We start from the raw sequence: 46,117 nt of genomic DNA, 5'->3' as shown, positions 1-46,117 counted from the left end.
ATTAGGACATAATCATAAATGTTATAATAGGACATTATCATATGTTGATCAGATTTGTTTAATAACAAAAAAATAGTATTTGACAAAAGTTTGTTTTTCTAGTAAAATTACTAATAATTATATATCTAAAGGCGAAGATAGAAAATAGTAAATATTTATGATTCAAAGAGAGAAAACTCTAGGCTGGGAAGTTTTCATTCCGCTAAATATTGAACCTGTTCTTGAGCTTTAAGCTTTTTAGCTTACGGTGACTTACCGTTATAAAATTAGAGTGGACTTTTAAAAGTCAACTAGGGTGGTACCGCGGAATATCCGTCCCTTTTTAGGGGCGTTTTTTTATTGTCTAAAAATGAGGAGGAAATACAAAATGGCAAATAATCAAAAGGTACAAGAAATTACTAATATGGATAAAGATTTTGCACAATGGTATACAGATGTTGTATTAAAAACTGAGATGGCAGACTATTCTCCAGTTAGAGGTTTTATGGTTATTAGACCTTATGGATATGCAATATGGGAAAATATCCAAAAGGCATATGATAAGAGATTTAAAGATACTGGTCATAAAAATATCTATTTTCCACTACTTATACCAGAAAGTCTTTTAGAAAAGGAAGCAGAACATGTTGAAGGTTTTGCACCAGAAGTTGCTTGGGTAACTCATGGTGGACATGAAAAATTAGAAGAGAGATTATGTATTAGACCTACTTCGGAAACAATAATGTGTAGTATGTATTCTAAGTGGTTAAGATCTTGGAGAGAATTGCCTTATCTTTATAATCAATGGAATAATGTTGTAAGATGGGAAAAGAGCACTAGACCATTTTTAAGAACATCTGAATTTTTATGGCAAGAAGGTCATACCTTACATGAAACGGCAGAAGAAGCTCAAGCTGAAACTTTACAAATGCTAGGAATTTATAGGGAAATAGCAGAAGAATTTTTAGCTATTCCTATGGTTGTGGGAAGAAAGAGTGATAAGGAAAAGTTTGCAGGAGCTGCTGCAACCTACACTATGGAAGCCTTAATGCATGATGGTAAGGCTCTACAATCAGGAACATCTCATAACTTAGGTCAACATTTTACCAAGGCTTTTGATATTACCTTTACAGGAAGAACAGGAGAAATTGAAAATCCTTACCATACTTCTTGGGGAGTATCTACAAGACTTATTGGTGGACTTATAATGGTTCATGGAGATAATAACGGATTAGTAGTACCTCCAAAGATAGCTCCTACACAAATAGTTATTATACCAATAGCTCAACATAAAGAAGGAGTATTAGATAAGGCATATGACCTTAAAAAAGAATTAGAAAAGAACTTTAGAGTAGAAATAGATGATAGTGATGAGTATTCACCAGGTTGGAAGTTTAATCAATGGGAGATGAAAGGTGTTCCTATCCGTTTGGAAATTGGACCTCGTGATATCAAAAATAATCAAGTTGTATTAGCTAGAAGAGATAAAAATGAAAAAGTTTCTGTTTCTTTAGATACAATAAATGAAGATATTGAAAAATTATTAGAAGATATTCAAAGTTCTTTATTTGAAAAAGCTAAAAAAATGAGAGATGAAAAAACATATGTAGCTAAAAATATGGATGAATTAGAAAATATCATTAAAAACACTCCAGGTTTTGTGAAATCTATGTGGTGTGGAGATGCAGAATGTGAACAAAAAATAAAAGAACAAACAGGAGCTACTATAAGATGTATTCCTTTTGAACAAGAAGATTTAGGAACAGAGGAATGTGTTTGCTGCAGTGGAAAATCAGAAAAAATGGTTTATTTAGCTAGAGCATATTAAATTAAAATACATTTTCTCCTTTGGAGAGAATGTGTTTTTCTTTATATTATTGTCTAAAACAAGAAGGTAATAATTATGAAAATGTCAAATTTATATATGCCAACACTTAGAGAAGCTCCAACTGATACTGAAATAGCAAGTTATAGATTAATGTTAAGATCAGGTATGATTAGAAAAGTAGTAGCAGGTGTTTTTTCCTATCTACCTTTAGGATATAGAGTAATAAGAAAAATAGAAAATATTGTAAGAGAGGAAATGGATAATTCAGGTGGACAGGAAACTTTAATGCCTAATATTCAACCAAAAGAATTGTGGGATGAAAGTGGAAGATTAAAAGAATTTGGGACAGAAATGTTAAAGATAAATGATAGTCATAACAGAGAACTTTGCCTAAGTCCAAGTAATGAAGAAATCTTTATAGAAACTATAAAGAATGAATTGAAATCATACAAGCAATTACCTTTAAATCTTTATCAAATTCAAAGTAAATATAGAGATGAAAAAAGACCTCGTTTAGGAGTTATAAGATCACGTGAATTTATAAGCAAAGATGCTTATACTTTTGATAAAGATGCTAAAAGTATGGAGAAATCCTATATGAATATGTGGAAAGCTTATGAAAGGATTTTTGATAGATGTAAGATTGATTATAGGGTTTTACAAGCTGATTCAGGTCAAAAAGGCAATGGAACTAGCCATCAATTTTCTGCTAAAAGTGATATAGGGGAAACTGGTCTGGTTTATTGTAAAGATTGTAATTATGCTGCTACAGATGAAAAGGCTCCCGTTATATATAATATAAAAAACAACACGCAAAAAGAAAATCTTAAAAAAGAAGAAGTTCATACTCCGCATGCTGTAACGGTTCAAAAGATGGAAGAATATTTAGGTATGGATGCTTCAAATTTTGTAAAAACATTGTTATTTAAGGGCAAAGAAAAGGTTATAGCTGTATTAATTCCTGCTGATAGAGAATTAAATCAAAGTAAACTTGCAAATTATTTGAATTTACCTGAATCTGAAATTGAAATGATAGATGAAGAAGGCGTAAAAAGAGTTACTGGAGCAGAAATTGGTTTTGCTGGACCTCTTGAATTAAAAGAAGATGTTAGGATGATAATAGATTCTAGGATTAAAAAAATGAAAAACTTTGTAGTGGGTGCAAATAAAACTGATTATCATATAAAAAATGTAAACATAGAGGATTTCTCAGGCGAAGAAGTAGAAGATTTATTATTGGTTAAGAAAAATGATACTTGTCCTAAATGTAAAAGCAAACTTTTAATAGATAGGGGCATTAAATTAGGTAATCTATTGCAGCTAGGAACTGAATATAGTGAAAAATTAAATGCAAGATATCTTGATGAAAATGGGAAAAGTCAAAACTTTTATATGAATTCATTTGGATTAGGAATAGATAGAACAATTGGGGCAATAATAGAACAAAACAATGATGAAAAGGGTATGATATGGCCTTTAGCTGTAGCTCCATATCACCTTATAGTAACTGTAGTAAACCCTAAAAAGGAAGATCAAATAGAATTAGCTACAAGCTTATATGATGTTTTAAAAAAGGAAGGAATTGAAGTTTTACTAGATGATAGAAAAGAAAGAGCTGGAGTTAAGTTTACAGATGCAGAACTTATAGGTATACCTATAAGGATAACTGTTGGAAGAGATGCTAAAGATTCTGTGGTTGAATTTTCCCTAAGAGAAGAATATGAAAAGGTAAAAGTAAATGAAGTTGAAGTACTTAAAAGAGTAAAAGAAGTATTTGAAAATCAAGGACTTAAACTGTAAGATTCTTAAACTTGTATTTTAAAGTTATGTATTATATAATTAACAATAATAATCAGTAAAATGGAGGTTTTTAAATGAGTGATGTAAGAGTAAGATTTGCCCCAAGTCCTACAGGATTTGTTCACATAGGAAGTCTTAGAACGGCACTATATAATTATTTGTTTTCTAAACATAATAATGGAAAATATATTTTAAGGATTGAAGATACAGATAGAACAAGATTTGTAGAGGGCGCTTTAGAAAATCTAATAGATTCTATGGAGTGGGCTGGAATCACACATGATGAAGGTGTATTTATAGAGAATGGAAAAGTAATTCAAAAGGGTGAATATGGTCCATATATTCAATCTGAAAGATTAGATATTTATAAAAAATACTTGGATATATTATTGGAAAAAGGACACGCATACTACTGTTTTTGTTCAAAAGAAAGATTGGATAAGGTTCGAGAAGAGCAAAAATCAGCTGGTAAGATTCCAAGATATGATGGATATTGTAGGAGCTTAGATAAAAAAGAAGCTGAAACTAGAATATCAAATGGTGAGGAATATGTAATAAGACTTAAGTTACCTGAGAGTGAAGATATAGTTTTTAATGATTTAGTAAGAGGTAAGGTTACTATAAATACAAGTGATATGGATGATCAAGTACTTATGAAATCAGATGGATTTCCAACCTATCATTTTGCAGTAGTAGTTGATGATCATTTAATGAAGATCTCTCATATAGTAAGGGGAGAAGAATGGCTGCCATCAACTCCAAAGCATGTATTTATGTTCAATGCATTTGGATGGGAGGCTCCAACATATGTACATCTTCCTACAGTATTAAATAAGGATAAGAAAAAATTATCAAAAAGACAAGGTGATGTATCGGTAACTGATTTCAAAGAAAAAGGATATCTTCCACAAGCACTAAATAACTATTTAGCTTTAGTTGGTTGGTCTCCTGAATCAAATGAAGAAATATTTAATATGGATGAATTAGAAAAAGAATTTTCATTTGATAGGGTATCTAAAACTGGTGGAGTTTTTGATATAGATAAGTTGAATTGGATAAATGGTCAATATGTAAGAGAAGGAAGTTTAGATAAAATAACAGATTTGGCTATACCTTTCTTAAAAGAAGCAGGATATATTGATGATGAAGATGTAGAGAATAGATATGAATGGATAAAGACTCTTGTATCTACCGTAAAAGAAGATCTTTCAAATCTTTCTGAAATAAAAGAAAAAGCAAATATATATTTCAATTATAATGTAGATTTAGAAGATGAAGATGTAATGAATATGTTAAAAGGAGATCAAGTTCAATCTCTTTTAGATGCATTTAAAGAAGAGTTAAATCAGATAGATGAAATAGATGAGGAATTTTCAAAGACTATTATTAAAAAAATCCAAAAGAAAACAGGAGTTAAGGGCAAGAATTTGTTTATGCCAATAAGAGCCATGCTTACAGGTTCTCTTCATGGGCCTGAAATGGTAAATATAATTTTGGTTTTAGGTAAACAAAATATACTTACTCGCATACAATATGTAGAAAATAATATTTTAAATAATTAAAAGTAATGATGAGGAAAAAGTAAATCAAATTCTACCAATTAGAGAATAATCCCTTGGCTGAAAGGATTATGGTTAGTTTTGATTGAAAATGCACCTTTGAACTTTTTGTTGGTTACCTTATAACCATTAAAGATAGGCGAAAGCTTAAATTAGAGTGGAACCACGGTAAAACCGTCTCTATACAAATTTGTATAGGGGCGGTTTTTTCATTTTAGTATTACAGTTAGAAGGTGGTGAAAAGGATGTTTTCAAACGTTAAAGAGGATATAAAAACAATAAAAAAAATGGATCCGGCTGCTAAAACTTCTATAGAAATAATATTATGTTATCCAGGTTTTCATGCTGTAACATGTCATAGATTTGCGCACTTTTTATATAAAAAGAATATATTTTTATTATCGAGAATAATTTCTCAGATAGCAAGATTCTTTACAGGCATTGAAATACATCCAGGTGCTAAAATTGGTAAAAGGGTATTTATAGACCATGGAATGGGTGTTGTGATAGGAGAAACTGCAGAAATAGGAAATGATGTAGTAATATATCAAGGTGTAACTCTTGGAGGAACTGGAAAGGAATGTGGGAAAAGGCATCCTACCATAGGCAATAATGTAGTAATAAGCGCTGGGGCAAAGGTGCTTGGACCATTTAAAGTGAATGATTTTGCCAAAATAGGAGCAGGAGCAGTTGTATTAAAAGAAGCACCAAAATATGCTACAATAGTAGGTATACCAGGAGAAATAGTAATTAGGAAAAAAATGACTCCATTAAAAGAATTGGATTTAGATCAAACGAAATTTCCAGACCCAATAGCAGATAGATTAGACCAAATAGATAAAAGAATAGAAAAATTAGAAAAAATAAAACATAAGGAGGATTTAAATGAAACTTTATAATAGCTTAACTAGAAAAAAAGAAGAATTTATATCACTAAAAAAAGATGAGGTTAGTATGTATGTATGTGGACCTACAGTGTATAATTATATCCATGTTGGAAATGCCAGACCTCTTATAGTGTTTGATGTACTAAGAAGATACCTTAAAAACAAGGGTTATAACGTAAAATATCTTGTTAATTTTACCGATATAGATGATAAAATGATTGAAAAGGCAAATGAGGAAAATACAAGTGTAAAAGAAATTGCAGATAAGTTTATAGCTGAATATATTACTGATGCTAAAAATTTAAATATATCAGAAGAAGAAACAATTCATCCAAGAGCTACAGAAAACATAGATGAAATAATAGAATTCATAAAAGAATTAGAAGAAAAAGATTTTGCATATAAGGTAGGCGGAGATGTATATTTTGATATAAGTAAGGCTAAAAATTATGGTAAATTATCAAATAAAAAAATAGAAGAGTTGCAGTCTGGAGCTAGAATTGGTGTTAATTCAGAAAAAAGAAATCCTGTAGACTTTGCTCTTTGGAAGAGTAAGAAGCAAGGAGAACCTTTTTGGGAAAGTCCATGGGGAGAAGGAAGGCCTGGATGGCATATTGAATGCTCTGTAATGGCAAGAAAATATTTAGGAGATACTATTGATATTCATGCAGGTGGACATGATTTAGAATTTCCTCATCATGAAAATGAAATAGCTCAATCTGAAAGCCTTACAGGAAAGCCATTTGCAAATTATTGGATGCACAATGCAATGATAAATGTAGAAGATATCAAAATGAGTAAATCTAAATTTAATTTCTTTACAGTAAGGGGTGTAAGTGAGGAATATGATTTAGAAATAGTAAGATATTTCATACTTTCAAGTCACTATAGAAGTCCTATAAACTTTAGTAGAGAAATATTAGAACAATCAAAAAATGGATTAGAAAGACTCTATAATGGAAAGAACAAATTAGAGGATTTGTTAGGCATACTTAACAAAGAAAATTCACATTTAGATGAAGAATCAAAAGAAGCAATAGATAAATTTAAAAAAGAATTTGATGAAAGTATGGAAGATGATTTAAATACTGCTGATGCCTTATCTAAAATGTTTGAGCTTATAAAATATACTAATACAAATTTAAATAGCAAAAGTTCATACAAAACAGTTAAATATAGCTATGATATACTTATGAATCTAAGCAATGTATTGGGACTTTTATATAAGAAAGATGAAATTTTAGATGAAGAAATAATGAATTTAATAAAAAAAAGAAATGATGCTAAAAAGAACAAAGAATATAAATTAGCAGATGATTTAAGAGATCAATTAAAAGAAAAAGGTATAGTATTAGAAGATACAAAGGAAGGAACTAAATGGAAAAAACAAATATAGGAGATAAACAAAATAAAAATTGGACTGTGAGAGAAGTTAATTTGCTCTCTCCACTCCAATTAGCATATATAGGTGATGCAGTCTATGAAGTATTTATTAGAAGGTATCTATTAGAAGATAGAGTGCTTTCTGTAAATGAGCTTCATAAAAAGGCAATTGAATTTGTAAAAGCAAAAGCTCAATCAGATATAGTTCATAAATTAATGGATAAACTTACTGATGAAGAATTATCTATAGTAAAAAGGGGTAGAAATAAAAAATCAGCAACTGTACCTAAAAATGCTAATATGTCTGATTATAGATATGCAACAGGCTTTGAAGCTTTAATAGGATATCTGTATTTATTAGATAGACAAAGTAGAATAGAAGAGATATTCAATATAATAATAAAAGATTTAATATAAGGAGTGGTTAAAAATGAGTACGAATGATTATATAGAAGGTAGAAATCCTGTAATAGAAGCACTTAAATCAGGAAGAGAGATTGAAAAATTATTTATAGAAGATGGCAGTAAAACAGGTTCTATAAATGAGATTAAAAAACTAGCTAAATCTAGAGGTATAGTTATCCAATATATTCATAAAAATAAATTAAATCAAATGAGTAGTACAAGCTCACATCAAGGGGTTATAGCTGTTTCTTCAAGTCATACTTACAAAAACTTGGAAGATATCTTTGCTCTTGCAAAAAGCAAAAATGAAGATCTTTTTATAATAATATTAGATGAAATAAAAGACCCTCATAATTTAGGCTCTATAATGAGAACTGCAGAATGTGTTGGAGCTCATGGAATAATAATCCCTAAGAGAAGATCAGTTGGACTTACCTCTACTGTAGCTAAAACTTCAGCTGGAGCTATAGAATATATGCCGGTAGTAAAAGTATCTAATATAGCAAATACTATTGATGTATTAAAGGAAGAAGGTATTTGGATATATGGAGCAGACATGGATGGTGAAAGACCTTATTATGAAAACAAACTCACAGGACCTATTGCGCTTGTAATTGGAAGTGAAGGTAGCGGGATTGGAAGATTGGTAAAAGAGAAATGTGACGAGCTAGTTAAAATTCCTATTATGGGGAAAGTATCTTCTTTAAATGCTTCTGTTGCAGCTTCAATTATAATGTATGATGTTAATAGGCAAAGAGGATTGAAAAAATGAGATGGGATCAAATAAAAAGGAATATTTATTTATAGATGGATATAATATTATAAATAGTTGGGCTAGACTCAAATCTGCAAGTGAAGTAAATTTAGATAATTCAAGAAATGAACTTATAGAAATTATGGCGGAATATCAATCTTTTACTGGGATTAATGTAATAATAGTATTTGATGCGCATCTATTAAAGGGTGGGAATCAAAAAGAAGAAAAAACTTATGGACTTATTGTTGTATACACAAAAGAACATGAAACTGCTGATAGTTATATAGAGAAAAAATTAGACCAAATGGGTAGAAATAAAGCTGTTAGAGTGGCTACTTCTGACTGGGTAGAACAACAAGTAATATTAAGTAGGGGTGGTACTAGAATATCAGCTAGGGAACTAGAAATTGAGGTTGATAAAATAAAAGGTGCTATTAAAAAAGAAAAAGATAAAAAAAATAGTTATAAAAGAGGAGTCCTAGGGGAAAGGTTAAATAAAGAAATATTAGAAAAATTTGAGAAAATGAGAAGAAAACTGTAAAAATCTTGACTCTAGACTTGTGCCTAATATATAATAAGTATATAAGTATGAGATTTCAGGGGATATCTGGAGGAGATGTTAGTGGGAATAACCAATGTTTACCCATTAATGGGTGATGAAGAAGCGGTAAAAAGGGCAAAAGATGGAGATAATATTGCTTTGGAATATTTACTTAAAAAGTACAAATATTTTGTCAGATCTAAAGCAAGGAGTTATTTTTTGATAGGAGCAGATAGGGAAGATATAATACAAGAAGGCATGATAGGCTTATATAAATCTATAAGAGATTATGATGTAGATAAATTAGCTTCTTTTAGAGCCTTTGCTGAACTTTGTATTACAAGACAAATTATAACTGCTATTAAAACAGCAACAAGACAAAAACATATGCCTTTAAATTCTTATATATCACTAAACAAACCTTTATATGATGAGGAATCAGACAAGACCTTGATGGATATGATTTCAGGTGCTAAGATTACAAATCCAGAAGAACTTATGATTTCTAAAGAAGAATTAGCTAGAATAGAACAAAAGATAGGTCAAACACTAAGTGTATTAGAGCTTGAAGTTTTATTATCTTACTTGCAAGGTAAATCATATCAAGAAATAGCTATTAGTTTGGAAAGGCATGTAAAATCAATTGATAATGCACTTCAAAGAATCAAAAGAAAATTAGAGAAAGATTTACCTGTTTAATCTATTGACATTCAAAAATTAACATAGTACAATAATTTACAGTAGATTTAAATGCCCACGTAGCTCAGTAGGTAGAGTACTTGCATGGTAAGCAAGAGGTCACCGGTTCAATCCCGGTCGTGGGCTCCAAAAAATAACTTAAGGAGGATTAATAATGGGAAAAGCAAAATATGAAAGAAATAAACCACATGTTAACGTAGGAACAATAGGTCATGTTGACCATGGTAAAACTACATTAACAGCAGCAATATCAGCAGTATTAAACAACAGACTAGGAACAGGTGCAGCAACATCATTTGACAATATAGATAAGGCACCAGAAGAAAGAGAAAGAGGAATTACAATATCAACATCTCACATAGAGTATGAGACAGAAAACAGACATTATGCACATGTTGACTGCCCAGGTCATGCTGACTATGTAAAGAACATGATAACAGGAGCAGCACAAATGGATGGAGCGATATTAGTAGTATCAGCAGCAGATGGACCAATGCCACAAACAAGAGAGCATATACTATTATCACGTCAAGTAGGAGTACCAGAAATAGTAGTATTCTTAAACAAGGCAGATATGGTAGATGATGAAGAATTAATCGAACTAGTAGAGATGGAAGTAAGAGAATTACTATCAGAATATGAATTTGATGGAGACGACATTCCAGTAGTAGTAGGATCAGCTCTAAAAGCATTAGAAGACCCAGCAGGAGAGTGGGGAGATAAAATAATGGAATTAATGGAATCAGTAGATGAGACAATTCCATCCCCAGAGAGAGAAATAGACAAAGACTTCCTAATGCCAGTAGAAGATGTATTCTCAATCACAGGAAGAGGAACAGTAGCAACAGGAAGAGTAGAAAGAGGAATATTAAAAGTACAAGATACAGTAGAACTAGTAGGACTTACAGACAAGCCAAGACAAGTAGTATGTACAGGAGTAGAGATGTTTAGAAAATTATTAGATCAAGCGCAAGCAGGAGATAATATAGGAGCACTTCTAAGAGGAATCCAAAGAGATGAAATTGAAAGAGGCCAAGTATTATCAAAGCCTGGAACAATAACACCACATACTAAATTCAAATCTGAAGTATATGTATTAAATAAAGATGAAGGTGGACGTCACACACCATTTTTCAATGGATATAGACCACAGTTTTTCTTTAGAACAACAGATGTAACAGGAGCAATCCAGTTAGAAGAAGGCGTAGAAATGGTAATGCCAGGAGATAACGCACAGTTTACAATAGAACTTATTACACCAATAGCAATGGAAAAAGGACTTAAATTTGCTATACGTGAAGGTGGAAGAACAGTTGGAGCTGGAGTAGTTAGTGAGATAATAGAATAGTTTAAATATGTAAAGGCTAAAAACTAGGTCTTAATAGACCTAGTTTTTTATTGACATATTAAGATTTTTGTGATAATTTATATATTGGACTAACAATGAATTAAAATGATATAATTTAAAAGTTATTCATATTAAGTACTGATAGTTATTATGCCTAGATTAATAATACTATAGGTATTAAGGCGTAGGAGGTGTGTTTTAATGAGAGATAAAATAATTTTAGCCTGCACTGAATGTAAGCAAAGAAATTATACAACAACAAAGAACAAAAGATTACATCCTGATAGAGTAGAGATGAAAAAATATTGCAAATTCTGTAAAACTCATACAAATCACAAGGAAACAAAATAATTCCTTTTACTAAATTGATTAAGAATTATTAAATTGATCAATATTAATAAAGGTAAGGATGTGAAATTATATGGCAGCTCAAGCTGAAACGAAAAAAAATACCTTTAAAAAAGTCAAATCATATTTTAGAGGTGTAAAGGCAGAAATAAAGAAAGTTAGTTGGCCTAATAGAAAAGAATTAATAAATCATACAGCAGTAGTTATAGCTTTATGTACTGTAGTAGGGCTTATCATATGGTTATTTGATACTTTAGTAAAAGGCTTATTATCATTTATAATTGGTTAATAAAAAGCGAGGGAGGGGTTGGCCACGGATATGTCAGAAAAGGCCCAATGGTATGTAGTACATACTTATTCTGGTCATGAAAATAAAGTTAAAGCGAATATAGAAAAGTTGGTTGAAAATAGAGCTATGCAAGATATAGTACCTGAAATACTTGTACCTATGGAAGAGTATGTAGAAGTAAAAGATGGCAAGAAAAAGGTCAAAGAAAGAAAAAAATTCCCTAGCTATGTTATCGTTAAAATGGTAATGACTGATGAATCATGGTATCTTGTTAGAAATACAAGGGGTGTTACAGGTTTTGTAGGTCCTGGATCTAAACCAATACCTTTAACTCCTGAGGAAGTAAAAAATATGGGTGTGCAAGATGCACTTCCACAGATTGATATCAAAATAGACGATTCTATAAAAGTAATATCTGGACCTTTTGAAAAATTCATGGGTGCAGTAAAAGAAATAAACACTGAAAAAAGAAAGCTCAAAGTTTTTATTTCTATGTTTGGAAGAGAAACACTTGTAGAACTTGATTTTGATCAAGTACAAAGCTTATAAAGAGTATTTTACTCTTTTTAATAGTCTTATTAGAGACAAATAAATAAGGAGGTGTAACAGGTATGGCTAAAAAAGTTCAAGCTGTAGTTAAGTTACAAATTCCAGCTGGTAAAGCAACTCCAGCACCACCAGTAGGTACTGCTTTAGGACCACATGGTGTTAACATTATGGGATTTTGTAAAGAATTTAATGCAAAAACTGCTGATCAACCTGGTATGGTAATTCCAGTTGTTCTTACAGTATATCAAGATAGATCATTTACATTTATAACTAAGACTCCTCCTGTTGCTGTTTTACTAAAGAAAGCTTTAGGATTAGAAGCAGCATCTGGAGAACCTAATAAAAATAAGGTAGCTACAATTTCAAAAGATCAAGTAAAAGAAATTGCAGAAACAAAAATGCCTGATTTAAATGCAAGTGATATAGATTCTGCTATGAGTATGGTAGCAGGTACTGCAAGAAGTATGGGTATAGTAGTAGAAGACTAAGTAATATTAAAAAAGTGGAAGATTTAAAAATCGTTATACCACAGAGGAGGATACAAATGGCTATAAGAGGAAAGAAATATGATGATAGTATAAAATTAGTTGATAGAGAAAAACTTTATGATACAAATGAAGCTATTGAGTTAGTTGAAAAGACTGCTAAAGCTAATTTTGATGAAACTATTGAATTAGCAATAAAGCTTGGAGTAGATCCAAGACATGCTGATCAACAAGTAAGAGGTGCAATAGTGCTTCCACATGGTACTGGTAAAACAAGAAAAGTTTTAGTATTTGCAAAAGGTGAAAAAGCTAAAGAAGCAGAAGCAGCTGGAGCAGACTTTGTTGGTGCAGATGAATATTTAAATAAGATTCAAAAAGAAAATTGGTTTGAATTTGATGTAGTAGTAGCTACACCAGATATGATGGGTGTTGTTGGTAGACTTGGTAGAGTTCTTGGACCAAAAGGATTAATGCCTAACCCTAAATCAGGAACAGTTACTTTCGATGTTGAAAAAGCTGTTAATGATATAAAAGCAGGTAAGGTAGAATATAGAGTAGATAAAACAAGCATAGTTCACGTTCCTATCGGGAAAGCTTCTTTTGGACAAGAAAAATTAAAAGAAAACTTCCATGCTTTAATGGGTGCTTTAATAAAAGCAAAACCTGCAGCAGCTAAAGGTAGATATCTTAAATCTGTTGTCTTATCAAGCACAATGGGACCTGGAATCAAAATTAATGGTCAAAAATTAATGGATATATAAATTTGTTATTGACATAATGGTATGACCGTGTTAAGATATTAAAAGATTAAAATTTAATAAATAACCGTAGAAAGTAGGAACCGAAAGGTTTAAATTACCTACCGAGGTTGTACCCATTATGATTATTTAATATATGATTATATGAAGGTCTTCCTTATGCGGAAGACCTTTTAATTTTATGAAATTAATTACTTCTTATTTGAGGAGGTGGAAGTCAAAATGAACAAAAAAATTGTTGAAGCAAAACAGCAACTAGTTCAAGAAATAAGAGACAAAATATCAGCAGCTAAATCAGTAGTTTTAGTTGATTATAGAGGTTTGAATGTAGATGAAGTTACTGAACTTAGAAGAAAGTACTCTGAAGCAGGTGTTGAATACAAGGTTTATAAAAACAGCATGATGAGATTTGCTTTTAAAGATGAAGGTTATGAAGAATTTACAAATCACTTAACAGGACCAAATGCGATAGCAATATCTAATGAAGACCCTGTTATAGCAGCTAAAATAACTAATGACTTTGCAAAAGATCATAAGAATTTAGAACTTAAAGCAGGAATAGTTGAAGGAGATATGTTAGATTTTGAGAAAATATCTGAAATAGCTAACTTACCTTCTAAAGAGCATTTACTTACTCAAGTTGTTATTGCATTAAATGCACCAATTAGTAAATTTGCTCGTGGAATACAAGCAATAGTTGACAAAGAAAACGGCGAAGAATCCGCTGAACAATAAATTAAATGGAGGAATTATAAATGAGTGAAAAAATCACAAATATATTAGATCAAGTTAAAGAATTAACTGTATTAGAATTATCAGATTTAGTAAAAGCTCTTGAAGAGGAGTTTGACGTAAGTGCACAAGCACCAGTAATGGTAGCAGGTGGAGCAGCAGGTGGAGCAGCAGCAGAAGAAGAGCAAACAGAATTTGATGTTATCCTTGCAAATGCTGGAAACTCAAAAATCAAAGTTATAAAAGCTGTTAGAGAAATAACTGGACTTGGATTAAAGGATGCTAAAGGATTAGTTGACGGAGCACCAGCACCAGTTAAAGAAGGAATCGAAAAAGAAGCAGCTGAAGAAATGAAAGCTAAGTTAGAAGAAGTAGGAGCTACTGTAGAGCTTAAGTAATTTATTTAAATAAAGGTACCGTAATGGTGCCTTTTTTATTGCTATTTCTTAGGCTTGACATATTATAAGTTGTGTGATAGCATTATAAGATGCAAAATAATGAGGAATTGGCATAAAAAAGAGGGTATAAAATTTTTTTTTATGTCAATATTATTATAGATATAATGAAGAAATTTCCACTAAAGGATTTCTATAGCCTTTTGGAATTAGTTTTTTATAAGGGGTGAATAATATGGTGCATCCTGTTTCGTATGGTAAACGGGTTAGAATGAGTTATTCAGTAATTGATGAAGTATTAGAACTTCCCGATCTAATTGAGGTTCAAAAAACTTCATATGAATGGTTTGTAAAAGAAGGACTAAAAGAGGTGTTTGAAGATATCTCTCCAATTCAAGATTATACAGGGAATTTAGTTCTGGAATTTGTAGACTATTATGTTGAAGATGAACCAAAGTATGGTATTGAGGAATGTAAAGAAAGAGATGCAACTTACTCAGCTCCATTGAAAGTGAAAGTTAGACTTATTAACAAAGAAACGGGAGAAGTAAAAGAGCAAGAAGTTTTCATGGGAGATTTCCATCTCATGACAGACAAGGGTACCTTTATAGTTAATGGTGCAGAAAGAGTTATAGTAAGTCAGTTAGTTAGATCTCCTGGTGTTTATTATAATGAGAAATTAGATAAAGCTGGAGATAGCTTGTATTCAGCTACTGTTATTCCAAATCGTGGAGCATGGCTTGAATATGAAAGTGATTCAAATAATATTGTATATGTAAGAGTAGATAGGACTAGAAAATTACCTGTAACTGTTCTTTTAAGAGCTTTAGGCTATGGTTCAGATGCAGAAATATTACAATTATTAGGTGAATCAGAACATTTACTAAATAGTATTGAAAAAGATAATACTTCAAGTGAAGAAGAAGGATTACTTGAGATATACAAGAGGCTTAGACCAGGAGAACCACCAGCTGTAGAAAGTGCAAAATCACTTATTAATACATTGTTTTTTGATGCTAAAAGATATGACTTAGCTAAAGTAGGTAGATATAAATTCAATAAAAAACTTGCTTTAAGTGGAAGGATTATAAATAAAATTGCAGCTGATAACATAGCAAATGAGGAAACTGGAGAAATAATAGTTTCTAAAGATGAAAAAATAACAAGAGAAAAGGTTTTAGAGATAGAGGCAGCTGGCATAAATAAAGTTGATATATTATCTGAAGATAGTAAAATAATAAAAATTATAGGAAATCACTTTGTAGATGTTAATGCGCTTGATTTACCTGTAGATTTAAAAGAACTAGGCATAAAAGAGAGAGTTTATTATCCTGTGCTTAAGGAAATATTAAATGAATTTAATGACAAAAAAGAAATAGAAGAAGCTATAAAGGAAAGATTTAGAGAGTTATTACCTAAACATATAATAATTCCAGATATAGTAGCTTCTATTAGTTATGAGTTTAATCTTTTCCAAGGTATAGGTGAAACTGATGATATAGATCACTTAGGAAATAGAAGAGTTCGTTCTGTAGGTGAATTATTACAAAATCAATTTAGGATTGGTTTATCTAGAATGGAAAGAGTAGTTAGAGAAAGAATGACTATACAAGATGTTGATATTGCAACTCCACAAGCTCTTATAAACATACGTCCTGTAGCAGCTTCTATAAAAGAGTTTTTTGGAAGTTCTCAACTTTCTCAGTTCATGGATCAAACAAATCCATTAGCTGAACTTACTCATAAAAGAAGAATGTCAGCTCTTGGACCTGGTGGACTAAGTCGTGATAGAGCAGGTTTTGAGGTTCGTGATGTTCATCCATCTCACTACGGTAGAATGTGCCCTATTGAAACACCAGAGGGACCAAATATCGGACTTATAAATTCGCTTGCATCTTTTGCAAGAATAAATGAATATGGATTTATAGAAGCTCCATATAGAAAAGCAGATAAAGAAAAAGTACAAATGACAATGGATATAGATTATTTAACAGCAGATGTAGAAGATAAATTTATCGTAGCTCAAGCAAATGAGCCTTTAGATGAAAATGGAGCCTTTGCTAACAAAAGAGTTGTAGTTAGGGCAGAAAACGGAACATATGATGCAGTAAGTCGTGAAGAAGTAGATTATATGGACGTTTCCCCAAAACAGATAGTTTCTGTAGCTACAGCTATGATACCATTTCTTGAAAATGATGATGCAAATAGAGCCCTTATGGGAGCAAATATGCAGCGTCAAGCAGTTCCACTTCTGAAATCAGAAGCACCTATAGTTGGTACTGGTATGGAATACAAGGCTGCAAAAGATTCTGGGGTTGCTATAGTATCTAAAGTTTCTGGTATAGTACAAAATGTATCAGCAGATGAGATAGTGATTAAAAAAGAAGAAGATTCTAATTTAGAAAGATATAAACTTCTTAAATTTAAAAGATCAAATCAAGGTACATGTATAAACCAAAAACCTATAGTAGAAAAAGGCGAAAAAATACAAAAAGGTCAGGTTATAGCAGATGGACCTTCTACGGATTTAGGAGAAATAGCTTTAGGTAAAAATATGCTTATTGGTTATATGACTTGGGAAGGATACAATTACGAGGATGCTATTTTAATAAATGAAAATCTTGTTAAAAGAGATGCATTAACTTCTATTCATATAGAGGAATATGAAGCAGATGCAAGAGATACTAAACTTGGACCTGAAGAAATAACTAGAGATATACCAAATGTAGGAGACGATTCACTTAAAAACCTTGATGAAAGAGGTATAATAAGAATTGGTGCAGAAGTTAAGCCTGGAGATATTCTTGTAGGTAAGGTTACTCCAAAAGGAGAAACTGAACTCACTGCTGAAGAAAGACTTCTTCGTGCTATATTTGGAGAAAAGGCTCGTGAAGTTAGAGATACATCCCTTCGAGTACCTCATGGAGAAACGGGTATAATTATAGATGTGAAGGTATTTAAAAGAGAAAATGGAGATGAATTATCTCCTGGAGTAAATGAATTAGTACGTGTATATATAAGTACTAAAAGGAAAATTAATGTTGGAGATAAAATGTGTGGTCGTCATGGAAACAAAGGTGTTATATCTAGAATATTACCTGAAGAAGATATGCCTTTCTTACCTGATGGAAGAACACTTGATATACTTTTAAATCCACTTGGAGTTCCTTCTCGTATGAATATTGGGCAAGTGTTAGAAGTCCATCTTGGAATGGCAGCTAAAGAATTAGGATGGCATATAGCTACGCCTGTATTTGATGGTGCTAATGAAGAGGATATATTTGAAGCATTAAGACGTGCAGATCTTCCTGAATCAGGTAAAGTTGAGCTTCGTGATGGAAGAACTGGTAAATATTTTGACAATCCTGTTACTGTAGGATATATGTATATGCTAAAACTTCATCATTTAGTAGATGATAAAATCCATGCAAGATCTACTGGACCTTATTCACTTGTAACTCAGCAGCCACTTGGTGGAAAAGCTCAGTTTGGTGGACAAAGATTTGGTGAGATGGAAGTGTGGGCACTTGAGGCATATGGTGCAGCTCATACATTACAAGAAATATTAACTGTTAAATCAGATGATGTTGTAGGACGTGTTAAAACTTATGAAGCTATAGTAAAGGGTGAAAACATTCCTGAACCAGGAGTGCCAGAATCTTTTAAAGTGCTTATAAAAGAACTTCAAAGTTTAGCATTAGATATAAAGGTAATTACAAATAATGATGAGATAGAAATAAAAGAATCAGTAGATGATGAAATAAATGATTTAAATATGGAAATTAAACCAGAAGATAACAGTGATATCAAGTAATATTCTTTATAAATCTTTAAGGAAGGGAGAGAAAGCCCCTTGTTTGAACTTAATAATTTTGATTCAATTAAAATAGGGTTAGCTTCTCCAGAAAAAATTAGACAGTGGTCTAAGGGAGAAGTTAAAAAACCAGAAACTATCAACTACAGAACTTTAAAACCTGAGAAAGAGGGCTTGTTCTGTGAGAAAATTTTTGGACCTACAAAAGACTGGGAATGTCATTGTGGGAAATATAAAAGAGTTAGATATAAAGGTGTAGTATGTGATAGATGTGGGGTAGAGGTTACAAAGGCCAAGGTAAGAAGAGAAAGAATGGGTCATATTGAACTTGCAGCTCCAGTTTCTCATATTTGGTATTTCAAAGGAATTCCAAGTAGAATGGGACTTATATTAGATATGAGTCCAAGAAGCTTAGAAAAAATACTATATTTTGCTTCATATGTAGTAATAGATCCAGGTGAAACTTCACTTTCAAGCAAGCAACTATTAAGTGAAAAAGAATATAGAGATGCAATAGATAAGCATGGAAGACAATTTACTGCAGGAATGGGTGCTGAAGCGGTAGAAGAACTATTAGGTAGAATAGATTTAATAGGTGAGTCTAAAGAGCTTAAGGCAGGACTTAAAGAAAGTTCAGGTCAAAAGAAGATAAGAATTATAAGAAGACTTGAAGTAATAGAAGCATTTAGACAATCAGGGAATAAACCAGAGTGGATGATACTTGATGCTGTTCCTGTAATACCACCAGATTTACGTCCTATGGTGCAATTAGATGGAGGTAGATTTGCAACTTCTGATTTAAATGACCTTTATAGAAGAGTTATAAACAGAAACAATAGACTAAAAAGGCTTTTAGATTTAGGAGCACCAGATATAATTGTTAGAAATGAAAAAAGAATGTTACAAGAAGCAGTAGATGCTCTTATAGATAATGGAAGACGTGGAAGACCTGTTACAGGTCCTGGAAACAGACCTCTTAAATCATTATCAGACATGTTAAAAGGTAAGCAAGGTAGATTCAGACAAAACTTACTTGGTAAAAGAGTGGACTATTCAGGTCGTTCAGTTATAGTTGTAGGTCCTGATCTTAAATTTTATCAATGTGGTTTACCTAAAAAAATGGCTCTTGAATTATTCAAACCATTTGTAATGAAAAAACTTGTTCAGGATGGACTTGCTCATAATATTAAAAGTGCTAAGAGAATGGTAGAAAAAATAAAGCCAGAAGTTTGGGGAGTGCTAGAAGAAGTAATAAAAGATCATACAGTTCTTTTAAACCGTGCACCTACACTTCATAGGCTAGGTATACAAGCATTTGAGCCAATTTTAGTTGAAGGTAAAGCTATAAAGCTTCACCCACTTGTATGTACAGCATATAATGCAGACTTTGATGGTGACCAAATGGCTGTTCACGTTCCACTTTCTACTGAAGCTCAAGCAGAAGCAAGATTCTTGATGCTTTCAATAAACAACATATTAGCTCCTCAAGCAGGTAATCCAATAACTACTCCTACACAGGATATGGTACTTGGTACTTATTATCTAACAATAGATATTCCTGGAGAAAAAGGAGAAGGTATGATATTTAAAGACTATGATGAATTACTACATGCCTATCAAAATGATAGTGTAGGTCTTCACTCTAGAGTTAAAGTCTTAGTTAAATTAGATGAAAATGATAGAGGTAAACTTGTAGAAAGTACTGTAGGTAGATTTATATTTAATGAAAACATACCTCAGGATTTAGGTATCATAGACAGAAGTATAGATAAGTATTCACTTGAAACTGATGGATTAAATGATGATCCTGATAACGATCAAAACAAAGGTCTTGTTACTAAAAAAGGACTTGGTATAATAATAGATAAATGCTTTAAAAAGCATGCAAACACAACTACTGCTATAATGCTAGATCATATTAAAGATTTAGGTTTCCATTATTCTTCTATTGGAGCTGTAACTATTGGTGTAAGTGATATAATAGTTCCAGAATCTAAAAAGTTACTTGTAGAAGAAGCAGAAGGAAAAGTTGAAAAGTATGAGAGAGCATTTAGAAGAGGTCTTATATCTGATGAAGAAAGATATGAAAAGGTAATAGAAGTTTGGACTAAAACAACAGAAGATGTTACTGATGAGCTTATGAAGAATCTAGACAGATTAAACAATGTCTATATAATGAGTCATTCTGGAGCTAGAGGTAGTAAAAACCAAATAAGACAGCTTGCAGGTATGAGAGGTCTTATGGCAAATGCTTCTGGTAAAACAGTAGAGATACCTGTTAAATCAAACTTTAGAGAAGGACTAACAGTTCTAGAGTTCTTTATTTCTACACATGGTGCTAGAAAAGGTCTTGCAGATACAGCGCTTAGAACAGCCGATTCAGGTTACCTTACTCGCCGTCTTGTAGATGTAAGTCAAGATGTCATAGTAAGAGAAGAAGATTGTGAGACTGAAAAAGGTATAAATGTAAAAGCATTTATGGATGGAAATGAAGTTATAGAAGAATTATACGATAGAATTGTTGGTAGATATAGCTTAGATACTTTAAAAAATCCTGAAACAGGAAAAATTATAGTGAAAAAGCAAGAATTTATAAATGATGATAGAGCAAAAGAAATTATAGATGCTGATATTAAAACATTAAATGTTCGCTCAGCTCTTACTTGTGAAGCAAAGCATGGAGTATGTTCTAAATGCTATGGTAAGAACCTTGCAACAGGTGGAAAGGTAGATGTTGGTGAAGCAGTAGGTATAATAGCAGCACAATCTATTGGTGAACCTGGTACACAGCTTACAATGCGTACTTTCCATACTGGGGGAGTAGCCGGTGGAGATATAACTCAAGGTCTTCCAAGGGTTGAAGAGTTATTTGAAGCTAGAAAACCAAAAGGTTTGGCTATAATATCAGAAATAGCAGGTAAGGTATCTATAAATGAAACTAGAAAGAAGAAAGAAGTTATTGTTACAAGCGAAGATAAGGAATCTAAATCATATACTATTCCTTATGGCTCTAGAATAAAAGTAAGACAAGATGAAGAAATTGAACCTGGAGATGAAATTACAGAAGGATCTGTTAATCCTCATGATATATTAAGTATAAAAGGATTAATAGGAGTTCAAAATTATATAGTAAAAGAAGTTCAAAGAGTATATAAAATGCAAGGTGTTGATATTAACGATAAACATGTTGAGGTAATAGTTAGACAAATGTTAAATAGAGTTAAAATTGAAGACTCTGGAGATACGGATTTACTTCCAGGAAGCCTTGTAAATATATTTGAATTCCAAAAAGAAAATGATAAAATAGAAGAAGATGGTGGAGAAGCAGCAGTAGGTAAGAGGGTTTTACTTGGAATCACCAAAGCATCTCTTGCTACAGATTCTTTCCTTTCAGCTGCATCATTCCAGGAAACTACAAGAGTATTAACTGAAGCTGCTATAAAAGGTAAGGAAGATCATCTATTAGGGCTTAAAGAAAATGTTATAATAGGTAAACTTATACCAGCAGGTACAGGGATGAGAAAATATAAATCTATCGCAGTAAATAGGATAGGTGAAGAAGAAAAAGATGACACAAAAGAAACTGAAGAAGTTGAGATAGTAGAAGCTGATAATGATAAAAAAATCATTAAAGAAGATTTGAAAATATAAGCTATAATTCTTGACAGTTAAAGAAAGTGATGTTACAATATTCAAGTATGAAAATTTGATTGTCTTTCTGATATTGATGGAGATTATAAAATGAAAAAGTTTTATAATCTCATCGGTATTTTAAAGGAGGAGACTTAATTTGTTGTCGAATCTCAAAGATAGAAACAAAGTAATAGGAACCAAACAGGCTAAAAGATTTTTAATAAAAGATGAAGTAGAGATTTTATATATAGCAGAAGATGCAGATAAAAATATTGTTGATGATTTACTTAAAGAATCTAATGGTAAATCTGTTGAAATTATTTTTATAAAAAGCATGAGAGAGCTAGGAGAAGCCTGTGGAATCGATGTTAAAGCTGCAACAGTAGCTATACTTAAGTAAAATTTGGAAGGAGGTGCCTATATGCCAACTATCAATCAATTAGTAAGAAAAGGTAGAAAGAAAGTAACTAAAAAATCTGACTCTCCACATTTAAATGATGGATTTAACTCTTTAAAAAAGAAGACTACAAAGATAAATTCACCACAAAAAAGAGGAGTTTGTACAGCAGTTAAAACAGTAACACCTAAGAAACCTAACTCAGCTTTAAGAAAAATAGCAAGAGTGAGACTTACAAATGGACATGAAGTTACAGCTTATATCCCAGGGATAGGTCATAATCTTCAAGAACATAGTGTTGTTCTTATAAGAGGAGGTAGAATCAAAGACTTACCTGGAGTAAGATATCACATTGTAAGAGGTACGTTAGATACATCAGGTGTTGATGAAAGAAGACAAGCAAGAAGTAAGTATGGTACTAAAAAGCCACAAAACTAAAATAGTATTATGGTAAAAGCGCGGAATGTAATGCTATCGATTCCTAAGGATTTTATAGCTTAATATATACATTATGTGCACCACGATTTTTAAAAAATCGAGTACCGAAGAATTAATCTTGATTATTAAGGAGGGAAGCGACGTGCCAAGAAAAGGACATATTCAAAAAAGAGAAGTAATGGAAGATCCTATATATAAGGATGTAATAGTAACAAAATTAATAAACTCTATCATGTTAGATGGTAAAAGAGGAGTTGCTCAAAAGATTATTTATACGGCTTTTGATACTATAGCTGAAAAAACAGGTGAAGATGCATTAGAAGTTTTTCATAATGCATTAGAAAATATAATGCCTGTATTAGAAGTTAAAGCAAGACGTGTAGGTGGAGCTACTTATCAAGTTCCAATAGAAGTTAGACCTAGAAGAAGACAAACATTAGGACTTAGATGGTTAACAACTTACTCTAGAAAAAGAGGCGAAAAAACTATGAGTGAGAGATTAGCTAAGGAAATAATGGATGCTAACAATGAAGCTGGAGCAAGTGTTAAGAAAAAAGAAGATACTCATAGAATGGCAGAGGCTAACAAAGCATTTGCACATTATAGATGGTAATAAACGAGCAGTAAGAAGGAGGAAACAATTATGGCAAGAGATTATCCTTTAGAAAAAACTCGAAATATTGGAATAATGGCTCATATAGATGCAGGTAAAACTACTGCAACTGAAAGAATATTATTCTATACAGGAAAGTTACACAAATTAGGAGAAACTCATGAAGGTGGCGCCCAAATGGACTGGATGGAGCAAGAGCAGGAAAGAGGAATTACAATCACGTCTGCCGCTACAACAGCTTTTTGGAAGGACCATAGAATAAATATTATAGATACACCAGGGCATGTGGACTTCACAGTAGAAGTTGAAAGATCACTTCGTGTGCTTGATGGATCCGTTGCTATATTTGACGCAAAAAGTGGTGTTGAACCACAGTCTGAAACAGTTTGGCGTCAAGCAGATAAGTACGGAGTTCCTAGAATGTGCTTTGTAAACAAGATGGATAAAATGGGTGCAGATTTCTTTATGTCTGTAGCTACAATGAGAGAAAAGTTAAAAGCTAATGCAGTTCCTATTCAAATGCCTATAGGTGCAGAAGAAGATTTTAAAGGTATTATTGATCTTATAGATATGGATGCAAAAATTTATTTAGATGATTTAGGACAAGAAATTGAAATCGTAGAAATTCCTGAAGATTTAAGAGCTAAGGCAGAAGAACTTAGAGAAAACTTAATTGAAAAAGTTTCTGAAGCTGATGAAGATTTAATGATGAAATATTTAGAAGGTGAAGAAATCACTAATGAAGAATTAAAGGTTGGAATTAGAAAAGCTACTATAGCTAATCAAATAGTTCCTGTTCTTTGTGGTTCAGCTTATAAAAACAAAGGTGTTCAATTATTAATTGATGCTATTGTAGAATATATGCCTTCACCACTTGATGTACCACCAATACAAGGTATAATACCAAACACTGAAGAACAATCAGAAAGACCATCTTCAGATGAGGAACCTTTTAGTGCTTTAGCATTCAAAATAATGACAGATCCATATGTTGGAAAGCTTGCTTTCTTTAGAATTTATTCTGGAACTATGGAATCTGGCTCATATGTTTTGAATTCAACTAAAAACAAAAGAGAAAGAATTGGTCGTATATTACAGATGCATGCTAATAGTAGAGAAGAAATAGATATTGCTTATGCTGGAGATATAGGGGCAGCAGTAGGTCTTAAAGGTACTGGAACAGGAGATACACTTTGTGATCCTGACAATCCAATAATACTTGAGTCTATGATATTCCCTGAACCAGTTATATCTGTAGCTATAGAGCCTAAAACTAAAGCAGGACAAGAAAAGATGGGTATAGGCCTTGCAAAACTTGCAGAAGAAGATCCTACTTTTAGAACTTATACTGATGAAGAAACAAATCAAACTATAATTTCTGGTATGGGAGAACTTCATTTAGAGATTATTGTAGATAGACTTTTAAGAGAATTTAAAGTTGAAGCAAATGTAGGTAATCCTCAAGTTGCTTATAGAGAATCAATCACTAAATCAGCTGATGTAGATTCTAAATATGCTAAACAATCTGGTGGTAAGGGTCAATATGGTCATGTTAAGTTAATCATGGAACCACTTAAACCAGGTTCAGGATATGAATTTGTAAATAAGATTAAAGGTGGATCTGTTCCTAAGGAATATATACCAGCTGTTGATCAAGGTATACAAGAAGCAGCACAAACAGGTATCCTTGCAGGATATCCAGTTTCGGATTTTAGAATTACATTATATGATGGATCATATCATGAGGTTGACTCATCAGAAATGGCATTTAAAATAGCGGGCTCAATGGGCTTTAAAGATGCTATGGCAAAAGCAGGTCCAGTTATATTAGAACCATATATGAAGGTAGAAGTACTTATACCTGAAGAATATATGGGTGATGTAATGGGAGATGTAAACTCTAGAAGAGGTAGAATTGAAAGCTTTGAAGATAGACATGGAATTAAAGCTATAAATGCATTTGTTCCTTTATCTGAAATGTTTGGATATGCTACAGATCTTCGTTCTAACACACAGGGTCGTGGAAACTACTCTATGGAATTAGATCATTTTGAAGCAGTACCAAAGAGTATTGCAGAAGAAATTATGGGAAAATAATTTAAAATATTGAGGAGGATTAATAATGGGAAAAGCAAAATATGAAAGAAATAAACCACATGTTAACGTAGGAACAATAGGTCATGTTGACCATGGTAAAACTACATTAACAGCAGCAATATCAGCAGTATTAAACAACAGACTAGGAACAGGTGCAGCAACATCATTTGACAATATAGATAAGGCACCAGAAGAAAGAGAAAGAGGAATTACAATATCAACATCTCACATAGAGTATGAGACAGAAAACAGACATTATGCACATGTTGACTGCCCAGGTCATGCTGACTATGTAAAGAACATGATAACAGGAGCAGCACAAATGGATGGAGCGATATTAGTAGTATCAGCAGCAGATGGACCAATGCCACAAACAAGAGAGCATATACTATTATCACGTCAAGTAGGAGTACCAGAAATAGTAGTATTCTTAAACAAGGCAGATATGGTAGATGATGAAGAATTAATCGAACTAGTAGAGATGGAAGTAAGAGAATTACTATCAGAATATGAATTTGATGGAGACGACATTCCAGTAGTAGTAGGATCAGCTCTAAAAGCATTAGAAGACCCAGCAGGAGAGTGGGGAGATAAAATAATGGAATTAATGGAATCAGTAGATGAGACAATTCCATCCCCAGAGAGAGAAATAGACAAAGACTTCCTAATGCCAGTAGAAGATGTATTCTCAATCACAGGAAGAGGAACAGTAGCAACAGGAAGAGTAGAAAGAGGAATATTAAAAGTACAAGATACAGTAGAACTAGTAGGACTTACAGACAAGCCAAGACAAGTAGTATGTACAGGAGTAGAGATGTTTAGAAAATTATTAGATCAAGCGCAAGCAGGAGATAATATAGGAGCACTTCTAAGAGGAATCCAAAGAGATGAAATTGAAAGAGGCCAAGTATTATCAAAGCCTGGAACAATAACACCACATACTAAATTCAAATCTGAAGTATATGTATTAAATAAAGATGAAGGTGGACGTCACACACCATTTTTCAATGGATATAGACCACAGTTTTTCTTTAGAACAACAGATGTAACAGGAGCAATCCAGTTAGAAGAAGGCGTAGAAATGGTAATGCCAGGAGATAACGCACAGTTTACAATAGAACTTATTACACCAATAGCAATGGAAAAAGGACTTAAATTTGCTATACGTGAAGGTGGAAGAACAGTTGGAGCTGGAGTAGTTAGTGAGATAGTAGAGTAAATATAAGTATTTAAATTAAAAGAAGGGGACGCCCTTCTTTTAATTTAATAAAAATAAATATAAAAAAATAAAAAAAGTTAAAAAAAACCCTTGTAATTTGTGTTATTATAAGTTAAAATATTAAAGTATGCGATTGACATGCGATGAGGCAAAAGGTAGCTGGATTTTAACAGGGAATTTTTGCTGAGAATGTCCAATATTTAATTGGGCGACAGGCTTTACTAATACTTATCTTTTTTAAAATATAACACACACGGGTAAGTGTATCGGTAGAACCTTGTCGTATGTAAATAAACATGCGATAAAAGGAGGGAATCGTAAATGGCTAATAATGCTAATGAGAAACAAAAAATAAGAATCAGATTAAAAGCTTATGATCACAATGTTTTGGATGCATCTGCTGAAAAAATAGTTGAAACTGCTAAAAGAACTGGTGCTAAGGTTTCAGGACCTGTACCATTACCAACAGAAAAGCAAATCATAACAATCTTAAGAGCTGTGCATAAGTACAAAGACTCTAGAGAACAGTTTGAACAAAGAACTCATAAGAGATTAATTGATATCTTAAGTCCAACACCAAAAACTGTTGATTCGTTAATGAGACTTAATTTACCAGCAGGTGTGGATATTGAAATTAAATTATAAGAAAAATAAGTAATGGTTAACACCTTACTTAGAATGATTGCCTATAAGGGTAATCCGCTGTAAGAAAACAGGAGGTGTATGTAATGAAAGGTATATTAGGAAAGAAAGTTGGAATGACTCAAATTTTCACTGAAGAAGGAAATGTTGTTCCGGTAACTGTTGTAGAAGCAGGTCCTATGAATGTAGTTCAAATAAAGACTACAGATATTGATGGCTACAATGCTATTCAAATAGGATATTCTGATATAAAAGAAAAAAATGTAAACAAGCCTTTAAAGGGACATTTTAACAAGGCTCAAGTTGAACTTAAAAGACATTTAGCAGAATTTAGAGCTGATGATGTAGAAGGATTCAACGTAGGGGACGAGTTAAAAGTTGATTTATTTGAAGCTGGAGATATGATTGATGTAAGTGGAGTATCGAAGGGTAAGGGATTCCAAGGTGTTATTAAAAAGTATGGACAATCAAGAGGTCCTGAAACACATGGTTCTCATTATCATAGAAGACCTGGTTCAATGGGTGCTTCATCTAGTCCATCTAAGGTATTTAAAGGTAAGAAATTACCTGGACATATGGGACATAAAAAAGTAACAGTTCAAAACTTAGAAATAGTAAAAATTGACACAGAAAATAATTTACTACTTGTTAAAGGTGCAATACCTGGACCAAAAGGTGGATTATTAACAATAAAAGAAAGCGTAAAGGCTTCTAAATAAGTTCTATAGAAGGGAGGATATGAAATGCCTAAAGTAGCTTTATACAACATAAACGGAGAACAAATTGATGATATAGAATTAGATGATAATGTGTTTGGTGTTGAAGTTAATAGACACGTTTTATATGAAGTAGTTAAAAATCAATTAGCTAATAAGAGACAAGGAACTCAATCTGTTAAGACTAGAGCTGAAGTAAGAGGTGGAGGAAGAAAGCCTTGGAGACAAAAAGGTACAGGTAGAGCTCGTCAAGGAAGTATAAGAGCACCACATTTTGTTGGTGGTGGAGTATCATTTGCTCCAAAACCAAGAGATTATAGTTATAGTGTACCAAAGAAAGTTAGAAGACTTGCTATGAAATCAGCTTTAAGTTCTAAAGTTATAGACAATGAAATGTTTGTAATTGATGCATTAAATATTGATGCACCTAAAACTAAAGAGATTACAAATATGTTAAAAAGCTTAAATTCAAGCAAAAAAGCGCTTATAGTTATGGATAGAAAAGATGAAAATATCATAAAATCAGCTAGAAATATTAAAGGTGTACAAACTGCACTTGTTAATACAATAAATGTATATGATATATTAAAATATGATGCTTTTATCATAACAAAAGATGCTGTTAAAAAAGTGGAGGAGGTGTATGCATAATGCGTAATCCACACGATATAATTAGAAGACCTATAGTGACGGAGCAAAGTATGAATAATATGGCTGAAGGTAAATACACTTTTGTAGTGGATAAAAAAGCCAATAAAACTGAAATAAAAAATGCTATTGAAAAAGTATTTGATGTTAAGGTGAGTAAAGTCAACACAATGAATATGACTGGAAAGCTTAAAAGAATGGGTAAGAATATTGGAAGAAGACCAGGCTGGAAAAAAGCTATGGTAACTTTAACAGAAGATAGTAAAGGAATTGAATTCTTCGAAGGTATGTAATAAATATTTAGTAAGAAGGAGGGAAATATAAATGGGTATTAAGAAATTTAGACCTACTTCACCGGCTTTAAGACAAATGACAGTTTCTACTTTTGATGAAATAACTACAAATGAGCCAGAAAAATCACTTTTATCTTCTTTAAATAAGAAGTCTGGAAGAAATAATGATGGTAAGATAACTATACGTCATAGAGGCGGCGGAGCAAAAAGAAAATATAGAATAATAGATTTTAAAAGAACTAAAGATGGTGTTCCTGGAAAAGTAGCTACAATAGAGTACGATCCAAATAGAACAGCAAATATAGCTTTGATTCATTATGCAGATGGTGAAAAAAGATATATATTAGCACCTAACAAGTTAAAAGTTGGAGATATGATTGAATCAGGTGAAGATGTAGATATCAAAATAGGTAATGCATTACCACTTAAATTTATACCAGTAGGTACGGTGATTCACAATATAGAACTTAAAGCTGGAAAAGGTGGACAAATGGTAAGATCAGCAGGTAACTCTGCACAACTTACTGCAAAAGAAGGAAACTATGCTCAAGTTAAACTTCCGTCAAGTGAAGTTAGAATGGTAAGAATTGAATGTAGAGCAACAATAGGTCAAGTAGGTAATATAGATCATGAAAATATTACAATAGGTAAAGCTGGTAGAAAGAGACATATGGGAATTAGACCTACTGTAAGAGGTAGTGTTATGAACCCTAACGATCATCCACACGGTGGTGGTGAAGGTAGAACTCCTATAGGTAGACCATCTCCAGTAACTCCATGGGGTAAGCCTACGCTTGGATATAAGACTCGTCAAAAGAATAAGAAGTCTGATAAGTACATTGTAAGAGCAAGGAAGAGAAAATAATAAAATTAAGATAATAAGAGTTGAAAGGAGGCACTTTAATGGGTAGATCATTAAAGAAAGGACCTTTTGTAGATGATCATTTAATGAAAAAGGTTGAAGAATTAAATGAGAAAGATGATAAAAAAGTAATAAAGACATGGTCACGTCGTTCAACTATATTTCCTCAAATGATAGGACACACTATAGCGGTTTATGACGGTAGAAAACATGTACCGGTATATGTAACTGAAGATATGGTTGGTCATAAACTAGGTGAGTTTGCTCCAACTAGAACATTCAGAGGTCATGGAGATACAGAAAAGAAAACATCACTTAGATAATAAGTTAAGTATTTTGATGTGAGGAGGGACGAAAATGGAAGCTAAAGCAATAGCTAAACATATTAGAATTTCACCTAGAAAAGTTCAAATAGTTGCTGACCTAGTAAGAGGTAAAAATGTAGATGAAGCACTTGCTATATTAAAATTTACTCCTAGAAAAGGCGCAGATAAATTAGAAAAAGTTCTAAAATCAGCAGTAGCAAATGCTGAAAATAATCTTGATTTAGATAGAGATAATTTATTTATATCAGAAGTTTATGCAAATCAAGGTCCAACACTTAAAAGATGGAGACCTAGAGCTCAAGGTAGAGCATTTCAAATTAGAAAAAGAACTAGTCATATAGGTGTAGTAGTTAAGGAAAGAGAATAGAAAAGGAGGGATACGAATGGGTCAAAAAGTTAACCCGCATGGTCTAAGGGTCGGTATTATAAAAGATTGGGATTCTAAATGGTATGCAGACAAGAAAAACTTTGCTGATTTCTTAGTAGAAGATAATAGCATAAGAACATATGTTAAGAAAAAAATGTTCATAGCTGGAATTTCTAAAATAGAAATAGAAAGAGCAGCAAATAGAATCAAGCTTAATGTTTTCACAGCTAAACCTGGTATGGTTATAGGAAAAGGTGGATCTGGTGTAGAAGGATTAAGAAAAGAATTAGAAAAAATGACTGATAAAAAAGTTGTTGTAAACGTAGAAGAAGTTAAGGTTCCAGAAAAAGATGCTCAGTTAGTTGCAGAAAACATTGCATCACAAATTGAAAGAAGGGTATCCTTCAGACGTGCAATGAAGCAAAGTATTCAAAGAACAATGAGAACTGGAGTAGAAGGTATTAAGACTTCTGTAGCTGGAAGATTAAATGGAGCAGATATGGCTAGAACAGAAGGATATAGTGAAGGTACTATACCTCTACACACACTTAGAGCAGATATTGATTATGGATTTGCTGAAGCTGATACAACTTATGGAAAAATTGGAGTTAAAGTTTGGATATATAAAGGAGAAGTTCTTCCAGTTAAAGAAGAACAGTAATACCTTAAGGAAGGAGGAATAGGTCATGTTAATGCCTAAAAGAGTAAAGCACCGTAAAGAGCATAGAGGAAGAATGAAAGGTAAGGCAACTAGAGGAAATACTATCACTTATGGAGAGTATGGAATTCAAGCTTTAGAGCCTAGTTGGATTACGTCAAACCAAATAGAGGCAGCAAGAAGGGCTATGACAAGGCATGTAAAAAGAGGTGGTAAGATTTGGATCAAAGTCTTCCCCGACAAACCAGTAACTAAAAAACCTGCTGAAACTCGTATGGGTAAAGGTAAGGGTTCACCGGAATACTGGGTAGCCGTTGTAAAGCCAGGTAGAATAATGTTTGAAATAGCTGGAGTACCAGAAGAATTAGCAAGAGAAGCTATGAGATTAGCAATGCATAAACTACCTATAAAAACAAAATTTGTAACTCGTGATGAGGGTGGTGAAGCTAATGAAAGCTAGTGAACTACGTGATATGACAATAAAAGAATTAGATAACAAACTAGCGGAGTTAAAGTCTGAGTTATTCAACTTAAGATTCCAGTTAGCTACTGGACAACTTGATAATCCTATGAGAATAAAAGTTGTAAGAAAAGATATAGCAAGAGTAAAAACTATAACAAGAGAACGCGAACTAAAGGAATTACAGGCTTAATAGTTCCATGAGAGGAGGGCTAATTAATGGAAAGAGCAAATAGAAAAGTAAGAACAGGTAAGGTAATGAGCGATAAGATGGATAAGACTGTAGTTGTTGGAGTAGAAACATTTATCTCTCACCCACTTTATGGAAAGCAAGTTAAGAGAACTACGAAATTTAAAGCTCATGATGAAAAGAATGAATGTAATATAGGCGATAAGGTAAAAATCATGGAAACTAGACCATTAAGCAAGCAAAAAAGATGGAGATTAGTAGAAATTATAGAAAAAGCTAAATAATCCTTACAGAACCGAAGGGAGGGTAATATATGATTCAAGTTGAATCTCGTTTAAAAGTAGCGGATAACTCTGGTGCAAAAGAGTTATTATGTATAAAAGTTTTAGGTGGAACAAGAAGAAAATACGCAAGTGTTGGAGATATAATAGTTGCTTCTGTTAAAGTGGCAACACCAGGCGGTGTTGTTAAAAAAGGTGAAGTAATAAAAGCAGTAGTTGTGAGAACTAAAAAGGGTATAAGAAGAGATGATGGAAGTTACATTAGATTCGATGAAAATGCTGCTGTTATCGTTAAAGATGACAAACAGCCAACAGGAACTCGTATTTTTGGTCCTGTAACAAGAGAACTAAGAGATGGAAACTTCATGAAAATAATCTCACTAGCACCTGAAGTATTATAAAGGGAGGTGTAATGAATGCACGTGAAAAAAGGAGATACTGTTATAGTTATAGCAGGTAAAGATAAGGGCAAAAAAGGAAAAGTGTTACAAGTTATACCTAAGAAAAACAGAGTATTAGTTGAAGGTGTAAATATGATAACAAAACATCAAAAGCCTAGTCAACAAATGCAACAAGGTGGTATAATTCATCAAGAAGGCGCTATTCATGCATCAAATGTTATGGTTTTTAGTAAATCAGACAATCAAGGCGTAAGAGTAGGATATAAAAAATTAGACAATGGTAAAAAAGTAAGAGTTAGTAAGAAGAGTGGAGAAGTAATCGACTAAGTTTCGTGAGAGGAGGATAGTTTATGACATCACGTTTAAAGGAAAAATATACAAATGATGTAATTCCATCACTTGTTGAAAAATTTAATTATGAAAATGTAATGGAAGTACCTAAATTAGATAAAATAGTAATAAATATGGGTATGGGCGTAGCAAAAGACAACCCTAAAGCTTTAGAAACAGCAATAGAAGAGCTTAAAATTATAACAGGACAAAATCCTATAACAACTAAGGCTAAAAAATCTGTTTCTAACTTTAAGCTTCGTGAAGGTATGCCAATAGGAGCAAAAGTTACTCTTAGAGGGTCAAGAATGTATGACTTTTTAGATAAATTAATGAACGTTGCTTTACCAAGAGTTAGAGACTTCAGAGGAATTTCTAAGACATCTTTTGATGGTAGAGGAAATTATGCTCTAGGTATTAAAGAGCAATTAATATTCCCTGAAATTGAATATGATAAAGTAGATAGAATTAATGGTATGGATATAATTATAGTAACTACTGCTAAAAATGATGAAGAATCTAGAGAATTTTTAGCTCTTATGGGAATGCCCTTTAAAAAATAGTAAGGAGGGATTTAAGTGGCAAAAAAAGCTATGAAATTAAAGCAACAAAAACAAGCAAAATATAGCACACAAGCTTATAATAGATGTAGAATTTGTGGGAGACCTCATGGTTATTTAAGAAAATTCGGTGTATGTCGTATATGTTTTAGAGAACTAGCATATAAAGGACAGATACCTGGAGTTAGAAAAGCAAGTTGGTAAGAAAAATGAAGAATGGAAGGAGGTAACTCTAAATGTCAATGACAGATCCAATCGCTGATATGTTAACAAGAATAAGAAATGCTAATCGTCAAAAACACGATACAGTAGATATTCCTGCTTCTAATATCAAGAAATCATTAGCTGAGATTTTACTAAATGAAGGTTTTGTAAAAGGTTATGATGTAATTGAAGATGATAAACAAGGAATAATTAGAGTACAACTTAAGTATAGTAGAGATAATGAAAAAGTTATAACTGGACTTAAAAGAATATCTAAACCAGGACTTAGAGTATATGCTAAAAAAGATGAAATACCAAGAGTTTTAGGAGGACTAGGAATAGCAGTTCTTTCTACTTCAAAAGGTATATTAACGGATAAAGAAGCTAAAAAGAATGACGTAGGTGGAGAAGTAATCTGCTACGTATGGTAATAGATTATTACTAGATCTATGAGGAGGTGCAATTCAATTATGTCAAGAATAGGTCTTAAACCAATAAATATGCCTGAGGGTGTTGAGGTTAAATTAGATGATAAAAACTACATGGTAGTTAAAGGACCAAAAGGAACATTAGAACAAAAGTTAGAAAAAGATATGAATATTGAAATAAAAGATGACGAAATTACTGTTAGTCGTCCTACTGAAAATAAAAGACATAAATCCCTTCACGGACTTACAAGAACACTGATCGATAATATGATAGTTGGTGTTACTAAGGGATATGAAAAAACTTTAGAGATACAAGGTGTAGGTTACCGTGCAAATAAGCAAGGTAAAAGTTTAAACTTAACACTAGGTTTTTCACATCCAGTAGAAATGGAAGATCCAGAAGGAATTGAAACTGAAGTTCCATCTAACACTAAGATAATAGTTAGAGGAATAGACAAGCAAAAAGTAGGAAACTATGCAGCTGTAATAAGAGAACTTAGAAAACCTGAGCCATACAAGGGTAAAGGTATAAGATATGCAGGCGAAAAAGTAAGACGTAAAGAAGGTAAAACTGCTAAATAGAAAGAAAGGAGTGAAAAGAAATGCTTAACAAAGTGAGAAAAAATGAGAGAAGAACAAAAAGACATGCTAGAGCAAGAAATAAAGTGCATGGAACTCCTGAAAGACCTAGATTAAATGTCTATAGAAGTTTAAATCATATATATGCTCAAATAATTGATGACGTTAATGGCGTTACTTTAGTTCAAGCATCCACTCTTGATAAAGATTTAAAAGAAAAATTAGAAACTACATCTAATAAAGAAGCTGCAAGAGAAGTAGGAAAGCTTGTAGGAGAAAAAGCTAAGAATGAAAATATAGAATCTGTAGTTTTTGATAGAGGTGGACATATTTATCATGGTAGAGTAAAAGAATTAGCTGAAGGTGCAAGAGAAGCTGGTCTTAATTTTTAGATGAAGGAGGGGAATTAATGAATCGCGGACGTATTGATGCAAGTGAATTAGACTTACAAGAAAAAGTTGTTAATATAAATCGTATAACTAAAGTTGTAAAAGGTGGTAGAAACTTTAGATTTAGCGCACTTGTAGTAGTTGGTGATGGTAATGGTCATGTTGGAGTAGGAATGAGCAAGGCTATTGAAATCCCAGATGCTATAAGAAAAGCTATAGATGATGCTAAAAAACATTTAATTAAAGTTCCTATGGTTGGAACTACAATACCACATGAAATTATAGGTAAATTTGGTGCAGGAAATGTATTATTAAAACCAGCTCCAGAAGGTACAGGAGTTATAGCAGGTGGTCCTGTTCGTGACGTATTAGAACTTGCAGGTGTTAGAGATATAAGAACAAAGTCACTAGGTACATCTAATCCAAGAAACATGGTAAGTGCAGTTATGGAAGGATTAAATAGACTTAAAACATCTGAAGAAGTTGCAAAGCTAAGAGGAAAATCAGTAGAAGAAATTACAGGTTAGGGGGCGAGTACCTTGGCTAAACTAAAAATAAAATTGACAAGAAGTAAAATAGGCAAAACTGAAAAGCAAATAAGAACAGTTGAGGCTTTAGGACTTAGAAAAATAGGTCAAGTGGTAGAGCACGAAGATAATCCACAAATAAGAGGTATGGTAAATAGAATTAACCATATGGTAGAAATAGTTAAGTAATTTTAAAGTAAGGAGGTGCGACTATGAAACTTCATGAGTTAAGACCTAACAAAAATGGAGGCACTAAAAACCGTAAAAGACTTGGTAGAGGAACAGCTACAGGTCAAGGTAAAACTTCTGGTAGAGGTTCAAATGGACAAAATTCACGTTCTGGTGGAGGAGTAAGACCAGGATTTGAAGGTGGACAAATGCCTATATATATAAGATTACCTAAAAGAGGTTTTACAAATGTATTTGCTACAAATTATTCTATAGTAAATGTAGAAGATTTAAATAGATTTGAAGAAGGAACAGAAATAACTCCAGAATTATTAAAAGAATCAGGAGTTTTAAGAAAGCTTCAAGACGGCGTTAAGATACTTGGAAATGGTGAGTTAAATACAAAATTAACTATCAAAGCCCATAAATTCAGCAAGACAGCTGTTGAAAAAATAGAGGCTGCAGGGGGAAAGGTAGAGGTGATCTAAAGTGTTATCAACTCTAAAGAATGCATGGAAAATTCCGGATTTAAGAAAAAAAATGCTATTCACATTATTGATGTTAGCAATATTTAGATTAGGATCAAATATACCAGTTCCCTTTATGAATAAAGAAGTTATAAAACAGTTATTTGAAGGCAGTGGTGGTGGAGTATTAGAACTATTTAACATGATGAGTGGTGGAGCTTTTGGTCAAATGACTATTTTTGCTCTTAATATTTATCCATACATTACTGCATCTATTGTAATTCAACTATTAACTATAGTTATACCGGCTTTAGAGTCACTTGCTAAAGAAGGAGAAGTAGGAAGGAAAAAGATCGCTCAATATACTAGATACTTAACAGTAGTTTTTGCTTTAGTTCAAGCAATAGGTATATCAGTTGGTTTATTCCAAAATGCCATAATAGGTGAAGGAATACTTCCTATAATAGTAGTAGTAATAACAATTACAGCAGGTACAGCTTTCCTAATGTGGTTAGGTGAACAGATAACTGAAAATGGTATAGGAAACGGTATATCACTTATAATCTTTGCAGGTATTATATCAAGAATTCCTGGAGGAATATATAACGCAATAAACCTTTGGTTAAATGCTGGTACTGTTAGTTTGATAGAATTAATTTTATTTGCTATAATAGCTATAATAGTTATAGCAGGAGTTGTAGCAATTCAAGAAGGACAAAGAAGGATACCTGTTCAATATGCTAAAAGAGTAGTTGGAAGAAAAATGTATGGAGGACAAAGCACGCATATCCCATTAAAAGTATTAATGGCTGGAGTTATTCCTGTTATATTTGCGTCATCGTTATTAGCTTTTCCACAAACATTAGGGTTTTTCTTTGAAAGCTGGGCAGCTTTTATATCTAAGTGGTTATCACCACAAGGTAGTCCCGGAGTTTGGATTTATTCATTATTGAATGTAATATTAATTGTATTCTTTACTTATTTTTATACTGCAATACAATTTAATCCAGTTGAATATGCAAACAATTTAAAACAAAACGGTGGTTTTATTCCTGGTATCAGACCTGGAAGACCAACTACAGAATATTTAAACAGGGTTATATCAAGACTTACTTTAGTTGGAGCAATAGTTCTTGCTTTAATTGCTACTATGCCAACTATATTATCTTCATTTGGTAATTTAAAAATAGGTTTTGGAGGAACAGCACTATTAATCGTAGTTGGTGTTGCACTAGAAACTGTTAAACAAATGGAGTCACAAATGATGATGAGACATTATAAAGGATTCTTAAAATAGAAAACTCTCTAAGGAGATGAGATTTTGAGACTTATATTATTAGGACCACCTGGAGCTGGGAAAGGAACCCAAGCTTCAGGTATAATAAATAAATATGATATTCCTCATATATCTACAGGAGATATATTTAGAAAGAACATTAAAGAAGGTACTGATTTAGGCAAAAAAGCTAAGGAATACATGGATAAGGGACTATTAGTTCCTGATGAATTAGTTGTAGATTTAGTAGCTGATAGGTTAACTGAAGATGATACTAAAAAAGGATTTTTATTAGATGGTTTTCCAAGAACAGTAGCTCAAGCAAATGCTCTAGATGATGAACTCAACAAATTAGGTTGGTCTTTAGATAATGTTATAAATATAATAGTATCAAAAGATGATTTAATTGAAAGAGCTGTAGGTAGAAGAATATGTAAAGATTGTGGTGCTACTTATCATATTAAATTTAATCCATCCACTATACCAGGTAAATGTGATGTATGTGATGGTGAACTTTATCAAAGAGATGATGACACAAAAGAAACAGTAGCTAAAAGAATAGAAGTATATGAAAATCAGACTTCACCTTTAATAGAATATTATGATGATAAAAATATTTTGTTAAACATTGATGGAGCTCAAGATATAGATAAAGTTTTTAATGATGTAGTAGTTGCTCTAAGGAGTAATAATTAATGATAATTTTAAAAAGCAAAAGAGAGATAGAAAAGTTAAAAGTAGCTGGAAGTTTAGTTCGTAAGACTCATGAATATTTGAAAGAACTTATTAAACCCGGTATAACAACAAAAGAGCTTGATGATGCTGCATATGAGTTTATAACAAGTCATGGTAGTACTCCAGCCTTTAAAGGTTATCAAGGTTTTCCTGGAAGCATTTGTGCTTCAATAAATGATGAAGTAGTTCATGGGATACCAGGTTCGAGAAAGCTAAATGATGGTGATATTATAAGTATTGATATAGGTACTATAATAGATGGTTATTATGGAGATGCTGCTAGGACTTATGGTGTTGGTGAAATAAGTCAAAATGCTAAAAAGCTTATAGATGTAACTAGAGAAAGTTTTTTTGAAGGAATCAAATTTGCTAAAGAAGGTTATAGATTAACTGATATATCTCATGCTATACAAACCTATGTAGAAAGCAATGGTTTTTCAGTTGTAAGAGATTACGTAGGCCATGGTATAGGAACTGAGATGCATGAAGATCCACAAATACCTCATTATGGTCCACCTAATAAGGGACCAAGACTGAAAGAAGGTATGGTGCTTGCAATTGAACCTATGGTAAATGAAGGTACTTTTAAAGTTAAAGTATTAGAAGATGAATGGACAGTAGTCACATTAGATGGCAAGCTATCTTCTCATTATGAAAATACTATAGCTATTACCGATGGAGAACCAGAAATTTTAACCTAGAGGTGAAGCACATGGAAACTACAAGTAAATTAAAATTAGGTCAAGTAGTAATATCTAATGCTGGAAGAGATAGTGATAAATATTTCATTGTAGTAGATATAATAGATAAGGATTATATTCTACTAGTTGATGGAGATCTAAGAAAGCTAGATAATCCTAAAAAGAAAAAAATTAAACATATAAAAAAGACAAATACAATTTTTAATGAAATTGATCAAAAAATTAAAGCTAAAGAAAAGTTCAACAATGCTTATATTAGAAAATTATTGGCTTCTTTAGTAAAAGAGAATTAAAGCCAGGAAATGGAGGTTATATAACCTTATGTCCAAAAAAGATGTTATAGAGGTAGAAGGTACTATTAAAGAAACTTTACCAAATGCAATGTTCAAGGTAGAATTAGAAAATGGTCATGAGATATTAGCACATATTTCAGGCAAATTAAGAATGAACTTCATAAGAATTCTCCCTGGAGATAAAGTTACTGTTGAATTGTCACCATATGACTTATCAAGAGGAAGGATTACGTGGCGTAAGAAGTAACAAGGAGGGATTACAGTGAAGGTAAGACCATCAGTAAAAAAGATGTGCGAAAAATGCAAACTTATTAGAAGAAAAGGAAAAGTAATGGTTATATGCGAAAATCCTAAGCACAAACAAAAACAAGGTTAATTTACCCTAGTTTTATATTAGGTTTTGTAGTATAATATTTACTTGATTAATAAAAATAGAAGCGCGGCTGCTTTATGGATAGATAATCGTAAACATAGGTTTAGGAGGTGCAAGCTTAAATGGCGAGAATCGCAGGTATAGATTTACCAAGAGATAAAAGAGTAGTAATTGGTTTAACTTATATATTTGGTATAGGTAAAGCAAAATCAATTGAATTATTAAACACTACTGGAGTTAATCCAGATACAAGAATAAAAGATTTAACTGAAGATGAAGTAAATAAATTAAGAAATGAAATAGATAATGTTTTAGTTGAAGGTGATCTTAGAAGAGAAATAGCTATGAATATCAAGAGACTTAAAGAAATTGGTAGTTATAGAGGTATGAGACATAGAAGAGGTCTACCAGTAAGAGGACAGCATACTAAAAACAATGCAAGAACTAGAAAAGGTCCTAAAAAACTAGCAAGTAAAAAGAAAAAGAAATAAAGGAGGGACTTATAAGTGGCTAAAAAAGCAGTAAAAAAAGGTCGTGTAAAGAAAAGACAACGTAAAAATATTGAAAGAGGTCAAGCTCATATTCAGTCAACTTTTAACAATACTATTGTTACTATAACTGACACTAGCGGAAATACATTATCATTTGCAAGTGCTGGTCAGCTTGGTTTTAGAGGGTCAAGAAAGTCAACTCCATTTGCAGCTCAAATGGCAGCAGAAGAAGCAGCTAAAGCTGCTATGATTCATGGATTGAAAACAGTGGAAGTATATGTTAAAGGTCCTGGTTCAGGAAGAGAGTCTGCAATTAGATCATTACAAGCTACTGGATTAGAAGTAAACTTGATAAAAGATGTTACTCCAATCCCACATAATGGTTGTAGACCACCTAAGAGAAGAAGAGTATAATATATAGAGATTAAGGAGGTTCAAATATATGGCAAGATATACAGGACCCGTATGTAGACAATGTCGTAGAGAAGGCTTAAAGCTTTATCTAAAAGGAGACAAATGTTTTACAGATAAATGTCCAATTACTAGGAGAAATTATGCACCTGGTGAGCACGGACAGGGTAGAAAAAAATTATCGAATTATGGAGTTCAATTAAGAGAAAAGCAAAAAGTACGTAGATATTATGGAGTTTCTGAAAAGCAATTCGCTAAATACTTTGACATGACTGATAAAATGGAAGGTATTGCTGGTGAAAACTTTTTAAAGATATTAGAAACTAGATTAGATAATGTAATTTATAGATTAGGACTTGCATCATCTAGACCAGAAGCAAGACAACTTGTAAATCATGGACATTTCTTAATAAATGGTAGTAAAGTTGATATACCATCTTATTTTGTAAATGTAGGTGATGAGATAGAGATTAAAGCTAAGAGCGAAAAATCAATTAAGTTTAAAGAATTAGTTGAAGGTCACCAAGGAAATGTTCCTGCGTGGTTAAATATAGACACAGAAAACTTAAAAGGTAAAGTTACTGCAGAGCCTTCAAGAGAAGATATTGAGCTCCCAATTGAAGAACACTTAATAGTAGAGTGGTATTCTAAGTAATAAAGTTTAGAATTGGTTGCCCTCAGAATAGATAAAAAACTTATAGGGAGGGTTAAGTTGATGATAAAAATAGAAAAGCCAAAAATAGAAGTTATAGAATTAAGTGAAGATAATACCTATGGAAAGTTTGTAGTAGAACCTTTAGAAAGAGGGTATGCTACAACACTAGGTAATTCTCTTAGGAGAATATTACTTTCTTCATTACCTGGTGCAGCTGTTTCATCTATCAAAATCCAAGGAATATTACATGAGTTTTCAACAATTCCTGGAGTGGTAGAAGATGTTACAGAAATAATATTAAATGTGAAAAATATTGCAGCTATTATGCATACAGATGAGCTTTCAACTTTAATAATTGATGTTGAAGGAGAAGGCGAAGTTACTGCTGGAGATATTCAAGTAGGTGGAGATATAGAAATCTTGAATAAAGATTTGCATATAGCTACTCTAGATAAAAATGCAAAATTATATATAGAGTTAGTTATGGAAAAAGGAAGAGGCTATGTTCCTGCTGAAAAGAATAAAAAAGAAGAAGATCCAATTGGAACTCTACCAATAGATTCTATTTATACTCCGGTTAAAAAGGTTAATTTTAGCACTGAAAATACTAGAGTAGGTCAAGTAACTGATTATGGTAAATTAGTACTTGAAGTATGGACTGATGGTACAATCAAACCTGATGAAGCAGTTTCACTAGGTTCTAAGATATTTAGTGAACATCTAAATCTATTTATAACTCTTACAGATACTGTAGATGATGTAGAGATTATGGTGGAAAAAGAAGAAGATACTAAAGAAAGAGTACTAGAAATGACAATTGAAGAACTTGATCTTTCTGTTAGGTCTTATAACTGTCTAAAAAGAGCAGGCATAAATACTGTTGAAGAATTAACTGATAAATCAGAAGAAGATATGATGAAAGTTAGAAATTTAGGAAAGAAATCCCTAGAAGAAGTAGAGAAAAAATTAAAAGATCTAGGTTTAGGTCTAGAAAATGAAGAAGAATAGAATGACCCTAAGAAGAAGGAGGGATACGAGATGGCTAAGTTAAGAAAGCTTGGACGCCCTACTCACCATAGAAAGACTATGTTAAGAAATTTAGTAACAAGTCTTTTAAGAGAAGGTAGAATAGAAACTACAGTAACAAGGGCTAAAGAAACTAGAAGATTGGCTGAAAAAATGATCACACTTGGTAAAAAAGGTGATTTACATTCTAGACGTCAAGTACTATCATATATATATGATGAAACAGTAGTTAAAGAATTATTTGAAGAGATAGCACCTAAGTATGAAGAAAGAAATGGTGGATATACAAGAATAATGAAGTTAGGACCTCGTAGAGGCGACGGTTCTGAAATGGCTATAATTGAACTAATATAAATAATTAGAGGGGCTAAGAATATTCTTAGCCCCTTTAATTATTTGTATTACTGTGCTAAAATATAAGAAGGTTAATACTAATTAATCCTATAGAGAGGATAGAAAAAAATGAATGATATAATGATAAAGGCTGAAAACTTAACATATGAGTATAAAAGTAGTGAAGATAAGACTAATATGGCACTTGATAATGTGAATTTAGAGATAAAAAAAGGTGAATTTGTAGTCATCTTAGGTCATAATGGTTCAGGCAAATCTACACTTGCAAAACATATAAATGCATTATTACTTCCTACAAAGGGTAATTTATACGTAAAGGGTATGGATACATTAGATGAGGATGAACTTTGGAATATAAGATCAACAGCAGGAATGGTATTTCAAAACCCAGACAACCAATTAGTAGCTACAATAGTAGAAGAAGATGTAGCATTTGGTCCTGAAAATCAAGGCGTAGAACCTAGTGAAATTAGGAAAAGAGTAGATAGAGTACTTGAAATAGTAGAAATGACAAAATATAAAGAACATGCCCCACATCTTTTATCAGGTGGACAAAAACAAAGAATAGCAATAGCTGGAGTACTTGCTATGAATCCAGAATGCATTATCTTAGATGAGCCTACAGCAATGCTTGATCCATCAGGTAGAATAGAAGTAATGGAAACTATAAAGAGATTAAATAAGAATGAAGGAAAAACCATAGTACACATTACTCATTATATGGATGAGGCAGTAGATGCTGATAGGATACTTGTAATGGAAGAAGGTAAGATTGTTCTTGAAGGCACACCAAAACAAGTATTTTCACAAGTAGAAAAAATGAAACAATATGGTCTAGATATACCTCAAGTTACTGAATTATCATACAAGCTTAAAAATAAAGGGATTAATATACCGATTGATATATTAACAGTAGAAGAGATGGTGAAGTTAATATGAAAATAAGAATTGAAAATTTAAATCATATATATAATCCTGGAAATCCATTTGAAATAAAAGCTTTAGATGATATAAATTTAGAAATAGATAAAGGCGAATTTGTAGGACTTATAGGACATACTGGTTCTGGAAAATCAACTTTAATTCAACATTTAAATGGACTTTTAAAAGCCACAAGTGGAAAGATTTTTATAGGAGATACGGAAATAACAAAAAAGGATACTAAATTTAAAAAAATAAGACAAAGAGTGGGATTAGTATTTCAATATCCCGAACATCAATTATTTGAAGAGACAGTCTGTAAGGATATAGCTTTTGGTCCCAAGAATTTAGGCTTAAGTGAAGAAGAAATTGAAATAAGAATAAAAGAATCTATGGAAGTAGTAGGATTAAATTATGAAGAAGTAAAAGATAGATCTCCTTTTGAATTAAGTGGAGGCCAAAGGAGAAGAGTTGCAATAGCTGGAGTGCTTGCTATGAAACCAGATATATTGATATTAGATGAACCTACAGCAGGACTTGATCCAAGGGGAAGAGATGAGATACTTGGACAAATAAAATCACTTTATGAAAAATATAAAATTACAATAATACTTGTATCTCACAGTATGGAAGATATTGCAAAGCTTGTAAACAAGTTAATAGTTATGCATAAGGGTAGAATAAGTATGGTAGATGGACCACGAGCTATATTTAAGAGAGTAGAAGAATTAGAAAATATAGGACTTGGGATACCGCAAATAACATATTTAATGAGAGAACTTAAAAAAAGAGGAAAAGATATAAAAGATGATGTACTTACAGTAGAAGAAGCAGAAGAAGAATTATTAAAATATTTAAGGAGTAAAAATGATGCTTAAAAATATAACAATAGGACAGTACTTTCCAGGAAAGACTGTTATTCATAATTTAGATCCCAGAATTAAAATCATGATCACATTATTATTTATAATATCATTATTTTTTATAAATAGTTTTATACCTTATTTATTTGTTACAGCCTTTGTTTTGTTATCAATTTTATTATCAAAGGTACCTATAAAGTTCATATTAAAGGGGCTTAAACCATTATTAATTATAATATTAATTACATTTTTTATAAATGCATTATTAACACCGGGCGAAGTATTATATAAATTAGGACCACTTAAAATTACAATAGAAGGACTAAGGCAAGCTACATTTATGGCACTTAGACTTGTTTTTCTTATAATGGGTACTTCACTTTTGACACTTACAACTTCTCCAATTTCATTAACTGATGGAATAGAAAAGTTATTAAATCCATTTAGAAAAATAGGATTACCAGCACATGAACTGGCTATGATGATGACTATAGCACTTAGGTTTATTCCAACACTTTTAGAGGAAACTGATAAGATAATGAAAGCTCAAATGGCAAGAGGAGCTGATTTTGAAAGTGGAAATATAATGAATAGAGCAAAGAGTTTAGTACCACTTCTTGTACCACTTTTTATATCGGCATTTAGGCGTGCAGATGAGCTTGCTATGGCAATGGAGGCAAGGTGTTATAGGGGTGGAGATAATAGGACTAGAATGAAAGTATTAAACTTAGAACTAAGAGACTTTTTAGCCATGTCTATATCAATTTTACTCTTACTTATAATATTAATATTTAGATATGTAATTTAAAAGGATGTAATTATGAGAAATATTAAACTTACCATAGAATACGATGGATTAAATTATAAAGGTTGGCAAAAGCAACCTAGTCAAATATCAATTCAAGAAGTAATAGAAGATGCAATATTTAAAATAACAAGAGAAAAAGTCAAATTAGAAGCATCAGGCAGGACAGATAAAGGTGTACATGCATTTGCACAAATTGCTAATTTTAAAACAGATTCAAACATAGTAGAATATAAAATGCTAAAAGGTATAAATAGTGTATTACCAAAAGATATTGTTATAAGAAAAGTAGAAGAAGTGGATATGGATTTTCATGCAAGATATAAGGCAAAGGGAAAGACATATAAATATATAATATATAATTCAGATATAAGAAATTCTATATATAGAAATCATACTTATCATGTACCTTATAAATTAGATATGGATAAATTTAGAAAAAATACTCAAATACTAATAGGAACTCATGATTTTACTTCCTTTACTTCTATAAAAGAAGGCACAGACAATAAAATTAGAACAATATATAGTATTGATATAATAGAAAATGGAGAAATGATAGAACTCATATTTAAAGGTAATGGCTTCTTATACAATATGATAAGAATAATAGTAGGAACTTTAATAGATATCTCTAGAGGCAAGATAAAAGAAGATATAAATGAAGTTTTAAAAGCTAAAAACAGAAAAATAGCAGGAGCTACAGCACATAGTCATGCATTATATTTAATGGAAGTTTATTATTAAATATAAATTAAAATACT

The 46,117-nt window shown here is 32.1% G+C and carries 59 protein-coding genes, 1 tRNA gene, 1 pseudogene and 2 other annotated features; all 61 genes and pseudogenes read left to right on the top strand.

Features of this window, described 5'->3' with window-relative positions:
- The first annotated feature begins 125 nt into the window (after positions 1 to 125).
- Positions 126 to 323, top strand: a binding site (T-box leader).
- A gap of 44 nt (positions 324 to 367) precedes the next feature.
- The 61 genes and pseudogenes from proS to truA all read left to right on the top strand — a co-directional run bounded on the left by proS (position 368) and on the right by truA (position 46,100).
- Positions 368 to 1,807, top strand: coding sequence for a proline--tRNA ligase (proS, locus tag ACTHUW_RS07310; protein ID WP_442196584.1), 1,440 nt, complete (start codon positions 368 to 370; stop codon positions 1,805 to 1,807).
- A 75-nt stretch (positions 1,808 to 1,882) separates the two neighbouring features.
- On the top strand, positions 1,883 to 3,607 hold the full coding sequence (locus ACTHUW_RS07305; RefSeq protein ID WP_442196585.1) for a proline--tRNA ligase: 1,725 nt from the start codon (positions 1,883 to 1,885) through the stop codon (positions 3,605 to 3,607).
- Between the two features lie 74 nt (positions 3,608 to 3,681).
- Positions 3,682 to 5,169, top strand: coding sequence for a glutamate--tRNA ligase (gltX, locus tag ACTHUW_RS07300; RefSeq protein WP_442196586.1), 1,488 nt, complete (start codon positions 3,682 to 3,684; stop codon positions 5,167 to 5,169).
- 242 nt (positions 5,170 to 5,411) lie between these two features.
- Positions 5,412 to 6,065, top strand: a complete 654-nt coding sequence (gene cysE / locus ACTHUW_RS07295) for a serine O-acetyltransferase (RefSeq protein WP_442196587.1) — start codon at positions 5,412 to 5,414, stop codon at positions 6,063 to 6,065.
- On the top strand, positions 6,052 to 7,449 hold the full coding sequence (gene cysS, locus ACTHUW_RS07290) for a cysteine--tRNA ligase (protein ID WP_442196588.1): 1,398 nt from the start codon (positions 6,052 to 6,054) through the stop codon (positions 7,447 to 7,449). Before cysE ends, cysS begins: the two co-directional genes overlap by 14 nt.
- Entirely contained in the window at positions 7,431 to 7,853 is a 423-nt protein-coding gene (locus ACTHUW_RS07285; protein WP_442196589.1) for a Mini-ribonuclease 3, read from the top strand. Before cysS ends, ACTHUW_RS07285 begins: the two co-directional genes overlap by 19 nt.
- Positions 7,854 to 7,866: 13 nt before the next feature.
- Positions 7,867 to 8,613: a 23S rRNA (guanosine(2251)-2'-O)-methyltransferase RlmB gene (rlmB, locus tag ACTHUW_RS07280; RefSeq protein WP_442196590.1), complete on the top strand. Its 747-nt coding sequence runs from the start codon at positions 7,867 to 7,869 to the stop codon at positions 8,611 to 8,613.
- A 1-nt stretch (position 8,614) separates the two neighbouring features.
- Positions 8,615 to 9,139, top strand: coding sequence for an NYN domain-containing protein (locus tag ACTHUW_RS07275; protein WP_442196591.1), 525 nt, complete (start codon positions 8,615 to 8,617; stop codon positions 9,137 to 9,139).
- An 81-nt stretch (positions 9,140 to 9,220) separates the two neighbouring features.
- Positions 9,221 to 9,838, top strand: coding sequence for an RNA polymerase sporulation sigma factor SigH (gene sigH / locus ACTHUW_RS07270; RefSeq protein ID WP_442196592.1), 618 nt, complete (start codon positions 9,221 to 9,223; stop codon positions 9,836 to 9,838).
- A 53-nt stretch (positions 9,839 to 9,891) separates the two neighbouring features.
- Positions 9,892 to 9,967 (top strand) — tRNA-Thr (locus ACTHUW_RS07265).
- A gap of 25 nt (positions 9,968 to 9,992) precedes the next feature.
- Positions 9,993 to 11,186, top strand: a complete 1,194-nt coding sequence (tuf, locus tag ACTHUW_RS07260) for an elongation factor Tu (protein ID WP_442212880.1) — start codon at positions 9,993 to 9,995, stop codon at positions 11,184 to 11,186.
- 201 nt (positions 11,187 to 11,387) lie between these two features.
- On the top strand, positions 11,388 to 11,537 hold the full coding sequence (rpmG, locus tag ACTHUW_RS07255) for a 50S ribosomal protein L33 (protein WP_442196594.1): 150 nt from the start codon (positions 11,388 to 11,390) through the stop codon (positions 11,535 to 11,537).
- 70 nt (positions 11,538 to 11,607) lie between these two features.
- The gene (gene secE / locus ACTHUW_RS07250; RefSeq protein WP_442196595.1) at positions 11,608 to 11,823 is read left to right on the top strand and encodes a preprotein translocase subunit SecE; all 216 of its coding nucleotides are present in this window, start codon (positions 11,608 to 11,610) and stop codon (positions 11,821 to 11,823) included.
- A 30-nt stretch (positions 11,824 to 11,853) separates the two neighbouring features.
- Entirely contained in the window at positions 11,854 to 12,372 is a 519-nt protein-coding gene (gene nusG, locus ACTHUW_RS07245) for a transcription termination/antitermination protein NusG (protein WP_442212878.1), read from the top strand.
- A 62-nt stretch (positions 12,373 to 12,434) separates the two neighbouring features.
- Positions 12,435 to 12,860: a 50S ribosomal protein L11 gene (rplK, locus tag ACTHUW_RS07240; RefSeq protein WP_442196597.1), complete on the top strand. Its 426-nt coding sequence runs from the start codon at positions 12,435 to 12,437 to the stop codon at positions 12,858 to 12,860.
- Between the two features lie 56 nt (positions 12,861 to 12,916).
- Entirely contained in the window at positions 12,917 to 13,618 is a 702-nt protein-coding gene (gene rplA, locus ACTHUW_RS07235; RefSeq protein ID WP_442196598.1) for a 50S ribosomal protein L1, read from the top strand.
- A 46-nt stretch (positions 13,619 to 13,664) separates the two neighbouring features.
- Positions 13,665 to 13,801: a sequence feature (ribosomal protein L10 leader region), on the top strand.
- A 36-nt stretch (positions 13,802 to 13,837) separates the two neighbouring features.
- Positions 13,838 to 14,350 (top strand): 50S ribosomal protein L10, encoded by a 513-nt coding sequence (gene rplJ, locus ACTHUW_RS07230; RefSeq protein ID WP_442196599.1) that lies wholly within the window; start codon positions 13,838 to 13,840, stop codon positions 14,348 to 14,350.
- A gap of 20 nt (positions 14,351 to 14,370) precedes the next feature.
- Positions 14,371 to 14,745, top strand: a complete 375-nt coding sequence (gene rplL / locus ACTHUW_RS07225) for a 50S ribosomal protein L7/L12 (RefSeq protein WP_442196600.1) — start codon at positions 14,371 to 14,373, stop codon at positions 14,743 to 14,745.
- Positions 14,746 to 14,977: 232 nt separating this feature from the next.
- Positions 14,978 to 18,541, top strand: a pseudogene (gene rpoB / locus ACTHUW_RS07220) (DNA-directed RNA polymerase subunit beta); the annotation flags it as partial.
- Positions 18,542 to 18,595: 54 nt separating this feature from the next.
- Positions 18,596 to 22,207, top strand: a complete 3,612-nt coding sequence (gene rpoC, locus ACTHUW_RS07215; RefSeq protein ID WP_442196601.1) for a DNA-directed RNA polymerase subunit beta' — start codon at positions 18,596 to 18,598, stop codon at positions 22,205 to 22,207.
- 142 nt (positions 22,208 to 22,349) lie between these two features.
- The gene (locus ACTHUW_RS07210) at positions 22,350 to 22,589 is read left to right on the top strand and encodes a ribosomal L7Ae/L30e/S12e/Gadd45 family protein (protein ID WP_442196602.1); all 240 of its coding nucleotides are present in this window, start codon (positions 22,350 to 22,352) and stop codon (positions 22,587 to 22,589) included.
- Between the two features lie 21 nt (positions 22,590 to 22,610).
- Positions 22,611 to 23,024 carry a 30S ribosomal protein S12 gene (gene rpsL, locus ACTHUW_RS07205; RefSeq protein WP_442196603.1) on the top strand — a complete coding sequence of 138 codons (414 nt, stop codon included), beginning with the start codon at positions 22,611 to 22,613 and terminating at the stop codon, positions 23,022 to 23,024.
- Positions 23,025 to 23,166: 142 nt separating this feature from the next.
- Positions 23,167 to 23,637: a 30S ribosomal protein S7 gene (gene rpsG, locus ACTHUW_RS07200; RefSeq protein ID WP_442196604.1), complete on the top strand. Its 471-nt coding sequence runs from the start codon at positions 23,167 to 23,169 to the stop codon at positions 23,635 to 23,637.
- Positions 23,638 to 23,667: 30 nt separating this feature from the next.
- Positions 23,668 to 25,734 (top strand): elongation factor G, encoded by a 2,067-nt coding sequence (fusA, locus tag ACTHUW_RS07195; protein WP_442196605.1) that lies wholly within the window; start codon positions 23,668 to 23,670, stop codon positions 25,732 to 25,734.
- Between the two features lie 25 nt (positions 25,735 to 25,759).
- Positions 25,760 to 26,953: an elongation factor Tu gene (gene tuf, locus ACTHUW_RS07190; protein ID WP_442212876.1), complete on the top strand. Its 1,194-nt coding sequence runs from the start codon at positions 25,760 to 25,762 to the stop codon at positions 26,951 to 26,953.
- 321 nt (positions 26,954 to 27,274) lie between these two features.
- Positions 27,275 to 27,598, top strand: coding sequence for a 30S ribosomal protein S10 (gene rpsJ, locus ACTHUW_RS07185; protein WP_442196607.1), 324 nt, complete (start codon positions 27,275 to 27,277; stop codon positions 27,596 to 27,598).
- A gap of 83 nt (positions 27,599 to 27,681) precedes the next feature.
- Positions 27,682 to 28,314 carry a 50S ribosomal protein L3 gene (gene rplC, locus ACTHUW_RS07180; RefSeq protein ID WP_442196608.1) on the top strand — a complete coding sequence of 211 codons (633 nt, stop codon included), beginning with the start codon at positions 27,682 to 27,684 and terminating at the stop codon, positions 28,312 to 28,314.
- A 24-nt stretch (positions 28,315 to 28,338) separates the two neighbouring features.
- On the top strand, positions 28,339 to 28,962 hold the full coding sequence (gene rplD / locus ACTHUW_RS07175) for a 50S ribosomal protein L4 (RefSeq protein WP_442196609.1): 624 nt from the start codon (positions 28,339 to 28,341) through the stop codon (positions 28,960 to 28,962).
- Positions 28,962 to 29,252: a 50S ribosomal protein L23 gene (gene rplW, locus ACTHUW_RS07170; protein ID WP_442196610.1), complete on the top strand. Its 291-nt coding sequence runs from the start codon at positions 28,962 to 28,964 to the stop codon at positions 29,250 to 29,252. The genes rplD and rplW overlap by 1 nt, the downstream gene beginning before the upstream one ends.
- 31 nt (positions 29,253 to 29,283) lie before the next feature.
- Entirely contained in the window at positions 29,284 to 30,117 is an 834-nt protein-coding gene (gene rplB / locus ACTHUW_RS07165) for a 50S ribosomal protein L2 (protein ID WP_442196611.1), read from the top strand.
- Positions 30,118 to 30,155: 38 nt separating this feature from the next.
- Positions 30,156 to 30,437: a 30S ribosomal protein S19 gene (rpsS, locus tag ACTHUW_RS07160; protein WP_442196612.1), complete on the top strand. Its 282-nt coding sequence runs from the start codon at positions 30,156 to 30,158 to the stop codon at positions 30,435 to 30,437.
- Positions 30,438 to 30,471: 34 nt separating this feature from the next.
- Complete coding sequence (gene rplV / locus ACTHUW_RS07155; RefSeq protein WP_442196613.1) at positions 30,472 to 30,807, top strand: 50S ribosomal protein L22; 336 nt, start codon at positions 30,472 to 30,474, stop codon at positions 30,805 to 30,807.
- A 16-nt stretch (positions 30,808 to 30,823) separates the two neighbouring features.
- Positions 30,824 to 31,468, top strand: coding sequence for a 30S ribosomal protein S3 (gene rpsC, locus ACTHUW_RS07150; RefSeq protein ID WP_442196614.1), 645 nt, complete (start codon positions 30,824 to 30,826; stop codon positions 31,466 to 31,468).
- A 25-nt stretch (positions 31,469 to 31,493) separates the two neighbouring features.
- The gene (rplP, locus tag ACTHUW_RS07145) at positions 31,494 to 31,925 is read left to right on the top strand and encodes a 50S ribosomal protein L16 (RefSeq protein ID WP_442198834.1); all 432 of its coding nucleotides are present in this window, start codon (positions 31,494 to 31,496) and stop codon (positions 31,923 to 31,925) included.
- On the top strand, positions 31,915 to 32,118 hold the full coding sequence (rpmC, locus tag ACTHUW_RS07140; RefSeq protein WP_442196616.1) for a 50S ribosomal protein L29: 204 nt from the start codon (positions 31,915 to 31,917) through the stop codon (positions 32,116 to 32,118). Before rplP ends, rpmC begins: the two co-directional genes overlap by 11 nt.
- A 26-nt stretch (positions 32,119 to 32,144) precedes the next feature.
- The gene (gene rpsQ, locus ACTHUW_RS07135) at positions 32,145 to 32,399 is read left to right on the top strand and encodes a 30S ribosomal protein S17 (RefSeq protein WP_442196617.1); all 255 of its coding nucleotides are present in this window, start codon (positions 32,145 to 32,147) and stop codon (positions 32,397 to 32,399) included.
- A gap of 29 nt (positions 32,400 to 32,428) precedes the next feature.
- On the top strand, positions 32,429 to 32,797 hold the full coding sequence (rplN, locus tag ACTHUW_RS07130) for a 50S ribosomal protein L14 (RefSeq protein WP_442196618.1): 369 nt from the start codon (positions 32,429 to 32,431) through the stop codon (positions 32,795 to 32,797).
- A gap of 15 nt (positions 32,798 to 32,812) precedes the next feature.
- A complete protein-coding gene (rplX, locus tag ACTHUW_RS07125) occupies positions 32,813 to 33,124 on the top strand; it encodes a 50S ribosomal protein L24 (RefSeq protein WP_442196619.1) in 312 nt (103 codons plus the stop codon).
- 23 nt (positions 33,125 to 33,147) lie between these two features.
- Positions 33,148 to 33,690 (top strand): 50S ribosomal protein L5, encoded by a 543-nt coding sequence (gene rplE, locus ACTHUW_RS07120; protein ID WP_442196620.1) that lies wholly within the window; start codon positions 33,148 to 33,150, stop codon positions 33,688 to 33,690.
- A gap of 15 nt (positions 33,691 to 33,705) precedes the next feature.
- Positions 33,706 to 33,891, top strand: coding sequence for a type Z 30S ribosomal protein S14 (locus tag ACTHUW_RS07115; RefSeq protein WP_442196621.1), 186 nt, complete (start codon positions 33,706 to 33,708; stop codon positions 33,889 to 33,891).
- Between the two features lie 32 nt (positions 33,892 to 33,923).
- Complete coding sequence (gene rpsH / locus ACTHUW_RS07110; protein ID WP_442196622.1) at positions 33,924 to 34,322, top strand: 30S ribosomal protein S8; 399 nt, start codon at positions 33,924 to 33,926, stop codon at positions 34,320 to 34,322.
- 39 nt (positions 34,323 to 34,361) lie between these two features.
- Positions 34,362 to 34,901 carry a 50S ribosomal protein L6 gene (gene rplF, locus ACTHUW_RS07105; protein ID WP_442196623.1) on the top strand — a complete coding sequence of 180 codons (540 nt, stop codon included), beginning with the start codon at positions 34,362 to 34,364 and terminating at the stop codon, positions 34,899 to 34,901.
- A 20-nt stretch (positions 34,902 to 34,921) separates the two neighbouring features.
- The gene (rplR, locus tag ACTHUW_RS07100) at positions 34,922 to 35,290 is read left to right on the top strand and encodes a 50S ribosomal protein L18 (RefSeq protein ID WP_442196624.1); all 369 of its coding nucleotides are present in this window, start codon (positions 34,922 to 34,924) and stop codon (positions 35,288 to 35,290) included.
- Positions 35,291 to 35,307: 17 nt separating this feature from the next.
- Positions 35,308 to 35,814, top strand: coding sequence for a 30S ribosomal protein S5 (gene rpsE / locus ACTHUW_RS07095; protein ID WP_442196625.1), 507 nt, complete (start codon positions 35,308 to 35,310; stop codon positions 35,812 to 35,814).
- A 12-nt stretch (positions 35,815 to 35,826) separates the two neighbouring features.
- On the top strand, positions 35,827 to 36,003 hold the full coding sequence (rpmD, locus tag ACTHUW_RS07090; RefSeq protein WP_442196626.1) for a 50S ribosomal protein L30: 177 nt from the start codon (positions 35,827 to 35,829) through the stop codon (positions 36,001 to 36,003).
- Between the two features lie 23 nt (positions 36,004 to 36,026).
- Positions 36,027 to 36,470 (top strand): 50S ribosomal protein L15, encoded by a 444-nt coding sequence (rplO, locus tag ACTHUW_RS07085; protein WP_442196627.1) that lies wholly within the window; start codon positions 36,027 to 36,029, stop codon positions 36,468 to 36,470.
- A 1-nt stretch (position 36,471) separates the two neighbouring features.
- Positions 36,472 to 37,746, top strand: coding sequence for a preprotein translocase subunit SecY (gene secY / locus ACTHUW_RS07080; RefSeq protein WP_442196628.1), 1,275 nt, complete (start codon positions 36,472 to 36,474; stop codon positions 37,744 to 37,746).
- 24 nt (positions 37,747 to 37,770) lie between these two features.
- Complete coding sequence (locus tag ACTHUW_RS07075) at positions 37,771 to 38,421, top strand: adenylate kinase (protein WP_442196629.1); 651 nt, start codon at positions 37,771 to 37,773, stop codon at positions 38,419 to 38,421.
- Positions 38,421 to 39,161 carry a type I methionyl aminopeptidase gene (map, locus tag ACTHUW_RS07070; RefSeq protein ID WP_442196630.1) on the top strand — a complete coding sequence of 247 codons (741 nt, stop codon included), beginning with the start codon at positions 38,421 to 38,423 and terminating at the stop codon, positions 39,159 to 39,161. The genes ACTHUW_RS07075 and map overlap by 1 nt, the downstream gene beginning before the upstream one ends.
- 11 nt (positions 39,162 to 39,172) lie before the next feature.
- Positions 39,173 to 39,454: a hypothetical protein gene (locus ACTHUW_RS07065; protein WP_442196631.1), complete on the top strand. Its 282-nt coding sequence runs from the start codon at positions 39,173 to 39,175 to the stop codon at positions 39,452 to 39,454.
- A 28-nt stretch (positions 39,455 to 39,482) separates the two neighbouring features.
- Positions 39,483 to 39,701 carry a translation initiation factor IF-1 gene (infA, locus tag ACTHUW_RS07060; RefSeq protein WP_442196632.1) on the top strand — a complete coding sequence of 73 codons (219 nt, stop codon included), beginning with the start codon at positions 39,483 to 39,485 and terminating at the stop codon, positions 39,699 to 39,701.
- 15 nt (positions 39,702 to 39,716) lie between these two features.
- Positions 39,717 to 39,830: a 50S ribosomal protein L36 gene (rpmJ, locus tag ACTHUW_RS07055; protein ID WP_130807950.1), complete on the top strand. Its 114-nt coding sequence runs from the start codon at positions 39,717 to 39,719 to the stop codon at positions 39,828 to 39,830.
- Positions 39,831 to 39,949: 119 nt separating this feature from the next.
- A complete protein-coding gene (gene rpsM, locus ACTHUW_RS07050) occupies positions 39,950 to 40,318 on the top strand; it encodes a 30S ribosomal protein S13 (RefSeq protein ID WP_442196633.1) in 369 nt (122 codons plus the stop codon).
- Positions 40,319 to 40,333: 15 nt separating this feature from the next.
- Positions 40,334 to 40,732: a 30S ribosomal protein S11 gene (gene rpsK / locus ACTHUW_RS07045; protein ID WP_442196634.1), complete on the top strand. Its 399-nt coding sequence runs from the start codon at positions 40,334 to 40,336 to the stop codon at positions 40,730 to 40,732.
- 28 nt (positions 40,733 to 40,760) lie between these two features.
- Positions 40,761 to 41,384: a 30S ribosomal protein S4 gene (gene rpsD, locus ACTHUW_RS07040; protein ID WP_442196635.1), complete on the top strand. Its 624-nt coding sequence runs from the start codon at positions 40,761 to 40,763 to the stop codon at positions 41,382 to 41,384.
- A 60-nt stretch (positions 41,385 to 41,444) separates the two neighbouring features.
- Positions 41,445 to 42,392, top strand: coding sequence for a DNA-directed RNA polymerase subunit alpha (locus ACTHUW_RS07035; RefSeq protein ID WP_442198833.1), 948 nt, complete (start codon positions 41,445 to 41,447; stop codon positions 42,390 to 42,392).
- 30 nt (positions 42,393 to 42,422) lie between these two features.
- Positions 42,423 to 42,764, top strand: a complete 342-nt coding sequence (rplQ, locus tag ACTHUW_RS07030) for a 50S ribosomal protein L17 (RefSeq protein WP_442196637.1) — start codon at positions 42,423 to 42,425, stop codon at positions 42,762 to 42,764.
- 108 nt (positions 42,765 to 42,872) lie between these two features.
- Positions 42,873 to 43,703, top strand: coding sequence for an energy-coupling factor transporter ATPase (locus ACTHUW_RS07025; protein WP_442198832.1), 831 nt, complete (start codon positions 42,873 to 42,875; stop codon positions 43,701 to 43,703).
- Entirely contained in the window at positions 43,700 to 44,563 is an 864-nt protein-coding gene (locus tag ACTHUW_RS07020; RefSeq protein WP_442196639.1) for an energy-coupling factor transporter ATPase, read from the top strand. Before ACTHUW_RS07025 ends, ACTHUW_RS07020 begins: the two co-directional genes overlap by 4 nt.
- Positions 44,556 to 45,356, top strand: coding sequence for an energy-coupling factor transporter transmembrane component T family protein (locus tag ACTHUW_RS07015; RefSeq protein WP_442196640.1), 801 nt, complete (start codon positions 44,556 to 44,558; stop codon positions 45,354 to 45,356). The genes ACTHUW_RS07020 and ACTHUW_RS07015 overlap by 8 nt, the downstream gene beginning before the upstream one ends.
- Before the next feature lie 12 nt (positions 45,357 to 45,368).
- On the top strand, positions 45,369 to 46,100 hold the full coding sequence (truA, locus tag ACTHUW_RS07010; RefSeq protein WP_442196641.1) for a tRNA pseudouridine(38-40) synthase TruA: 732 nt from the start codon (positions 45,369 to 45,371) through the stop codon (positions 46,098 to 46,100).
- Positions 46,101 to 46,117: the final 17 nt, after the last annotated feature.

It is taken from the genome of Senegalia sp. (in: firmicutes) (assembly GCF_052088025.1).
Classification (GTDB): domain Bacteria; phylum Bacillota; class Clostridia; order Tissierellales; family SIT17; genus Anaeromonas.
The sequence above is the reverse complement of the archived record's forward strand: the minus strand, read 5'-3'. Positions and strand labels throughout refer to the sequence as shown.

Coding starts and splice junctions, on each gene's coding strand:
- proS (WP_442196584.1), top strand. CDS start 368: ATGGCAAATAATCAAAAGGTACAAGAAATTACTAATATGGATAAAGAT.
- ACTHUW_RS07305 (WP_442196585.1), top strand. CDS start 1,883: ATGAAAATGTCAAATTTATATATGCCAACACTTAGAGAAGCTCCAACT.
- gltX (WP_442196586.1), top strand. CDS start 3,682: ATGAGTGATGTAAGAGTAAGATTTGCCCCAAGTCCTACAGGATTTGTT.
- cysE (WP_442196587.1), top strand. CDS start 5,412: ATGTTTTCAAACGTTAAAGAGGATATAAAAACAATAAAAAAAATGGAT.
- cysS (WP_442196588.1), top strand. CDS start 6,052: ATGAAACTTTATAATAGCTTAACTAGAAAAAAAGAAGAATTTATATCA.
- ACTHUW_RS07285 (WP_442196589.1), top strand. CDS start 7,431: ATGGAAAAAACAAATATAGGAGATAAACAAAATAAAAATTGGACTGTG.
- rlmB (WP_442196590.1), top strand. CDS start 7,867: ATGAGTACGAATGATTATATAGAAGGTAGAAATCCTGTAATAGAAGCA.
- ACTHUW_RS07275 (WP_442196591.1), top strand. CDS start 8,615: ATGGGATCAAATAAAAAGGAATATTTATTTATAGATGGATATAATATT.
- tuf (WP_442212880.1), top strand. CDS start 9,993: ATGGGAAAAGCAAAATATGAAAGAAATAAACCACATGTTAACGTAGGA.
- rpmG (WP_442196594.1), top strand. CDS start 11,388: ATGAGAGATAAAATAATTTTAGCCTGCACTGAATGTAAGCAAAGAAAT.
- secE (WP_442196595.1), top strand. CDS start 11,608: ATGGCAGCTCAAGCTGAAACGAAAAAAAATACCTTTAAAAAAGTCAAA.
- nusG (WP_442212878.1), top strand. CDS start 11,854: ATGTCAGAAAAGGCCCAATGGTATGTAGTACATACTTATTCTGGTCAT.
- rplK (WP_442196597.1), top strand. CDS start 12,435: ATGGCTAAAAAAGTTCAAGCTGTAGTTAAGTTACAAATTCCAGCTGGT.
- rplA (WP_442196598.1), top strand. CDS start 12,917: ATGGCTATAAGAGGAAAGAAATATGATGATAGTATAAAATTAGTTGAT.
- rplJ (WP_442196599.1), top strand. CDS start 13,838: ATGAACAAAAAAATTGTTGAAGCAAAACAGCAACTAGTTCAAGAAATA.
- rplL (WP_442196600.1), top strand. CDS start 14,371: ATGAGTGAAAAAATCACAAATATATTAGATCAAGTTAAAGAATTAACT.
- rpsL (WP_442196603.1), top strand. CDS start 22,611: ATGCCAACTATCAATCAATTAGTAAGAAAAGGTAGAAAGAAAGTAACT.
- fusA (WP_442196605.1), top strand. CDS start 23,668: ATGGCAAGAGATTATCCTTTAGAAAAAACTCGAAATATTGGAATAATG.
- tuf (WP_442212876.1), top strand. CDS start 25,760: ATGGGAAAAGCAAAATATGAAAGAAATAAACCACATGTTAACGTAGGA.
- rpsJ (WP_442196607.1), top strand. CDS start 27,275: ATGGCTAATAATGCTAATGAGAAACAAAAAATAAGAATCAGATTAAAA.
- rplC (WP_442196608.1), top strand. CDS start 27,682: ATGAAAGGTATATTAGGAAAGAAAGTTGGAATGACTCAAATTTTCACT.
- rplD (WP_442196609.1), top strand. CDS start 28,339: ATGCCTAAAGTAGCTTTATACAACATAAACGGAGAACAAATTGATGAT.
- rplW (WP_442196610.1), top strand. CDS start 28,962: ATGCGTAATCCACACGATATAATTAGAAGACCTATAGTGACGGAGCAA.
- rplB (WP_442196611.1), top strand. CDS start 29,284: ATGGGTATTAAGAAATTTAGACCTACTTCACCGGCTTTAAGACAAATG.
- rpsS (WP_442196612.1), top strand. CDS start 30,156: ATGGGTAGATCATTAAAGAAAGGACCTTTTGTAGATGATCATTTAATG.
- rplV (WP_442196613.1), top strand. CDS start 30,472: ATGGAAGCTAAAGCAATAGCTAAACATATTAGAATTTCACCTAGAAAA.
- rpsC (WP_442196614.1), top strand. CDS start 30,824: ATGGGTCAAAAAGTTAACCCGCATGGTCTAAGGGTCGGTATTATAAAA.
- rplP (WP_442198834.1), top strand. CDS start 31,494: ATGTTAATGCCTAAAAGAGTAAAGCACCGTAAAGAGCATAGAGGAAGA.
- rpmC (WP_442196616.1), top strand. CDS start 31,915: ATGAAAGCTAGTGAACTACGTGATATGACAATAAAAGAATTAGATAAC.
- rpsQ (WP_442196617.1), top strand. CDS start 32,145: ATGGAAAGAGCAAATAGAAAAGTAAGAACAGGTAAGGTAATGAGCGAT.
- rplN (WP_442196618.1), top strand. CDS start 32,429: ATGATTCAAGTTGAATCTCGTTTAAAAGTAGCGGATAACTCTGGTGCA.
- rplX (WP_442196619.1), top strand. CDS start 32,813: ATGCACGTGAAAAAAGGAGATACTGTTATAGTTATAGCAGGTAAAGAT.
- rplE (WP_442196620.1), top strand. CDS start 33,148: ATGACATCACGTTTAAAGGAAAAATATACAAATGATGTAATTCCATCA.
- rpsH (WP_442196622.1), top strand. CDS start 33,924: ATGTCAATGACAGATCCAATCGCTGATATGTTAACAAGAATAAGAAAT.
- rplF (WP_442196623.1), top strand. CDS start 34,362: ATGTCAAGAATAGGTCTTAAACCAATAAATATGCCTGAGGGTGTTGAG.
- rplR (WP_442196624.1), top strand. CDS start 34,922: ATGCTTAACAAAGTGAGAAAAAATGAGAGAAGAACAAAAAGACATGCT.
- rpsE (WP_442196625.1), top strand. CDS start 35,308: ATGAATCGCGGACGTATTGATGCAAGTGAATTAGACTTACAAGAAAAA.
- rplO (WP_442196627.1), top strand. CDS start 36,027: ATGAAACTTCATGAGTTAAGACCTAACAAAAATGGAGGCACTAAAAAC.
- map (WP_442196630.1), top strand. CDS start 38,421: ATGATAATTTTAAAAAGCAAAAGAGAGATAGAAAAGTTAAAAGTAGCT.
- ACTHUW_RS07065 (WP_442196631.1), top strand. CDS start 39,173: ATGGAAACTACAAGTAAATTAAAATTAGGTCAAGTAGTAATATCTAAT.
- infA (WP_442196632.1), top strand. CDS start 39,483: ATGTCCAAAAAAGATGTTATAGAGGTAGAAGGTACTATTAAAGAAACT.
- rpsM (WP_442196633.1), top strand. CDS start 39,950: ATGGCGAGAATCGCAGGTATAGATTTACCAAGAGATAAAAGAGTAGTA.
- rpsD (WP_442196635.1), top strand. CDS start 40,761: ATGGCAAGATATACAGGACCCGTATGTAGACAATGTCGTAGAGAAGGC.
- ACTHUW_RS07035 (WP_442198833.1), top strand. CDS start 41,445: ATGATAAAAATAGAAAAGCCAAAAATAGAAGTTATAGAATTAAGTGAA.
- rplQ (WP_442196637.1), top strand. CDS start 42,423: ATGGCTAAGTTAAGAAAGCTTGGACGCCCTACTCACCATAGAAAGACT.
- ACTHUW_RS07025 (WP_442198832.1), top strand. CDS start 42,873: ATGAATGATATAATGATAAAGGCTGAAAACTTAACATATGAGTATAAA.
- ACTHUW_RS07020 (WP_442196639.1), top strand. CDS start 43,700: ATGAAAATAAGAATTGAAAATTTAAATCATATATATAATCCTGGAAAT.
- ACTHUW_RS07015 (WP_442196640.1), top strand. CDS start 44,556: ATGCTTAAAAATATAACAATAGGACAGTACTTTCCAGGAAAGACTGTT.
- truA (WP_442196641.1), top strand. CDS start 45,369: ATGAGAAATATTAAACTTACCATAGAATACGATGGATTAAATTATAAA.